Below are 56773 nucleotides of genomic sequence, written 5' to 3' on the forward strand. Positions count from 1 at the left end.
GGCGGAGTCAGTGATGATTCCGGGAACGTCGAAGAGCAGGCACCCGGCCGCGGTTTCAACCAGCAGCGCGCTTTGCCCGATGCCGATCTCATGGCAGGTCAGCGCAGTCAGCCCCGGCTCCAGGTGGGTGAACTCCAGTGTGTGCCCGGCGGCCACCAGCTCTTCGGTGCTCACCCAGCGCTGGGTTCCACCCGGAATGTACTGGCGTTCGTCGGCGCAGATCGGGCAAAGGCCGGTGGGGCGTTGACCCGGAGGAAATTCCACTGCGCACCCGGCGCACTGCCAATGCACGATTTCAGGCACCGCTGCTGACTGATCGGCCATGTCGTCCTTCCGGCAGGCGGGGGTTGAGGGGTGAAAACCTGCGCATGGCCCGATCCTAGTTGCTGAACCGCAGGCGTGGAAGAGTCGATCGCTGAACATCCATGAGGTTGGATCCCATCCAGCGAGATGAAATGGTGTTCGACTTTCCAGCTTCGTAGAGTTAACTGCGTGACTTCATCAACGCCCGCCGCATCTACCCGCAGTATCCCACGCCAAATCCTTGCCCTGGCCATCCCGGCGCTGGGCTCATTGATTGCCGAACCGCTCTTCCTGATCGCCGATTCGGCGATCGTCGGGCACCTGGGAGTCGCCGAACTGGCAGGTGCCGCGCTGGGCACCACGGTGCTGCAGACCGCGGTGGGCCTGATGATTTTCTTGGCCTATGCCACCACCCCTGCGGTAGCCCGAGCCTTGGGCGCTGGCCAACCGGGCAAGGCCATGGCTGCAGGGCGCGACGGCATGTGGTTCGCCGTCGTGTTGGGCATTGTTTTGACCGTTCTGGGCTATTTCACCGCAGAGTCGCTGGTGGCTGCCATGGGCGGTGAAGGCGACACCGCAAGGTTCGCCGTGGACTACATCCACTACTCGCTGCCCGGCTTGACTGCCATGCTGCTGGTGCTTGCAGCCACCGGCGTGCTGCGCGGCATGCACGATACCAAGACGCCGCTCGTAGTTGCCACCGCAGGCTTCGGTTTGAACATCGTACTGAATTTTGCGCTCGTGTACGGGCTGAATATGTCGGTCGCCGGCGCGGCGTTGGGTACGTCGATCGCCCAGTGGATCATGGCCCTCGTGTACCTGTGGTTGATCCTGCCGCGGATCGTTAAACAGCACGTGTCGATCGCACCGAGCTGGTCAGGGTTTATCTCCACCGGGCAGGTCGGGTCTTGGCTGATGCTGCGCAACCTGAGCATGCGTGCAGCGTTGCTGCTGACAGTCGTGGTGGCAACCAATGCAGGCGAACTGACCTTGGCGGCGCACCAGCTGGTCTTCACGATCTTCTCCTTCCTTGCCTTTGCGCTGGATGCGCTGGCCATTGCCGCTCAGGCAATGATCGGCAAGGAACTGGGCAAGGGGGATGCAGAGCAGGTTCGAAAACTCACCGCAATCATGAACCGTTGGGGTGTCTACTTCGGCATTGCCACCGGGCTGTTCCTGCTGGCCACCGCCTGGGTCTTCCCGATGATCTTCACTACCGACGAGCAGATTAGGGCCCTGACCACCTCGGGGCTGTGGATACTTGCGCTGTCCCAGCCGTTGTGTGGATTGGTCTTCGTTCTTGATGGCGTGCTCATCGGTGCAGGAGATGCCCGCTACCTGGGCCTGGTGAGCGTGCTGAACCTCGCCGTCTATGCGCCGATGCTGTGGGCGGTGCAGGAGTTCACGCACGATCCGCAGACTTCGCTGCTGTGGATCTGGGTGTCCTTCGCCCTTGGCTACATGGCCATGCGTGGACTGACCCTTTACCTGCGCGCCCGCCGCACCGCGTGGATGCGATTAGGCGTCTAGTCCAGTTGTGTTCTCGAACGGTCCGTCAACCATAAAACTGATTTCAAGATGAATCTTAGTAATTGCATCAACCGAAAAGATGTAAACCTATAATCTGATCATGGACATCACCCTGACACAGTTGCGCTATTTCAGCGAAGCCGCCTCGCGTTTATCGATGACTGCAGCCGCCGAGCGGCTCAATGTCGCCCAGTCGGCGGTTTCGAGTGCTGTGGCGCAGCTGGAGAAGCAAATAGGATCCCAGCTTTTTATCCGTCAACGGTCCAAGGGCCTTCTTCTGACCCAGTCTGGCGAGCTGTTCCTTAAAGATGCCAATTCGGTCTTGGCTCATTTAGAAGAAATTGTTGAAAATGCGCGTGGAGATCAGACGAGCTTGTCAGGGCTGGTTCGATTAGCGTGTTTCTCGACGCTGGCGCCCTTCCACATCCCTGACCTTGTCAATCGACTCAAGGCTGAGCATCCTGACCTGACCTTGGAGGTATTGGAAGCTGATGCGGAGGGTTGCGCACAAGCCTTGGGTGAAGGACGAGTGGATTTGGCACTGTGCTACGACCTTGGTTTGTCGGAAAATATCGCTACCAGCTCCGTGAGAACATCGCGCCCATACCTCGCGCTGCCCCCAAGTCACCGCTTGGCCAGGGAGAAAAGCGTGGAGCTGCAACAGCTGGCGGCTGATCCTTTCATTCTGCTGAATATGCCGCATAGCCGTGAGCTAATGCTGTCAATTTTGACCAATGCCGGTATTGAACCCAAGATCCGCTTCCAGTCGGCGAGCTATGAAACGGTACGCACCTTCGTTGCCCATGATCACGGGTACGCCATTTTGCATCAGCGACCAGCGCATCCTTATACCTACGATGGCAGCAGTGTAGCGATCGTAGAGATCGCAGACAAAGTTCCAGAGCTACAGACGGTGCTTGCTTATTTGGGATCGCAGCGTCCTACCGGACGCATGCGGGCGGTAGCCGCGGCGGTACATGCGCAGGTTGCCGAGCAGTCACAGATGCCGATGCAGCATTAGCCGTTCAGAATCGGATTCGCCACGAGTCAATGATTCGCTTAATAAGATGGCGTTGGTTCGAAGCCGTAAGGCTGTGGGGCTCAAGCATCGAGGTGATGTGCAGACCAACCATGACATTGATCAACTCACTGCAGCAGCTGTCGACAGAAAGACTGGAAGAAACTTCTCCTGCAGATTTAGCTTCTGCTAGGCACTGGATGATCTGCCGATTCCAGCGGTCAAGCGCCGAAGCGCCAATTCGCCGAAGTTGTTCATCGGTTTGGGCACGTTGCCAGAATGCAACGGCGACCTTAGCTTCTAGGACCGTCAATTCTTCGGCGGGAATGATTTCCAGACACATCGCCAACAGTGCTTCGAGGCTGCTGCGGCTTTCCAGCGCTTGATCGATACGTTCATTGGTACGCCGGCAGATCAGTTCGTAGGCCGCCACCAGCAGTTCACGCTTGTTAGCGAAATAGTGAGCGATGATCCCGGGGGTGGCGTAGCCGCACTCTGCAGAAATGTCCCGCATCGTAGCGTTCTCGATACCCTTGGTTGCGATGATATTCCAGGTGGTTTCGATGATGGCAACGCGTCGTTCTTCGTGGTCAACCAGTCGTGGCATAGGTTCTGAAGCTTTCCGCTGTGAGGGCCGAATAATGGGGCGACATGAGTTTGGTGGTGGGTACCTGTAGATACCCACCACCAAACTATCTTTTCACGGGGCCGCTGCTAGCCGCAGTGATGCTCACCGGAAGGTTTTTCGGCGGAGCAGTGCGAAGCGGCTGACGAAGGAAGGTTCAGGATTGGGTTCTCATCGAAGAAGCCGTGCGGACGCAGTGCGAAGCCCACCACGTCAACAGGCATGATCGGGAAGTCTTCGGGGCGAGGGAAGTGGGTTAGGCCAAAGGAGTGCCAGAGTACGATGTCTTCGCCGTCGATGTTGCGGTCCGCCGTGACGAAGGCCGGTAGGCCAGCCCCGCCGGGGTTGCGGTTAACCAGATCGCCCGCGGCATACAGCTCGCCTTCGGCAAAGCGGGTGACCCACAGATCGTGACGGGTGAAGGCGGCACGGGCGGCAATTGATGAATCATCGGCCATCGCTAGGGTTGGCTGGTTCTGTGGGTATAGCGTGTAGCCCACCGGGGTGCCCAGCTGATTCAGCGAATTTGGGTTGCTGACGTGCCACAGCCGACCGGTGGCAGCATTTGCGTCACGGACGCCTTCGCGCTCGGTCTTCAAAAGCTTGCGGCTTTGGGTAAAGGCGTTGCCCAGCGGGTTGGTGGTGGACTTCGGCAGTCGCACGATGTCCAGCTCTTCGACCGAGTTGGTCTCACCGTCGATCATCATGTCCAGGCGCGCACCGAACAGGTGCTGATGGTAGGGCGCCGCCAGGCCAGGTGCGACCTCCGAGGCGTATTCATAGCCCTTGTACGGCAGCGCCGCAGTGAAAACGATTCCGGTGGCCTTGGCCTCGAATTCGATGGTGCCGTCTAGGTACAGGTACCAATAGAAGCCATAGTCGTAGTTGCCTACGGTGGTGAAGAAGGAAACCACCAGTCGGCGGTTGCGGCGGACCTCGTTGGAGTTGGCCCACTCGTCGGTGTGCTTCCACGCAATGCCGGTGTCTTCTTCGTGAATGCAGATGCCGTTTTCGATGACTCGTGGGTTGCCGAAGTCGTCGGCAACCACTGGGGACATGTAGTAGATTTCGCCGAGGCAATCGCATCCGAGCTTCAGTGAGTTCGCGTCACGGCCTACCAAGTATTCGCCTGTGTCGAAGTAGTTCTGCCAGTTGCGGTATGGGGCGGGGTCACCGTAGGGGACCACCATTTCCGAGATGGATGCGCGGTGGATCAGCGAACGGCGCGTGCCGCCCGAGGTGTGGTGGATTTGGTAGAGGACCAGACCTTCGCGGGCGTCGAAGCCAATGCGCAGGTCCCAGCCGAGCCAAGAGAGGTGGTTGCCGTCAACGGTGAAGCTGGCACCTTCTGGCTGAGTGATTTCAATCGGCTTGATGTCTGTACGCAGTTCGCCGTGGACCGCTGGATCGGTGTAGTTGCCATTGACATCCGGAATCGCGACCGGGCCGTCGTCGATCAGGCGATCGACGCGGCGCTTTTCTAAGTCGACGAATGCTACGAGGCGGTCGATAGGGTGCGCCCAAGCGTGATCCTCAGGACTGTACTGGACGAAGCCCAGGCCGCGCAGCAGGCGCTTGCCTTCTTCATTTTCGTAGTCGAAGACACCGGCAGACAGCGGTGCCACGCGAACCTGATCGGTAGACAGTCCGCGGCTTTCCAACGCCTTGATCCAGCCTTCATCCTTGGCGAGGATCTCCTCGACGATTTCAAACTCTTCGAGCAGAACGGGAACCTGCCCGTCGGTTTTCGGGTTGATGACTTCCTGCGATTCGATGGCTCCAGAGGTCAGGGACAAGGTGATATCCAATGACTTCGGGATCGTCGGGTCATAGAGCATGACACGCACCTTGCGTTCGATCTCAACCAGAGTCGCAGAGTAGAGATCCTTCTTCAGTGGATCTAGCAGGCCCAGATAGGCAAAGCGAGTGTTCTTGGAAACCAGACCGGCACTATCAAGCAGCTGGCGCGCACGAACGATTTCTTCGGAGGTGATCTGTTCCAGGGGGTGGGACGTGCCCACTGCTGTTGCCGATGTTTGAAGTGTCATTGGGGTCTCTCACAATCTTTGATGGAACGCTTGTTCAAAAATAATAGTTTGATTGTGGCAGAAGTTGCAGCCCTTAGTAAAGGGCGTGCCGGAGAAAAATTTGGCCACACCAAACGAGGGGCGCCGCACTGCGGTCGGCAATCGTGGAGAACTTCGCCCTTTCGGCAAACTTCATGTTAGATGGCGATCCCTGTCGGGACCGCCAGTGCGAAGTGTTGTGCCTAGTTGTGGCGCCCATTTAGGGGTGCGATTGGAGTGGTTGGCGGGGGTTGATGCCTCTTGGGTTGGTTTGATTCACAGATTTCTGCATCTGCAAAATCGTTGAATACTATCAATTTATATTTATTTACTCGATACTAGTGCGCCCTTAGTCTTATTTAGTGTGACGGGGAGCACCAGCAGTATCGAGGTAGATTGCCTCTGCAATAAGTGTTGGACTTCCTGCCCGCGATCATCCTAGGAAAATGCAGAAAAGCCGGGCTCCTGAAAACACGAGGACGTGGCGTTAAATGGACAAGGCGAGGGAGTAGTCGTGCGAGAGGTATCCTCAACGCAGTTTGCCAAAGAGCAAACGAAACACTTACAGAAAAGTCTGGGGCGGATGGATATCCTGCTGCTAGTCGTGGCAGCTGTGGTTTCCATCGAGGTCCTGGGGGAGGTCTCGGGCTTCGGCGCCGAGACCTTTACATGGACTTTTGTTCTGGCGCTGACCTTCATGATCCCCTATGGCTTGATCTTCGCTGAAACGGGAGGTGCATTTACCGAAGAAGGCGGCGTTTATGTGTGGACCCGCATGGCCTTTGGGCGCGTTACTGCGGCTATTGCGGCATTGCTGACTTGGGTGACGCAGCCCGTGTGGGTAGGCGGAGCCATGGCCTTCGTGGCCGTTGAAACTTGGTCGGCCTACGTCAGCCCGATCGAGGCTGGTTCGGTGTGGGACTACATCTTCAAGCTCGGGTTTATCTGGATTACGGTATCCTCGGCGATTATCAGCCTGAAGCATGGCAAATGGCTCCCATCTCTGGGTGCCATCTGTAAACTGGGCTTCCTGATCTTCTTCCTCGCGGTCACCATGATCTATGGGTTCATGCATGGATTCAACGGACTGACGCTGGGGGACTTCACTCCTAGCCTGGGAGGCTTCCTCGGACTGACCCCGCTGCTGTTATTCTCCTTCCTCGGATTTGAATCCGGAAACAGTGCTGCAGGTGAAATGAAGAACCCGGCCAAGGATGTTCCCGTATCCATTGCCCGCACCTCTCTGCTGGCCGCTGGCAGCTACTTGCTTCCGGTTCTGGCAATCCTGCTGGTCGTGCCATTGGACCAGATCACCGGTATCGGCGGATTGTTCGGTGCCGTTGAGCAGGTCTTCTCGATCTTCGGTTCTGCCGCCCCGGTCATGCTTGCCATTGCCGCGATAGTGTTCTGCTTCGTTTTGGTTTCGCAAGGCGGTGCCTGGATGATCATCTCCGACCGCATGCAGGCGATGGCGGCGGCAGATGGTTCGTTCTTCGGCGGTTTCTTCGGCCGCTTCCACCCGACGTTGGGAACCCCGATGCGAGTCAATACGCTCTCCGGCGTTGTGGCTACTGTCTTCATGCTCGTGGCGATGCAGCTCAGCGGCTCCAACGGATCCATCTTCGGGGTGGTGTTGACGATTTCCATCTCAACCTTCTTGCTCAGCTACCTGATTGCCATTCCAGCTGTGGTGCGTCTGCGCACCAAATTCCCGGACGTACCGCGCCCCTTCCGAGTTCCAGTATCGAACGCCGGATTCAAGATTCTGGGCGGAATCTGTTTCGGCTGGATTGTCCTGGGGTCGTGGGTGGCGGTCTTCCCGGGAACCCTGGAATACGTCTTCGGGGTCGAATATAGCTTTGAAGATACCTGGGGCGTTACCCAGGGCGAATTCGAGTTCTTCGCGCTCGGAACACTTGCCGTCATCCTCGCGCTTGGCGTGGTCGGCTATATCCGAGGCCGCCGCGTGCGCAGTGGCCAGATCCTCGATCAGGGTTTAGAGCGGCTCGCCGCCAAGGCAGATGATGAAGTTCAGAGGGCAGTTCCCGAGGTTCAGGCATGAGTAGCGTCGGAATCGCTCTGGCCGCTCGCTGGGCCCTGCCCATGATGGCGCTGATCTCCAGTGCCGCGCACATCTGGCTGGCAGCCGAATCTTCTGGGGCTATGGCCGTGGTGATGCTGATCAGCGGGCTGCTTTGCCTTGGCTGCGCGGGTCATGCAATATTCAGCCGGCATCAGGTCAAGAGTCAAAGCATGACGCTGCTTTTGATGAGCGCTGCAGGAGCCCTGCTGCATATGGGATTGATTACCGCTCACTATGCCGCCGGTAGGCATAGCCATGGAGCCGAACCCCAGGCCGCCTCGGCATCGGGTCATATGCTGCAGATGCTGGGGTTGGTCGGGTATGAACTGCTTCTGGTATTCCTTGCCGCCGTGGTGGTTCGGGTACTCTCGGCGCGTCCTGCCCAGGCGCCGGAAGCGCCAGCGGCGCTGCGACCCGTGTTTGCTGAAATGGAGATTTCTCTTAAGCCCGCGGCGTTTGTTGCCGGGCGAATCTGAATTCTGGAGATCTATTGGTTCTTGCCTGCGGGTCAGCTTCTTTCTGAAGCTGACCCGCAGGCTTTTATTTTGAACGTTCGGTCAGTCGCTCTCTGAATACTCTTGACGCGCAGATGTAGGAGGGGGGTGATCGAATATTATGCCGACGCGAGCATTTAGCGCAGAAATCCAGCACCAATGACATCGGTTCGACATCAGACTGCGCGTTCCGGGCAGATGATCCTTTCATCTGTTTTTTAGATGCAATGAACCTCAAAGAACTTCTTTACAGATGTGATTGGTATCGGCAATTCTAGAACTAATGAACCGCTGAAGCGGAAGAAACCGGACGGAGAAAGAGCATGGAAAATATCAAAACCGAGGTGTTAGTGGTCGGGGCCGGACAGGCAGGCATCGCAATGAGCGAGCACTTGGGGGACCGCGGCATCAAGCATCTGGTGCTCGAACGCGACCGCATCGCCGAACGCTGGCGCACCGGCCGCTGGGATTCTCTGGTGGCCAACGGCCCGGCATGGCATGATCGTTTCCCGAGCCTTGAATTCAGCAGCGTCGCCGACGAGGAATTCGCCAGCAAGGATCAGGTTGCCGACTACTTCGAGGAATACGTCGCCAAGCTGGAAGCACCGGTTCGCACCGGAGTTGAGGTCACCAAGGTCACCCGCAATGTGAGCCGTCCGGGCTTCACCGTGGAAACCAGCGAGGGAACCATCGAGGCGAACTACGTCGTCGCGGCAACCGGACCCTTCCAGAAGCCGGTCATACCGCAAATTGTTCCCGATACTGCTGCCGTGCAGCAGATCCACTCAAGTTCCTACCACAACCCGAAGCAGCTGCCGGAAGGCAACGTGCTGGTCGTGGGGGCAGGCTCCTCTGGAGTGCAGATCGCCGACGAGCTGCGAGGTTCCGGACGCCAGGTCTACCTTGCGGTGGGACCGCATGACCGCCCGCCACGGCGCTACCGCGGCCAGGATTTCGTCTGGTGGCTCGGCGTGCTGAACAAGTGGGAGATGTCGGCTCCGCCGCAGGGCGCCGAGCACGTCACTATCGCGGTCTCAGGGGCGAAGGGGGGACACACGGTGAATTTCCGCACCCTAGCCCACAACGGCATCACATTGGTCGGCCGTGCCTCCAGCTACAAGGACGGCGTGCTGGGCTTCGACGCTGATCTGGCGAACAATGTGGCCCGCGGAGATGCGAACTACCTCTCGGTGCTCGACGAGGCGGATGCCTATATCGAGGCCAACGGCCTGGACTTCCCACTGGAGCCAGAAGCCCGCGAACTGGGGGAGCTGCCTGAGTGCATCGCCAACCCGTTACTGGAACTCGACCTTGAAGCAGCCGGGGTGACAACCATCATCTGGGCTACCGGATTCTCGGTGGACTACGGCTGGTTGGAGGCAGACACCTTTGACGAGCGGGGGCGCCCCAAGCACCAGAAGGGGGTCTCCGAGGAGCCCGGCGTCTACTTCCTGGGCCTGCCATGGCAGTCGCGCCGCGGTTCCAGCTTCATCTGGGGTGTCTGGCACGATGCCCGGTACATTGCCGACCAGATCATGATCCAGCGCGGCTACGCAGCCCACCCGCCGATCACGAGCAGCGCGCAGCTCTCTTCAGCAGCAGCCAGCTAATCGCACCCCACAGATCTCGAAGGACACCAAGACATGAAGCACACCCGCATCCGCACCTTTAACACCAAGGAAACCTACCCGGAGCAGAACCTGGACAATGACCTCTGCCAGGCGGTCGTTGCCAACGGCGTGGTCTACCTGCGCGGCCAGATCGGCCAGGACCTGGACACCCGCGAGTCGGTAGGCATCGGGGACGTCGAGGCACAGACCGAAAAGGCCATGGCAAACATCGACATGCTGCTCAAGGAGGCAGGCTCCAGCCTGGAGGACATCGTCAAAGTCACCGTCTACATCATCGACCCGCGCTACCGCGAGACCGTGTACCGCACCATGGGCAAATGGCTCAAGGGCGTCTTCCCGGTATCCACCGGCATCGTGGTGCAGGCCTTGGCTCGCCCGGAATGGCTTGTCGAAATCGACGCCACCGCCGTGATCTCACAGTAGCTGACCAACTTTCTAGGAGTAAGTTCTCATGACCTTCAGCGTGATTGGAACCGACGGCAACGGCCGCTTTGGCCTGGCTGTCTCTTCATCTTCCCCGGCCGTCGCGGCGCGTTGCACCCACCTGCGCGACGCGGTGGGAGCAGTCAGCTCGCAGAACATCACCGATCCTCGCCTAGGCACCCGCATCCTGGATTTGATGGAATCCGGGGCCGACGCCCAGCAGGCGCTGGATGCGGCGCTCGTGGACTACCCGGACGCCGCCTTCCGACAGATCACCGTGCTGGATGCGCAGTCCAATACAGCCGTCTTCCACGGAGCCCAAACCCTGGGAATTCACGGGGCAGGCGCCGCGGAGCACTGCATCGCGGCCGGCAACATGCTGGCTAACGAGGGCGTGCCGCAGGCGGTGGCCGACGGGTTCGCGGCGGCGAAGGGCGCGCTGGAAGTCAAGCTGCTGGCGGCATTGCAGGCCGGCGTCGACGCCGGCGGCGAAGCGGGGCCGGTGCATTCTGCGGGGCTGGCAGTGGTCTCCGGGCACGGTTGGCGCGACTCCGACCTGCGCGTGGACTGGCACGAGGATCCGATCAATGAACTGGCCCGGGTGCTGGAGATTTGGATGCCGCAGCGCGACGCCTATGTGGTGCGCGCGCTGGATCCCGCAACCTCCGAAGGCTATGGGGTGCCCGGCGATGCACGCTAACGAACTGACGCACCTGCCGGCCCTGCACCGGCAGGCGGCAACGGTGGTTGCCCAGCGCCTTGACGAATTGGTTTCCTTCTCCGAACTACTGCATGCCAATCCGGAACTCGGTTGGGACGAGCACCGGGCCGCCGAATGGACCGCTCAGCTGTTGGAATGCTCAGGATTCACTGTGGAACGCGGCTACCTCGGCTTCCCCACGGCGATCCGCGCGGTCTACGGAACGGGGGCCAAGCGCGTGGGGCTCATGGCCGAATATGATGCACTTCCCGGACTGGGCCATGCCTGCGGTCACAACATCATCTCCGCCACCTCGGTGGGTGCAGCCTTGGCTCTGGCCGAGGTGGCCGATGCCGCGGGGCTGAGCGTGGAACTCTACGGTACTCCTGCCGAGGAAGGAGGGGGCGGCAAGATCGAGATGCTCAAGCGCGGCGCGTTCGCCGGCCTCGACCTGGCGATGATGGCCCACCCAGGTCCGGTGGACTCCGCGGAGGCAAACCCCTACGCGGTGGCCCACCACCACATCGAGTATCGGGGTCATTCGGCCCATGCGGCCGCCTACCCGGAGCAGGGCGTCAACGCCAACGATGCGTTCATCGTGGCCCAGGTGGCGCTGGGGCTGCTGCGTCAGCAGCTGCCGGCGGGCACGCGCGTGCACGGCATCCAGACCAACGGGGGTCAGGCGCCCAACGCCATCCCGGGGAAAACCGAGGGGCGATGGTATGTGCGCGCCGAGAACCTGGAGGAATTGGAAAGGCTGGATCAGAAGGTGCGCCGCTGCTTTGAAGCAGGGGCCCACGCCACCGGCGCAAAGCTTGCCGTCACCCCGGAATCCGAGCCCTATTCTGAGTTCCGCACCGAGCACAGGGCGCTGGAGATCTACCGGAGCCACGCCATCGCGCTGGGCCGTAACTTCGACGCCCCGGCCGAACACGCAACGATGAACCGGGCCTCCACCGACATGGGTAATGTGTCCCAGGTGGTACCGGCCATCCACCCGTACATCGGACTGAACTGCTACCCGGTGTCCAACCACCAGCCTGCCTTCGAAGCGCGCTGCGTGGGACCTGCCGCCAACCAGGCAATCCACGACGGCGCCGCTGCCCTGGCCGCCACCGCCCTTGACTACCTTGCCGGAGTAAACCCATGAGCACACTGACCACCCCCGCCGCCGCGGTGCGCAGCGAAACCGATTCGCTCGGGACGCTGGAGGTGCCTGCCGACTCCTACTGGGGCGTGAGTACCCTGCGAGCGGTGGAGAACTTTCCCGTCTCTGGCCGCCCGGTGGGCAGCCTGCGCCAGCTGATCTGGGCTTTCGGCGCGGTCAAGGCGGCCGCTGCACGCACCAATGCGGCCCAGGGCCTGGTGGCCCCGGAGCGGGCGGCGGTCATCGGCCGCGCGGCCGCAGAGGTCATGAGCGGGGAGCTGGATGAGCACTTTGTGGTGGACCGCATCCAGGGCGGGGCCGGGACCAGCACGAACATGAACGTCAACGAGGTCATCGCCAACCGCGGCCTGGAGCTGCTGGGCTTTGCCAAGGGCGATTATGCGCAGCTGGATCCCATCGACGACGTGAATCGTTCTCAGAGCACCAACGACACCTACCCGACCGCGGCTAAGCTGGCCCTTCACCAGGAGCTGCTGCTCCTGTGCGACGAGCATGAGCGGCTGGCCCAGGCCTTCGCCGCCAAGGCGCACCAGTTCGCATCGATAGTGAAGATCGGCCGCACCCAGCTGCAGGACGCGGTGCCGATGACCCTTGGCCAGGAATTCGGCGCCTTCGCCGAAACCCTGCGGGAGGACCGTGATCGGATTCTGGAACTGCTGCTGCACCTGCGCGAGGTCAACCTCGGTGCCACGGCGATCGGCACCGGCATCACTGCCACCCGCGCATACCGCGCCCAGGTGGTTCTCGAGCTGGCCAAGATCTCCGGGATCCCCGTCGTCCCTGCGGTCAATCTAGTGGAAGCCACCAGCGACACCGGGGTATTCATGCTGCTCTCCGGGGTTATCAAGCGCGCTGCCATGAAGCTGTCGAAGATCTGCAACGACCTTCGCCTGCTGTCCTCCGGCCCGCAGGCGGGCTTCGGCGAGATCCACCTGCCGGCTGTGCAGGCCGGCTCATCGATCATGCCGGGCAAGGTCAACCCGGTAATCCCTGAAATGGTGAACCAGGTGGCCTTCCGCATTGCCGGGGCGGACACCACGGTGACCATGGCGGCGGAGGCGGGCCAACTACAGCTGAACGCCTTCGAGCCGGTCATGGTCGATGCGCTGCTTGAATCGATCCAGTGGCTGGGCTCTGCCTGCCAGCTGCTGCGCACCCGCTGCGTTGAGGGTATCAGCGCCAACGAACCACTGCTGGCGCGCCGCATGGAGGAAACGCTGAGCACCATTACGGCGTTGACTCCGCTGCTGGGCTATGCCAAATCTACGGCGCTGGCCAAGGAGGCGCTGCGCGATTCCAAGAGCATCGCCGCGCTCATCGCCGAACGCGGGCTGCTCACCACCGAGCAGCTGGATGCCGCCCTGTCCCTGGCATCGCTGACCGGAACCACTCACTGAGCTGAAAATTGGAGAAGAGAATGACCAACCAACTTGCCGAGCGCTCCTGGCGACAGCTGGCGCAGGAACTGCCTATAGACGGACGCGCGATCATCAACGGTGAACGCAAAAACGCCTCGGACAACGCGACATTCGCCAGTTACTCGCCGATCGACGGTAGCCACCTGGCAGACATCGCCAGCTGCACTGCACAGGATGTTGAACAGGCGGTGGCCGCCGCCCGCCGTGTCTTCAACGAAGGAAGCTGGAGCCGCATCGGCGCCGTCGCACGTAAGCAAGCGCTGCTGCACCTGGCGGATCTGATGGAGGAGCACAGCGACCTTTTAGCGTTGCTGGACAGCCTCGACATGGGCAAGCCCATCGCACAGTCCACTGTGGTGGACGCTCCGGGCAGTGTGGAGACCTTCCGCTGGTACGCCGAACTGGTGGACAAGATCACCGACGAGGTGCCCGCCACACCACCCGGTTCCACCGCCATGGTCACCAGGGAGCCGCTGGGCGTGGTGGCGGTTATCACCCCGTGGAACTACCCGCTGGAAATCGCCGCGTGGAAGCTGGCTCCGGCGCTGGCAGCCGGAAACAGCGTGATCCTCAAACCTGCGGCGCAGTCCACCCTGTCGGCGCTTCTGCTCGGCGACCTGGCCCTGAAGGCTGGCATCCCAGCCGGGGTGCTGAACGTGGTGCCGGGTTCGGGCCGCGTGGTCGGCGAAGGACTGGCCCTGCACATGGATGTTGACGCCCTGGCCTTTACCGGCTCCACCGCCGTAGCCAAGCGCCTGCTTGAATGCTCGGGCAAGTCAAACATGAAACGCTTGAGCCTGGAAGCTGGCGGCAAGAGCGCCAACCTAGTCTTCGACGATGTGGAAGACCTGGAGACCGCCGCCGCGAAGGCGGCCTTCGGTGCCTTCTACAATCAGGGCGAGGTCTGCTCGGCGAACTCGAGGGTGCTAGTGCAGCGCGGGGTGTATGAACGCTTCCTCGAAGCCTTCGCTCGCCACAGTGCCGATTATCTGCCGGGTGATCCACTGGATCAGGACCACCAGGGTGCAGGAGCCTTGGTGAGCCGCGAGCACGCCGAGGATGTTCAACGTGCCATTGAGGGCGCCCGCGGCGATGGTCAGATCGTGGCCGGCGGGCAGCGACTGAATATCAACGGTTCGGACGCCTATATCGAACCGACCATCATCGCCGATCTGCCGGCCGAACACCCGCTGCACCGAACCGAGATCTTCGGCCCGGTGGCCACCGTCAGCGTGTTCGACACCGAAGAGGAAGCCATCGCACTGGCCAACAACACCGAATACGGTCTAGCGGCTTCGCTGTGGACATCGAACCTATCCCGCGCGCACCGTGTGGCTTCGCGGCTGGTGGCAGGCACCGTGTCGGTGAATACCGTGGATGCGTTGGGTCTGACCACGCCGTTCGGCGGTTTCAAGCAATCGGGATTTGGTCGGGACCTGTCGGCCCACGCACTGGACAATTATGTGGGGTTGAAGACCACCTGGTTCCAGCACGGGTAGATTGACTGGCAATTTTCAAAGGCTGTCTCGCACGATGCTGTGGGACAGCCTTTGCCGTCTAAGAGCCGGGCGTGAGGAGCCCAAATATTAAAGTTTCTCCGGTGCGCTGTGGTCATGATCTGAAACACCTGCAATTAGGGTGAAAAGGGAACAACGACGAACCACGAACTCGAAGGTGTCATTAATGGGTAACCTCAAACGTCAAATGCCGGACCTGAACGAATTGGTCAGCCTGATGAGGTTCAAGGTTCCTTCCTTCGACCGCAGAGCCGCCCGACTCGAACGCGCCGCCGATGTTTGGGACCTGCGCAAGATCGCCAAGCGCCGCACCCCTACCTCGGCCTTTGACTACGTCGACGGCGCTGCAGGCCGCGAGATCACCGCCACCCGTGCCCGTGAAGTCTTCGACTCGGTGCAGCTGCTGCCGAGGATTCTGCACGGTACCGCGCAGTCGGACCTTTCGACCACCATCGCCGGTGGGGAATCCGCGTTGCCCTTTGGCATTGCACCGACGGGATTCACACGCTTCATGCACTCCGAGGGGGAAATCGGCGGGTCCAAGGCCGCCGCGAAGGCGGAGATTCCCTTCAGCCTGTCCACCATGGGCACGCGTTCCATCGAGGAGGTGGCGCAGGCGGCGCCGCAGGGCCGCAAGTGGTTCCAGCTGTACCTGTGGAAGGACCGCGAGAAGTCCAAGGCACTGGTGCAGCGTGCCGCGGCGGCGGGCTATGACACCCTGCTGGTCACGGTCGACACCCCAGTGGCCGGCCAGCGCCTGCGAGATACCCGCAACGGCATGAAGATCCCGCCGGAGCTGACGCTGAAGACCGTGGTGGATGCCTCCTACCGCCCCGAGTGGTGGTTCAACTTCCTGACCACCGACTCACTGAAGTTCGCCTCCCTCTCCGACACCGCCGCCGACCTGCCGACGATCATCAACTCGATGTTCGACTCCTCACTGGACTTCGACGACCTGAAATGGATCCGGGAGCTGTGGAAGGGCAAGCTCTTCGTCAAGGGCGTGCTCACCACCGAAGACGCAGCCAAGGCCAAGGCTGCAGGGGCCGACGGACTGGTGGTTTCAAACCACGGAGGACGCCAGCTGGACCGTGCGCCGATCGCCTTTGAGGCGCTGAGCGAGGTCCGTGCAGAGGTCGGACCGAAGATGGAAATCATCATGGACTCGGGCATCATGTCGGGAGCAGATATCGTTGCCTCCCTCTGCGCCGGCGCCGACTTCGTGCTGATTGGCCGCGCCTATCTCTACGGTCTGATGGCCGGAGGCGAGCAGGGCGTATCGCGCGCCATCGAGCTGCTCGCCAAGGAGATCGAGGTGAATATGCAGCTGATGGGTGCAGCCAGCATCAAGGACCTGACCCCCGACCTCATCCGCCGGCGCACTGTCTAGGAGGTTTGCGGCGCAATGTGATTAAGCCCGGCCGAAGTGGCAGATAGTTCTATGGCCGGTAGAATGGAAAGCGTGCCAGCACCAAAAACCACCCCAGCCCAAGCCCAAGATGTCGTCCGCCCAGTTCTGCTGCGCGGCGGAACAGCGCTGATCTACGCGCTGATCTCGATCTTCTGGATTGGTGCAGATACCAAGGTCCTGGCCTATTCAACCGCGGCGTTCCTGGTGCTTACCGGCGTGTTCATGTGGCAGTACGTCACCGTCGACAGCGCCCCTGAGAAGTCCCGCGGAGCCTACGCACTGGGCGCAGGGCTGATGCTCATCGCAGGCATTGCAACACTCTTTGTCAGCACCCCGATGTGGGTAGGGTTCATGGCGGCCTTCGGCTTCCTCGCCGGCGGCATTGCCGAGCTCTACGTTTTCATCACGCTGCGCCGGCAGTTCCCGCCATTCCGCAACCAACTGGTCACCGGCGTCGTCTCCCTGGTCATTGCCGTGGCGGCCGTCGTCGGCTACCAGATGGACGCGCACGCGATGTTCGGCATCATCGGCGGCGGCGCTATCGTCCTAGCGGTCTTCTCCCTCATCGCAGGGTTTGGACACCGCCACGAAATGAAGGCTTCGTCAGCGGAAGCCGACCCTGAGGTCGATGGTCCGAACGACCAGCCGGCCGAGGGGAGCAACTAAAACTGATGTCTTCAGAAAAAGTAGAAACGGAGCTTTCGGTGGGAAACAACCCGAAAAAGAAGCAGCCGTGGAGCCAATCCATCAAGGGCCCACTGAGCTTCTCCCTGGTCATGGCGATCGTCGCCGGATTCGTCGGCATGATCAGCTCAACCGGTGGATCGCGCAATCCGATCCGGTTGGACATCGGGCTTGCATGTTTCGGCATCGCGTTCATCGTCTGCCTGCTGGTGATCTCCGTTTTGACCATGGCGTCAAAGGACAATGATCCAGAGCTAGGCAAGGGAACCGGCGTGAACCGATCCTCGGCCAACCCAGACAAGAAGTTCGAAGACTGATTATAAAAAATTGACCAGGCATTGCATCGCGCTGGGACTGTCCGACTTCAAGGAGAGTTCCGGCGCTTTGTCATGTGTGGGATAGTGCAGGCAAGGACGCCTGCACGCAGCACAACCTAAGGAAACACGTGAGTAGTACCAGTAGAGGCGCAGCACCGGTTGAAACCCCATTGGGGCGTCAGCTGATGCGCCGCAAATCAATTGCAGCGATGTCGCGCGACGCAGAATCCAACTCCGGGGGCCACCTCAAACGCTCCCTGGGCGTGGTGCAGCTGGTGATGATCTCCGTGGGCGCCACCCTGGGCACCGGCATCTTGGTGATCCTGGGCGAGGCGGTGCCGATGGCGGGGCCTGCCACCTGGCTTGCCTTCGTGATCGCCGGTATCACCGCGCTGCTGTGCGCGGTGTCCTATGCCGAAATGGCAGGCATGGTTCCGGTCTCTGGATCCAGCTACTCCTACTCCTATGCAACCCTGGGCGAAGGCATCGCCTGGATCTGCGGCTGGTGTCTGGTCCTGGAATACGCGGTCTCCGCCGCCGCGGTGGCGGTGGGCGCCGGTGCGTACGTCAATGAGACCCTGCAGATTTTCGGCCTGTCGCTGCCTGACGCGCTGGCCAACGGGCCAGCCGAGGGCGGCATCATCAACCTCCCGGCCCTGCTGGTAGTGGTGCTTGCCACCGCCCTGCTGCTGCGCGGCGCCAAGGAATCGGCCACCGCGAACACCATCATGGTGCTGATCAAGATCGCCATCCTGATCTTCTTCGTGATCGTTGCCTTCACCGCCTTCGATTCGGGCAACTTTGAACCGCTGATGCCAATGGGCATTGCGGGTGTCAGCGGCGCAGCCTCCATGGTGTTCTTCTCCTACATCGGTTTCGATGCGGCCTCCACCGCCGGCGAGGAAGCCAAGAACCCGCAGCGCGACCTGCCGCGCGCCATCATGATCGCCATGGCCCTGGTGACCGCACTGTATGTGCTGGTTGCGGTGGCCGCGGTGGGAGCCCGCGACTGGGAATGGTTCTCCGGCACGGAGGCGGCCCTGGTGCAGATCGTTTCCGAGATCACCGGCCAGCGCTGGCTGGTGCTGATCTTCGCCGTCTCGGCGGTCATCGCGATCATCTCGGTGGTGCTCACGGTGCTCTACGGCCAGACCCGCATCCTGTTCTCCATGTCCCGTGACGGGCTGATGCCGGGCATTTTCGGCCGGGTCTCTCCCAAGACCATGACCCCGCGCGCCGGCACCCTGGTCACCGGCCTGGTCGTCGCCGTGACCGCTGCGCTGATTCCGCTGGGCCAGCTGGCCGAGGCCACCAGCATCGGCACACTGTTCGCCTTCGCGCTGGTCAGCGTCTCGGTGATGTACCTGCGCAAGACCCAGCCCGAGGCGCCGCGTTCATTCCGCGTGCCGCTGTACCCGGTGGTTCCCATCCTGGGCATCGCCGCCTGCCTGTACCTGATGCTGAACCTTGCGGTCATCACCTGGGTAGTCTTCGGCATCTGGATGCTCGTAGGCATCGGCATCTACTTCATGTACGGCCGCCGCCATTCACGCCTCGGCGCACTGGATGAACATGAATACCAGGAAGAACTCGCGCTCTAAACACCGAGCGCAGAAACGACGGCCCGGGGTGCTGCTTTGCTGCAGCGGCCCGAGCCGTCGCCGTATTTGCCCGCCGATCAATTAGGCTGAGCTATAGGAAAGGCCATAACTTTCGTGCAGGAGGCAGCATGCAGCAGGATCCGATCAGCACCGCAGACCTTTACGACGAGTATGGGGAACAATTCCAATCCATCTCCATTCAGTTCCAGGATTTCGGCGGACGGCTCGCATTCCATGGGCCCGCGAGGACCATCAAATGCCATGAAGACAACGGGCTGATCAAGGAGACGCTGAGCTTCCCGGGCAACGGCGCGGTGCTGGTGGTCGACGGCGGCGGATCCCTGCGCTATGCACTGATGGGGGACATGATCGCCGCCAATGCGGAGGCCAACGGCTGGGCCGGGGTACTGATCTACGGGGCGGTGCGGGACAGGGCCGCCCTGGCCGAGCTCGCCCTGGGCGTCAAGGCCATGGGCAGCAATCCGCGCAAGACGGTGAAGCGCGGGCACGGTGTGGTCGACGAGGTCATCACCATCGGGGATGTAGCGATCCGCCCCGGAGCCATGGTCTACGCGGACATCGACGGCGTGCTGGTGGAACGGTAGGCGCATGAAACCAGCAAATCGAGCATCCGTCGGACTACTTGCGATCGTCTTTTTCGCTTCGATGTATCTTGCCTGGAATCAGCGCATCCCCGACCCTTGGGGTGTGATTCTGGTGGGGATCTCATTCCTTGCGCTGGGTGCGAGCATTGCCGCGGAAGCAACCAGGAGAACCAAACAACAGCGTTAACGAAAAATCTGCCCGGCCAGCTGGCCGGGCAGTTTCCCTTGGATGCCGTTTAGCGCTTGTCGCCCGCGGCTTCCCACTCGTCCTTGAACTCTTCTGCGCTCATGGTTTCAAGATCCTCGCGGATCTGGACGATGAGGCGTTCTGCTTCTTCAAGGCTGGAAGTTCGAATGCGCAGCAGCACCGAGTCGTCCACCCGTGAGTGCACCACTACCTGAGGCTCATTGGCTTCAAATTCGCCGTCGCCCAAGGTGGCGGAGGCAAGTGCCACGACCCAGCGTCCGGCCGCTTTGAGCGGCCCGGTTTCTACTGCTTCCAGGCGTGCCTCGTAATCGGCGGATGCGTGTGTTTCTTCGGTCATGACCTGCCCTTTCGACGCGACAACCCGGTTTGTCGGCTATCTGTTTATTTTAGAGTTCAACAGGCTCTAAATGCGAGAGGCGCGGTGAAATGTCCGTCTCATTAACCGGGCAGGCCCTTGTGAGCCTTGCGAGCGCGATACGCCCGGACATGTTCCCGGTTAGCGCAGTTGCCGGCATCGCAATACAGCTTTGAGCGATTGCGCGACAGGTCGAGCAGCGCGTTGTTGCAGTCGGAGGAAGCGCAGATGCGCAGGCGTTCCAGACCACCGGTGCGAATCACCTCCGCCAGCGCCATGGCGGCATCCACAGCGAAGCGGTCATAGAGCGGGTTGCTGGTAGTGGTGGCGTGCAGGTGGTATCCGAGCTTTTCGTTCTTCACCAACTGCGGCTGGGCATTGGCGGTGCGCAGGATCTGGTTGACGCGGAAGACCGCGTCCTCCTCGGTGGCGGTCCAAATACTCTTGAGCTGGGAGCGCAGCTGGCGGATGGAACGCAGCTCGGCCTGGTTGTGGGCGCGTGCCCCGGCGAAGTCCTGAGAGTCCAAGAATTCGTCGAGGTCTGCCACGGTGGAGAGCATGTCGACGATCTGCACCTCGGTGTTCAGAAGGTTCACGACCAGCTTGAGCGAGGCTTCGATATCGGGGGCAAATGTCATAATTCGGTCCTGAACGAGCTTGCGGATTGACTGCTATTCCAGCCTAACCGTATCGTCTGGAACATATGATTCATCACCGCCGGATTTCTTGTCCGGCGGCACGCATTTTAAAGGTCGCACCGCACTATGTCTCAGTCCCCGGACTCCGTGGATTCCTCTGCCCTGTCCACCAAACCCCAGCGGGTCTCCAACTCGGCCGCCGGCGTGTGGATTGCCCTGGCATCCTCCGCTGCCTTCGGCCTGTCGGGAACCTTCGCCAGAGGACTGTTCGAGGCGGGCTGGTCTCCGGTGGCCGCCGTCACGGCACGCATGGCCGGCGCCGCGCTGGTGCTGACCATTCCGGCGCTGCTTGCCATGCGGGGACGCTGGACACTGCTGCGCACCAACTGGCTCTCGATCCTGCTCTTCGGGCTCTTCGGAGTCGGAGCCTGCCAACTGTGCTATTTCCTTGCGGTACAGCGCCTTGACGTCGGTGTGGCGCTGCTGCTTGAGTACCTGGCCCCGGTGCTGATCGTGCTGGTGCTGTGGATCCGGCACAAGAAGCGCCCGTCCGTGGCGACCATTCTGGGTACGCTGCTGGCGCTGGGTGGACTGGTGGCGGTGCTGGACCTGACCGGAGCCTCGGACATCGACCCGATCGGCGTGCTGTGGGGTCTGGGCGCAGCGGTGGGCCTGACGGTGTACTTCTTCATCAGCGCGAAGGCCGACGGGGCGCTGCCCCCGATCATGCTTTCCGCCGGCGGCATGGCCATCGGCGCGCTGGCAATGCTGGTGGTGGGCGCCTTGGGCATTCTGCCCATGGAGTTTTCCACCGGTTCCGGCTCATTCGCCGGTCACGAGACCCCATGGTGGGCGGCGCTGATCGGGCTCATCCTCATCGCCACGGTCTTTTCCTACACCACCGGCGTGATGGCCGCCCGTGCGCTTGGTTCCAAGGTCGCAAGCTTCATTTCGTTGACCGAGGTGCTGTTTGCTGTGCTCTGGGCTTGGCTGCTGCTCGGAGAGCTGCCGGGCACGGTGCAGCTGCTTGGCGGCCTGTTGATTGTGGGCGGCGTGGTGCTCGTGCGCATCGACGAGCTGCGCTCAACACGCATCAAATAGCCATCACCGGCCGGGCTAGGCTGCTCTGCGAATGACCGGAATGTAGTTGACGATGATCAGGACCAGCCAGGTTGTGATGACAAATGGCCAGGTGTACACGGGGGTTCCCAGCTGCCTGATCAGTGCGTCGATCGGAATGAGCAGCAGCAGCCCACCGACGGCGACAACCCACGGCTGCCACGTTCCGGTGATGAATACGGTGGCTAGTGCGATGGCGACCAAGACCCCGTTGTAACCCGCCAAGCCATTCTGAATCTCGGCATCCGGGCTGGCCAGGAAGTACGCGATGCTCGATTCGACAGCTCCGCCCAACAGTGCGGCGATCCCCAATTTCCAGTGAGCCAGAAATAGGCCGATAAGGATAATGAGACCTGACACCGCGGCATTCAAAAAAATAACTTCGGAAATATCAGTGAGTACGTAGTAGAAAAAGAGCTCGGTGAAGTTATCTGTAGTCGGCGCAGCAAGAGCTTGCTGTGTTCTCGGATCAACCGCCGATACCAGGATGACGCTGGAGACAATGCAAAACGGTGCCGTAATGCAGGGCAGCTGGAACCTACGCAGGAATGGCAGCTCGAATATGGCAGCGAGCCACTTTGTCACAGGGATTGTCGTGGCGGCCCCAACGAGCGTCACCAAGGCCGCCGCCGGGGTTGCACCAAGAGATATGAAGACGGAGGCGCCTACGAGTGCACCACAGTATCCCTGCATCCCAAGTCGAATGGGGCCCTTGTTATTTCCGAGGAGCTTGGCGGTGCCTACCGCTGCCAGGGTTCCCAGCAGGACAAACCCGGCCATAATGAGATCACATATCGCGAAAGCTAGGAGGAAAGCTAAGCCAGTGGCCCAATTGGACGCGAAAAAGATCTGGGACAGGCTTTTGGTCAGGGCGCTAAAACTGCTGCGGACGGCGATTTTTTCCGTGCGAAGACCAAGATTTGTGCCGGGGGCATTCATGGGCGGGTACTTCCAAGTAAAGATGTTCTGAGCACACCTAGATAGTGCTTTCTTGGAACGTTTCTCGCGGATACTGCGGTTAGGGTGCCTGAGAGCGGTGAGCTGAAATTATGGTAGCAGTATGGTGCATCGAGATGATTAAATTACAGTGAAAATGACGTTGGCCCCCGAATTTAAGTCGAAAATCAGCGAAAAGTTACCGCTGCAGCACATGAATTTGTCCGCATGATACAACCGCTGTGACATTGTCGGGTATAGCGCATCCTCAGCGGTATTCTGCGCGCACAACAAAAGCTCATCGCGGTACCACGAGACAATGGGTGGTACCGCGATGAGCCTATGTGGTTAACCTAGGCTGCGAGTCCCAGGTCGCGGGTGTGGACCTTGTAGGTTTCGCGCAGGCCGAGGGCGCAGAGGATCAGCACGATGGCTGCGAACGCGGTGTACAGGCCGACGCCCAAGGGGTTGCCGCCCATCATTGCGAAGAGCGCCGCAGCTGCGGTGGCGGCCGTGCCGCCGCCCAGTGCTGCACCGGTCTGATAGGTCGCGCTGATCGCGGACATGCGGGTTTCACGCGGAAACTGTTCCGAGAGGAACGCCGGGATGCAGCCCTGCGGTGCGGCCATGAAGATGTTCACCAGGGCATAGGCGAGGACTACCATCCAGGCGATGTGAGCGTCCACCATCGGGAAGAAGAGGAAGAAGACGACGGCATAGATGGCAGTACCCCAGCCGATGATCCTCTTGCGTCCATAGCGGTCGGACAGTGCACCCATCACCGGTGCGGAGATCACGAACACCGCCGCGCCAATGACCTGAAGCAGCATGGACACGGTCGGCGAGTAGTCGCGCTGTTCCGCATAGGTCACCGTGAAGATGGAACCGATGTAGGCGATGGTGTTGTAGCCGTAGGCAATGCCGATGGCCAGCAGGATCTGCTTGGGATGATTGCGCAGCGCTTCGATCAGCGGGGCGCCCTTGGCCGCGTCTGCGGACGGCTTTTCTTCGGGCATATTGCGGCGGGCAAAGAGGCCGACAACCACCAGGATGCCGCCCAGCCAGAACGCTACGCGCCAGCCGTAGGAGAACAGCACGTCTTCGGGCAGCAGGGTCAGCAGCGCGAAGACGCCGGAGCCGATCAGGCTGCCCAGCCCGATGCCCATGGAGGTGAAGCTGCCAAAGAGCCCGCGACGGGTTTCGGGCGCGTTCTCCACACCTGTCAGCGAGGCGCCGCCCCATTCGCCGCCGGCGGAGAAGCCCTGCAGCAGGCGCAGCAGCACCAGCAGGATCGGGGCTGCGACGCCCAGTGTCTGATAGCTGGGCAGGCAGCCGATCAGGAAGGTGGAGGTGCCCATGATCGTCAGGGTGGTGATCAGCACCGTGCGGCGCGAGTACTTGTCCCCGAAGTGCCCAAAGACGATGCCGCCGAGCGGCCGGGCGAGGAACCCGGAGCCGAAGGCAGCGAAGGCGATGATCGTGCCGACCAGCGGATCGAAATCGGGGAAGAAGAGCTTGGGGAAGATCAACGCGGCGGCAAGCCCATAGACGGTGAAGTCGTAGAACTCCAGGGCTGTGCCGAATCCGGAAATCATGAAGATGCGCCGTGCGCTCATCGCCGGTTCGGTGGTGGTCTCAGTCGTATTCATTGTTGTCCTTGAGGGCTAGAAGATCTTCAGCCCGGTGCGGGCGGCCGAATCTGGATTGCCATTGAGGTAGTGCAGTGCAATGTTTTCGGTGTCGATGCCGACGCTTAGCAGGGTCTCCCACTGTTCTGTGGCAGGCTTTCCCGCCTCCGGGGCCATGCACAGCACCGGGGCCTGACCCTCTGGGCTGGCAAGGATGTCGATGACCTCTTGGGTGGAGCCGGGCTCGGCTCCGGCCGTCCGCTCGTCCAGGTAGGCGTAGCGTTCGGCGGTGGTGGAGTCTGCCGGCATGACATCCCCGGCAAAGAGCTGCGCGTCGAGGAAGTGGTTGGTGTGCAGCGCCCACCCCGAGATGGTTCGGTTGACGATGCGGCGGCCGCTGGGGCTGAACTCGATGCTCGCCACCTCGGGGTGCTCGCCGCCCTGGATGACGGTGAGCACCGTGGAGGCGCTGACGGTGACGCCCTCGGTGAGCTCGACGGCCTGGTCGATGCTGCTGGCGCGTTCAAGCACCGAGCGCGCGATCGAATGGACCGGGACGCCGCCGCTGGTATTGTCCTGAGCGTGGGCAAGGATGTTAAAGTGGACTCCCAGCCCGTGCGAGTTCACACCGATCTTTCCGTTGATGCCGAACTCGGTGAAGAGCTTCACGCTGCGGCCGTCGCGGCAGACCAGTTCGTGCAGCAGTCCGTCGGCGGCGAGGTGCGGATGCCAATCCCAGGTCTGGAAGGTGGCAGGCGCGCCCTGTGCCGGGACGAAAACTGCCGTGGAGCATTCGCCTTCCTTGCTTGGCGGTGCCGCCGCGAGGACTTCGGTGCGCGCGTTTAGCGCGGCCAGCCTCCACAGCTCGATGTCCAGCTCAGCCGCCTGGGCCTCCAGCTCCAGGGCCAGTGGTTCGTCCCACTTTTTCAGCTCCTGCTGGCTGTGGAGCGCAATGCCGCGCACCGTGTCGGCTGGGATGTTCAGGCTTGCAAAATGCTTTAGGTAGTCATCGATGTTTCGGGTGATGAAGGGGCCGAAGGTCGATGCGATGATCGTGCCGCGTTCGGCGGGATCGAGCGTAGTGGTGTGTAGCGAATGTAAATGCACGGTGTTCCTCAGCTGGTCGCCGCAATCCAAGCTGGATTCGGAGAGGGGTTGTAAGCTGTGTTACACATTAAGGACATAAAACGTTTTATACAACGCGTCGGGCCAAATTTTAACAATGTGGCTGGTGACTAGGGATAAAGGTTGATCGAAGGTAATGGCGAGGGCTAAAAAGACCACGATTCACGACGTGGCGAAGGCAGCGAACGTCTCCATAACCGCCGTGTCATTTGCCCTGAACGGCAAGGGGACGCTGAGCGACCAAACGCGCGAGCACATTATCGGCACCGCGGAACGGATCGGCTACCAGGCGGATGCCCTCGCACGCGGTCTGACGCGTTCGACCGGACCATCAGCACGCTCAGCTCGCTGGCACTGCAGCGCGGGTTGGCCCCGATGGTGTTGCCGGATTTGACCGGGCCGAACATTCCAGCCATTTCGCTCGCGCTGGACGGCTACATCATCGTCTCTCCGCAGCGCAACGACCCCGTGATCGAGATGCTGGGCAACCGGCAGATCCCCTACGCCTGCATCGGCAGCGACCCGGGGCGCGGGCAATTCACCTCGTGGGCTTCGGAGGATGACGAGGAAAGCTGCCTGCAGGTGATGGAGCACTTTCGCCGACAGGGCGCAGAACGCCCAGCAATACTGCGTGGAACCAGCGAGAACTCGTGGAACGTGGGCAGCGAACGGGCCTATAGGGCGTGGTGTGTCGGGCAGGGAATCGAGCCGCGGGTTCATGTCCTTGATGAATCAGCGGGAGTCGCCGGAGCTGTCAAGCTCTTCGACCAGGTCTGGGCGCAGGGATCGATTGATGCGGTCTACGCAATGACTGCGCGCCACGCGGTCGGCCTGGTCAGCGCCGCCGTGGACCAGGGCATCGGGGTGCCGGGCGATCTTCTGGTGGCCACCGGCTCCGATTCGGAGGCTGCACGATTCAGCCGTCCGGCGATCAGCGCCATTCAACTGAACCCCGACGAGGTGTGCGCGGACGCATTGGATCTACTGATCGAACGCATGGAAGACCGCGAGTCATCGGGGCCCATTTTGCGCAGGGCAAGGTTCAGGCCGCGCAGCTCAAGCCTGAGGCGGTGAGCAAGAAAAGTAGTGCTACTCAAGATCGATCGGGATGCCGTCCACCGCGTCGGCGCTCGAACCGATGCGCGCCGCCAGTTGGAGATCTTGGTCTGCTACCTTCTTCAGACTGCTGAAAACGATCTCCACCTGTACGGTCTCGCGACGCCAGATCATGTCTGGATGATGATTAATTTTCTCGGCCTCCAATCCTACTGTGGCAATGAATTCGAGTGCAGTCGCCGAAGACTCAAATCGATAGGCAACCCGCAACGCATCGTCGCCGAGCTGCCAATCGGGCAACTGATCCAATTGCTGGCCCATGTCTGGTCTTGGCCGCGGTCCGGTGTTGGTCACTGAATATTCCCCTTGCAAAGCCCCATTTTTCTAGGCTCATCATGACATTGGAGAGGACAGCGGCATAGGGATGTCAGGTGCTACTCAGGCTGCTACCCGGTTTCTTGGCAGAAGTAGGTATCCGCCTGAGGATGTGCCTGAGTGGCTCAAAGGGGAGAGAAATCTGGCGCCGAGTGATGTCGTTGTCGTCTGCCACGATTCCACCTCGAATGCCGACGCATCACCGCAAACCCCAGGGGCCCGCGCCCCGGTCGGAGAAGACCGGGGCGCGGGCCCCTGGAGGTGATGCGCCAGCTACCTGCCGAAGCGGCGCAGGCGCAGCGAGTTGAGTACCACCAGCACCGAGCTGGCGGCCATGGCGCCGCCGGCGATCATCGGGTTCAGCAGCCCCAGGGCCGCGATCGGGATGCCCGCGGTGTTGTAGGCGAAGGCCCAGAACAGGTTCATCTTGATGGTTGACAGCGTCTTGGCGGACAGGTCGATGGCGGCGGTGACCTGGTGCAGGTCGTTCCCCATCAGGGTGATGTCGGCCGCCTCGATGGCCACGTCGGTGCCCGAACCCATGGCGATGCCCAGGTCCGCCTGGGCCAGGGCCGGGGCGTCGTTCACGCCGTCGCCGACCATGGCCACCACGCGTCCTTGCTCCTGCAGGGCGGTGATTGCCTTGGCCTTGTCCGCGGGGAAGACCCCGGCGAACACGTCCTCGGAGGCGATGCCCACCTGCGCGGCGACCTTGGCCGCCACCGACTGGTTATCGCCGGTCAGCAGCACCACGCGCAGTCCGCGCTGCTGCAGTTCGGCAATGGCCGCGGCGCTGGAATCCTTGATCTTATCCGCGACGCTGATCACCGCCTGGAACGCTCCGTCCACCGAGACCAGGATCGCCGTGGCACCCTCGGACTCTGCGTCGGCGAGCATGGTGCGGGCCTGCTGGTCCAACTCGGTGCCCTGGGCGGCGAGCCAGCTGGCCCGGCCGACGACCACCTTGCGGCCCTCGACCATGCCGAGCACGCCGCCGCCGGGATCCGAATCGAAGCCGGAGACCTGGGCCAGCTCGCCCCGGTCTGCCGCGGCCTTGGCGATGGCCTGGGCGATCGGGTGCTCGGAGTGGTGCTCCACGGAGCCTGCCAGCCTCAGCACCTGGTCCGGGTCGACGCCCTTCAGGGCAGTGGTGCCCAGGTGGGTCATCACGCCGGTGGTGACGGTGCCGGTCTTATCCAGCACGATGGTGTCCAATTTGCGGGTATCTTCCAGCACCTGCGGTCCGCGGATCAGGATGCCCAGCTGGGCGCCGCGGCCGGTGCCCACCAGCAGCCCGATGGGCGTTGCCAGACCGAGGGCGCAGGGGCAGGCGATGACCAGCACGGCGACCGCGGCGGTGAAGGCTGCATAGATGTCGCCGGTACCCAGCCACCAGGCCAGGAAGGTGAGCACCGCGATGCCCAAGACGATCGGGACGAAGACCGCGGAGATCCTGTCCGCTAGGCGGGCGATCGGCGCCTTGCCCGACTGCGCCTCGGAAACCAGCCGGCCCATCTGGGCCAGGGTGGTGTCGGCGCCCACGCGGGTGGCGCGGATGACCAGTCGTCCGGAGGCGTTCAGCGTGGCTCCGGTGACCTCGTCGCCCTCGCCCGCCTTCTGTGGGACAGATTCGCCGGTGATCAGCGAGGTGTCGATGGCGCTGGCGCCGGAGACGACCACGCCGTCGGTGGCGATCTTTTCACCCGGGCGGACCACGAACTGATCGCCCACCTGGACCTGATCGGCCCGGATCTTCACCTCGGCGCCGTCGCGCAGCACCACGGCGTCCTTGGCGCCCAGGTTCAGCAGCGACTTCAGTGCGTCGCTGGCCGAAGATTTGGCGCGGTGTTCGAGGTAGCGGCCGAGCAGCAGCAGCGTTGCCACCACGCCGGCGGTTTCGAAGTAGAGCTCGTGCTCGCTCATCTTCATTCCGGTGTGGGCGGTCATCGACGGATCGAGGATCAGCTGCACCGCGGAGAACAGGTAGGCGGCCAGCACGCCGATGGAGACCAGCGTGTCCATGGTGGAGGCGAAGTGCCGGGCGTTGATGGCAGCTGCCTTGTGGAAGGGCCAGGCCCCGTAGAGCACCACGGGGGTGGCTAGGGCGAAGGCCACCCAGCCCCAGTTGGGGAACTGGGCGGCTGGCACCATGGAGATGATGAACAGCGGGACGGTGAAGATCGCGGAGATGATCAGGCGGCGCAGTAGGTGGCTGGGAACCAGGTGGTCGTGGCCGCCGTGCGAGCCGTGTTCATCCTCGTGAGACATGGTTTCGTGCTGATCTTCGCGGCCGCCGTGGTGTTCGTGGCTGGTGTGCGCCGCCGGATGGGCCGGGGCCTTCACATTGGCCGAGTAGCCTGCGGCTGCAACCGTCTGGATCAGCTGTTCGTTGGTGACGTCTGCCGGAACCTGGACCTTGGCGCTCTCCAGCGGCAGGTTGACCATGGCGCTGACACCGGGCAGTTTGCCCAGTTTGCGTTCCACGCGGTTGACGCAGGAAGCGCAGGTCATGCCCTGGATGTCAAGGTCTACGGTACGCAGGTCCGGGGTGGGATCCTGGTGGGTTTCGGAAGTCATGATGGGTTACCTTTGCACTTTTCTGCCGCCCTGGGGTGGCGGCTAGGTGCCCGGCGCGTTGCGGCTAGGCGTTGATTGCCTCGACGGTGTAGCCCGCTTCGTCGATGGCGTTTCGGATGCTCTCTTCGCTCAGGGCGGTCAAGGAGCTGACGGTGGCGGTGGAAACGCCCGAAGCGTTCAGGATGACGTCGACGTTTTCGACGCCGGCGATTTCCTTGAGCTCTTCGGTGACCGAAGCCACGCAGTGTCCGCAGGTCATGCCCGAAATCTTTACCTCGGTCTGGGTCTGAACCGGGGTTGCCTCGGGGCGCGGAATGATCTGCAGCAGGTCATTTGCCTCATCGGCGTTGTTGGAGGAGCATCCGCATCCGCAGTTCTGGCTCATGATTTTGCTCTCTTTCGAGTAGTGGTGATGGGTGGGCGATAGGGTCGGTGGGCGCGTTCAGCGCACGAGGCGCGAGATTGCCGCGGTGGCCTCGGTGATCTTGTCATTGACGTAGGACTCGTCACCGGTTTCAAGGGACTTCTGTGCTGCGTCAACCACGCAGTGCCCGATGTGGTCTTCGACCAACTGGACGCTGACCTTGTGCAACGCCGCGTTGATCGCGGAGATCTGGGTCAGGATGTCGATGCAGTACTTGTCGTCGTCGACCATCTTGGCCACCCCGCGAACCTGGCCCTCAATGCGGCTCAGGCGCCGCTGGAGCGCGGCCTTATCGGCGTGGTAGCCGTGATGGTGTTCCTGCGCATCGTGTGCTGGGTTCGTGTCCATACTTCGATCATACCCCTAGGGGGTATCCTGTCAAGTACCCCTAGGGGGTATTTTAATCACGGGTTTCTCAGGCCGGACACGATAGGATTTCAACCGTGAGCCACAATGAACTGCACGTGCGTCCGATTTCAAGCACCGAACACTCAGCCTTCCTTGCGAGCGCCCAAGACGTCAGCTTCCTGCAGCGGCCGGAGTGGGCCGCGGTCAAGGGCGGGTGGCGCGGCGAATCCCTGGGCTGGTTCGACGGCGACAAGCTGGTGGGCGCCGCGCTGGTGCTGCACCGCAGTGCACCGGTGATCAAAAAGACCCTCGCCTATATTCCCGACGGTCCCGTGATCGACTTCTCGGCCTTCGAACCGCAGGCGGTGCTGACGCCGCTGGCTGCCTACCTGAAAAACCGCGGAGCCTTCACGCTGAAGATGGGCCCGGGGTTGACGGTGCGCACCTGGGGCGCCGCCGCCGTGCGCAAGAATCTGGGCAAGGAGGGCTTTGAGAAGCTCTCGGACCTTGAGGTGCTCAACGAGTCTTCCCCCGCACTGGCGCTGAACGACGCGCTGACCCAGCTGGGCTTCACCAAGGAAGACGTGGGTCTGGACTTCGCTGCCGGACAGCCGGAATACGTGGCCCGCGTGGCCCTGCAGGACGAGTCCGGCCAGCAGCTGGACATCGAGCAGGTCATGGCCAGCTACTCCGCAACCACGCGCAACGAAACCCGCAAGGCGCTGAAGAGCACCCTGAAGGTGGAGGTCGGTCAGGTTGAAGACATGGCGCGCTTCCACGCCCTGTACAACCACACCGCAGACCGCCAGGAATTCACCGGCCGTCCGCTGAGCTACTTCGAGAAGATGCATACAGTGCTCAACGCCGCGGTGCCGGGCTCCTGCACCCTGTACATCGCCAGCAACGAAGGAACGGATCTGGCCGCGTCCATCGTGATCCGCTCCTCGAACCTCGCCTGGTACCTCTACGGCGCCTCCTCCTCCGAACAGCGCAAGCTCTTCGCGCCGAAGGCCATCATGCAGCACATGGTCGCCGACTCCATTCAGGCAGGCTGCCGCTACCTCGACCAGGGCGGCGTGAGCGCCACCCTGGATAAGGAACACCACCTGTCCGGCCTGACCAAGTTCAAGACCAACACCGGCTGCGACATCGTGCAGACCAACGGCGAATGGGACCTGGCGTTGAACAAGCCCCTGGCCTGGGCCTTTGAAAAGTACATGAACTGGCGCAAGAAGTAGGAGCCGCACACCCATGGCAATTGATCCACAGCAGCGCTTCGTCCCGGTCATCCTGGGCGGAGACATCGGCACCTACACCCTGGCCCGTGAATTCTTCGAGGCCTACCAGGTGCGCTCGGTGGTGCTTCCCGCCGCCGGCAACGGGGTCATCGAACATTCCGTGGCCATCGACCTGCGCCCCATCGGCTCCATGGCCGACGAGTCCAGGGTCGTCGCCGCGCTGATCGACCTGGCGCGGGAGCTCGACTCGACACGGCGCCCGCTGATGCTCTTCGGCTCGCTGGACTTCCACATCATGCTCATTGCCAAGCACCGTGCGGCGCTTGAAGAGCACTATGTCATCCCGTACCCGGAGCTTGAGGTCATCGAGGCGGCGGCGCTGAAGGAAAACTTCTATGCGCTCGCCGAGAGCCTGGGCATCGCCCACCCGCGCACCGCCGTCTACCATCCGGGCGACGTGCTGTCGCAGCTGGCGGGCGAGCTGACCTTCCCGCTGATCGGCAAGCCGTCGAGCTCGGGGGACTGGATCGCAGCGAAGTTCGAGGGCAAGCAGAAGATCCACACCATCGAGAACTTCGGCCAGCTGGCGGAGCTGATGGCGAAGATCGACGGCGCGGGCTACAGCTCCGGCTACATCCTGCAGGAGTATGTGCCCGGCGGCGACGATGCCATGCGCCTGTGCACCTACTTCGCCACCAATGAACGCAAGGTCATCTTCGCCGGCTACGGCGAGGTGGTCATCGAGGAGCACGCGCCGCTGGTGCTGGGCAACTCGGCGGCCATCGTCACCGGCCGCAACGACCAAATGGCGGCCGACGGTGCACGCATGCTGCAGGAGCTGGGCTGGCGCGGCATTGCCATGATCGATGCCAAATACGACCACCGCGACGGGCAGATCAAGTTCTTCGAGATCAACCCGCGCCTAGGCCGCAACCATTTCTACCTCACCGCCGCCGGGGTGAATCCTGCCCGCTTCTATGTCACCGAGTTCCTCGGGCCGCAGTTCGATGCCGACAGCGTTGAAACCAGTGCCGTGGTGCCCACCGATGCCGGAGTGCTGCAGCTGAGCCGCGAACAGCTTTTTACCGTGCTGCCGCACCACCTGCTGCGCCGCTTCCTGGACAGCGATACCGGGCGCAAGGCTGCGATGCTGCTCAAGTCAGGCAAGGTGTCCAACCCGTTGAAGTTCGCCCCGGAGAAGAATCCGCGCCGCCGGGTGTATCTGCTGCTCAACGCGGTCAACCACTACGTCAAGTACAAGAAGTTCCCACCGCGCAGCCTGTAATCCGGCGGCCGTTGCCCGGCTGGTTCCCTTGAACCTAGGCTGGGGAACAGGTGAGATTTTGCGACCCATGGCAAGGATTGAAATGGAAGAACACGAGCGGGGTGGATTTGCCCGTCGCGTATTGGGCGAGGGCAGCGAGCCCGACCCCCGATTTACGCTGGCCAATGAGCGCACCTTTCTGGCTTGGATCCGTACGTCGCTGGCCTTCCTGGGCGGCGGCATTGCGATCGAGGCCTTCACCGCCAGCGCCTTTCCGACGCCGCTGCGCACGGTGCTCTCGGTGGTGGTCATCGCCGTGGGCGCCCTGATTGCCCTGGGCGCAGGTATTCGCTGGATCCGAGTGGAGCGAAGCATGCGCACCGGAAAGCCGCTGCCGCTGCCGGGGATCGTTCCGCTGCTCAGCGGGGCCGCGGTGGCGGGGGCGCTGGTGGTCTTCCTAATGATTCTGCAGGACCTTTAGCTTGGGCAAGAGGCAGATTCCCATCGCCGACCCGGGACTGCAGCCCGAGCGGACGGTGCTGTCCTGGGGGCGGACCCTTTTGTCTTTTCTCGTGGTTTCGGTGGTCCTGATGCGTTGGCTGCCGCACTACGGCCAAGGAGTGCTGATTCCGACAGGGCTTGGAATCTTCGTGGGCCTTCTCATCTACCTCACCCAGGTGAGGCGCTATCGCTTCATGGCCCACGGGCTGCATGCCGAGCGGGTTCCGGCGAACGTTGCTTCGGTGCTGACGATGAGCCTGGCCATTGTGGTTCTGGCCTGCTGCGCCCTGGTGCTGGTCGTCTTGGACCTGTGAACTGTCTTTAAGCTTCGTCACTTAGGTTCGACGTTATAGAGCTAGGCTATTAGAATTGGTATACCATGTTAGATTCTTCGAAGAGCCGCCCTCCTGTATCCCGCACCTTCAGCGTTCTGTTGGTGATCGCCATCGTCCTGGCCGCCTTGAACCTGAGACCTGCGGTGACCTCGCTGGGTGCTTTGCTGGACCCGGCGATCCAAGGTCTGCAGATGAACGGGTTCATCGCGGGAATCATCACCGGCGTCCCACCGCTGTGCTTTGCACTGCTCGGGCCCCTGGCTCCCAAGCTGGCGGGTAAGCGCGGACCAGAGCTTGTGGTCATGGGCGCCATGGGTGCCATCCTGGTGGGCATCCTGCTGCGGTCCATCGCCCCGGAAACCTGGACCTTCTTGCTCTGCACCGCCTTGGCCTTGGCCGGCATCGCCATCGGCAATGTGCTGATGCCGGTGCTCGTGAACCGCTGGTTCCCGCACAAGCTGGGACTGGTCACCGGCGCCTACACGACATCGATCTCCCTGGGCGCCGCGGTGGTTGCCGGGGTCGCGGTGCCGGTGAACGAGGCGCTGGGCGGCAACTGGCGTGTGGGCCTGGCCGTCTGGGGCATTCCAGCCCTGGTGGCATTGGTCGTCTGGCTCATCGTGTTCCTTGGGCTGCGATCGCAGATCGCGGCGAAGAACGCGGGGCTGAAGCAGGAGGCATCGACCCAGACTCCCGTGGGTCCGATGTCCAAGAACGCCACCGCCTGGTGGGTCGCGATCTTCTTTGGAATGCAGGCCTCGGTGGCCTACATCTTCATGGGCTGGGCCCCGAAGATCTTCACCGACCTCGGCGTGAACCCGGCCTCGGCCGGCGTGCTGCTGGCCATCATCATGGGCGTCGGCGTGCCGTTGGCCTTCGTGATGCCGTCGCTGGCCTCGCGCTTCCCGCATCAGGGTCCGCTGGTCATCATCAACGGCGTCGCGGGACTCATCGCCATCGCCGGCATGCTCACGATCCCCGTCCAGGGCGCCTACCTCTGGGCCGTCTTGCTGGGCGTCTGCGGATCGAACTTCCCGCTGGCACTGACCATGATCGGCCTGAAGTCCCGCACCGCCGCCGGCGTCGCCAAGCTCTCGGCCTTTGGGCAGTCGGTGGGCTACCTCTTGGCCATCCCCGGGCCCTTCGCCGTGGGTGCGCTGCATGAGGTGACGCAGTCATGGACCCCGTCGATCTGGCTGCTGGGTTCCCTCATCGTGCTGCAGACCATCACCGGCATGATGGCAGGCCGTCCGCGCTACGTCGAAGACGAACACCGCATCGAAATCCACTAACTGGCAACCTCGCCGGCGGCGGTCCCACCGGAGTTGAGACGCTTCTCAAAGCCCAAGTGCGCCCGGTTGCCGGCGACCCGTCCAGCCAGCATCGCCCCCGCGCTGCCGCTGGCGGTGCGGTTGCGGCTGCGGCGCAGGAACGGATACTGCTCGGAGACAAAGTCATCCACCTGTTCCTTGCGGCCGACCAGGACCAGCTCCGTTCCGGTGCCCGACTGCGTGGTTTCCTGCGCATAGAGGTTCTTGATGCGCGACGCGACCTGGAAGAGGAAGCTGCGCTGGAACTCCCTGCGTTCGATCCGCTTTTCCGAGTCGCTGTGCTGCCAAGTCCAGAGCTTGCCTTCCGTATCCCACCACTGGCTCATCGCGCTGCCCGCCTGCACCAGCAGCGAGGAAAACAGCGTTCTGACGGTGGCAACATCTGATTCGTGGCCGATGATATACAGCCGGCAGTAGTTCGAATAGTTGGTCTGCAACATGGTGATGGTTGGGAATGCGTGGCCGATGGCGCTGAGCCCGTCGCGCTGGCCCAGCCGATAGCTGCCGCGGATATCGAAGTGCACCTCGATCACCGGCTCCTGCTTCTTGCCCTGCTGCGCGCCCAGGGCATCCAGCTCAGCCTTGCCGATTCCGTAGCGGACCATGAGTCGCTCGGCATGCTCCTGAAATGCCTGCGCCTCGTGCGGGTACGGCGTATTCTCCGCCTTGTTCAGCAACAGGGCGATGCGTTCCTTCAAACGGTTGAGCTTGGTTTCAGGGGTGCTCATGATGCCTTCCTTGCAGGGCTGAGGCTGGGTTTTGGTTGGTGGTGGAGGCTGCTGGCCCCAGTCTGGCACCTTACCGAAAATTCTGCTCCCGGCACTGTGGATAACTTGCTGAGGCAATCCCTAGCCGGGGTAGGTTTCTGCGCGTAGAGTGAGTGAACCGCACTGGCCCCGTCGTCGGATTCCTCGGGGCCAAGCATGAACTATGGGAGGTTGAAATGGGCGATTTTCGGGCATACACCATGGAAGAACGTGCGACGTACCTGGCACCATCCTGTCAGCGCTGCGGCCAGCACCGCCACATTGTGTGGGAAAAGGTCGAAGGTACCGAAACCTATCTGCCGCGCGATGCGGGGTGCTCCAACGAGGCCTGCACCGCCTAGAGCCTGACACCCAGTGCGGTGGAAATTCCGGCCGACGCCTTGTGCAGCACCGCGACCACCCGGGACTCATCCACCTCGCGCGGCGGGTAAATCACCGCGATCGCGGCAGGCTTGCTTTGTGGCAGCAGCAGCGGCACGGCAATGGAAGTCAGTCCGGGGATGACCTCGTCGTGGCTGTACTCGAAGTCCTTGGCGGGGTACTGATCCGGGTGCAGCTGGGAACGGATCGCGCGACCTGGCGCCCCGTTGTCGATGGGGTGGCGGGTACCCGGGCGCTGTGCCACGGTGGCGTCGGCCGCACGGGGTTCGGCGGTGCTCAGGGTGACTGCTTCCTCCCCGTCGAATACGACCAGCAGGGCGGTCATCAACAGCTCGTCGGAGATCGCCGCCAGCGCCGGGGCCGCGGCGGACTGCAGCGACTGGGCTACGTTGCGGGCCAGGGCCCCCAGGCGTGCGCCGAGCTCAAGTTCCCCGGAGGCGGTGCGCTCAACGAACCCGTACTGCTCAAAGGTCTTCACCAACCGGTAGGCCATGGAGCGGTGGATTCCCAGCTGCGCTGCAAGTTCTGCAACGCTCAGCGGCTGCGGCGATTCGCCGATCAGGGTCAGTGCGTGAAGCCCTCGGCCCAGGGTCTGGGATCCGCCCTCAACGGCGGCCTTGTCGGAAGTGCTCATCTAATAATCTTTTCATCGCTGCTGGAAATTCCCGCGTTTGAAGGAACGGGACGTGACCTAGGTCTATGGGTGCTGTGATGCAGGTCTTGAAGACAGCGTACTTCAAAGCTAGGCTTGTATCTATAGTTACAACCGTGTCGCAATTATAGAGACGAAGACGTTTCTGCGACACCACAAGGGAGCCAGAATATGCAGATTCACCACAGGGGCTATGTTTCCGGAGATCCACGCGTCAAGACGGCGGCGGGCTATGGCGTCGATCGTCCCGCAGAAATTCCGGACCAGATGGATGTGCTGATCGTCGGCACCGGACCTGCCGCCTCGGTGGTCGCCGCGCAGCTCTCGCGCTTCCCCTCGGTCAACGCCCGCGCCATTGAGCTGCGCCCGGGACGCCTCGAGGTAGGCCAGGCCGACGGCATCCAGGCCCGCTCGGTGGAAACCTTCCAGGCCTTCGGCTTCGCCAACGAGGTCATCGAAGAGGCCTATCGCAATGTTGAAATGTGCTTCTGGACCCCGGACCCTGAGAATCCGCAGAACATCAAGCGCCACTCCCGCGCCGCCGACGACTCCACCGGCATGAGCGAGTTCCCGCACATCTACGTGAACCAGTCGCGCATCCTGGACTACTTCCTGCGCGATGCCGAACGCGCCCCGGGCAAGATCGTCCCGGACTACGGCGTCGAATTCCTGGACTGCCACATTGACCCGAGCGCCGAATACCCGGTCACCGCTCGCATCAAGTACACCGCGGGTGAGCGCGAGGGTGAAGAGCGCACCGTGCAGGCCAAGTACCTGGTCGGCGGCGACGGTGCCCGCAGTCAGGTGCGCCGCTCACTGGGCCACAAGCTGCACGGCGACGCCTCGATGCACGCCTGGGGCGTCATGGACGTCATGGTCAACACCGACTTCCCCGATATCCAGGTCAAGTGCTCCATCCAGTCCCACGAGGCGGGCAATATCCTGCTGATCCCGCGCGAGGGCGGTTACCTGGTCCGCTTCTACGTGGACCTTGGCGAACTGACCGCGGAAGATGCGGGAGCGATCCGCAAGACCCCGGTGGAACAGATCGTCGCCACCGCCAACCGCATCATCCACCCGTACACCATGGACGTGAAGAACGTCGCCTGGTTCTCCGTCTACGAGGTGGCGCACCGCATCACCGACGGCTTCGACGACGTGGAAGATGATGAGCGCGGCACCCGCTGCGCCCGCGCCTTCATCATGGGCGACGCCTGCCACACCCACTCGGCCAAGGCCGGCCAGGGCATGAACGTCTCCATCCAGGACGGCTTCAACCTTGGTTGGAAGCTCGCCGCCGTGCTGGAAGGCCGCGCCCCGATTTCCCTGCTGGACACCTACGCCGAGGAGCGCAAGGTCATCGCCCAGAACCTGATCGACTTCGACAAGGAATGGTCGACGCTGATGGCCAAGCCGGTGGACGAGTGGGAGGATCCGGACGAGCTCGAAAAGTACTACGTGAAGACCATGGAATTCCCCGCCGGCTTCATGACCCAGTACGAGGCCTCCGCCATCACCACCGGCACCGAACACCAGCACCTGGCAAAGGGCTTCCCCATCGGAAAGCGCTTCAAGTCCGCGGAGGTGATCCGCCGGGCGGACAACCGATGGCGCCACCTGGGCCACCTGCACGAGGCCGACGGACGCTGGCGTGTCTACGCCTTCGCCGACGCCGCGGCCCCTGCGCTGCAGGGCACCGCCATGGCCGACTTCGCCGCCTGGTGGGCCGAAGACGCCACCTCGCCACGCAACCTGTACACCCCTGCGGGGGGAGACGAAGACGCGGTCTTCGACCTGAAGGCCGTGTACCAGCAGGACTACACCGAGGTTGAACTGCACGACGTGCCCAAGACCTTCCAGCCGCTGAAGGTTCCCTTCGGCCTGCACGACATCAACCAGGTGTTCTCAGCAGGCCACGGACGCGACATCTTCCGCGACCGCGAGATCAGCACGGCGGGGGCCATCGTGGTGGTCCGCCCCGACCAGTATGTGGCGGGCATCTTCCCGCTGGATGCCCGTGATGAAATCTCCGAGTTCTTTGCAGGCAATATGCTCCCGGTGGAGCACGGCATTAAGGGCTAGAAAAATAGCAGCCGCAGCCGACCAATACCGCGTGGTGTTGGTCGGCTGACCTGTAGGTCCAGGCTGTTAGCGTCAAGCCATGAGCAACTACGCCGATCTGCTCCCGCTGCGCCGGGTGGCAGAGCACCGCCTTGCCCCGATGAACCGCGGAGAATGGCCCGCCACCATTCCGGCCGTCCGTCAGGTACTTGACGAAGGATTGGATTTTTCGGCGCTGACGGTCCTCGTGGGTGAAAACGGGGCAGGAAAATCCACGCTAGTTGAAGCCATCGCGGCCGCCTTCGGGATGAACGCCGAGGGCGGCACGGTCCACGCCATGCACCAAACGCAGGCTACCGAATCGCCGCTGGCACAGCATCTTCAGCTCGTGCGCAGCGCCGGCGGCTCGCGGCAGGGAGTGTTCCTGCGCGCCGAAACCATGCATGGGCATTTTGCCTATCTTGATTCCATCCTGTCCGGAGGGAAGAACAACTTCCAAAGCCACGGAGAATCCTTCATCGAGTTCTTCACCGACCGCGCCCCGATCAATGGGCTGTGGATCTTCGACGAGGCCGAATCCGCGTTGTCATTCAACGGCAGTCTGATGCTGCTCTCGCACATCAGCGACCTGTTGCGTGCCGGCTCTCAGATATTGCTCTCAACCCACTCACCGATTCTTGCCTCGCTGCCGCAGGCAACCATCTACGAGCTGGGGGAGTGGGGACTTCGGCAAAGCACTTATGACGAGCTGGACATGGTCCGCAGCTGGCGTTCATTCCTTGATGCGCCGGGCCGCTTCCTACGCCACTTCGAGGATTAGCGCAGGACAAATCCCGGGGTGAGATCATCGCGCGGGTCAATGACAAAAGTATGTTTACCGGTCTGAAATGCGGTGCCGGTGACCTGCGGAATAACCCCCTGGCGTCCCTCAACCACCAATTGTTCCAGCGCCGCCGCGGTGAACGTCGAACCGACGATCGAACCGTGCTTCAATACTTGTCCGGCAGCGAGGACGCCGCGCTCGGTCAGCGTCGCCACGCGGGCGCTGGTTCCAGATCCGCAGGGTGAACGGTCGACCTCGCCGTCGGCAAAAACCGTGGCATTGCGCTGAATCACCTCGGAGCCTACGGAGAGATCTTCAAAAACGATGGTCCCGTAGACCCCGCTCAGGCGTGGATCGCTGGGGTGCTGTGCATAAATTGATTCGTTCAGGGCCCACTTGATGTCGCGGCCGATTTCGATGATCTTGGCGTAGTTCTCCGGTGTCACACGCAGCCCCACGGACGCTGCATCAAGCTGTGCGTAAATGGCGCCGCCGAAGGTGACGTCGACGCTGACCTCGCCCAGTGCGGTGTGCACCGCTACGTCTGTGGCAAGCACGTAGCTTGCGACGTTGATGAATTCGGCGTGGGTCACGAGACCGGCCTGATCGGTGTGGACGCGGGAGATCACCCGGCCCGAGGGTACGTCGATCACCACGTCGGTGATGCCGGATGGGTCTGCCTGAACCCTGCCGTGTTCTATGGCCCAGATGCCTAAGGCGATGGTCCCGTGGCCACAGGCTGTAGAAAATCCGTCCTTGTGCCAGAAAAGCACCCCGAAGTGTGCGCCGGCATCATTGGGCTCGGTGATGAACCCGCCGTACATGTCGGCATGCCCGCGCGGTTCAAAGCACAAGATCTTCCTGATGCGTTCCACCCGAGGATCATTCATCGCGAAAACGCGTTTTGCCGGTACATCTACACCTTCAAGAGCAACTGGCAGATCGGTGATGATCCGGAAAGGTTCACCTGCGGTGTGGTAGTCGATGCTCTGATACTTCTCGTTGATCATGGTGCTTTCGGGGTTGAAGGATTTTGACTTCACGCTAAGGATGGGGCGAAGCGGCTGTCAATGCAGTTCGCTGCTGGCCATTGCCGATCGACCCGCTGATGTCATGTTTTCCAAACCGCCATTGAGGATTTTGACCTGTGTTTATGTGCAATTCGGCCAAGATGGACACGGTTCTCAGGGCTTAGCGAGCTGACAGGTTCCCGACACTCTTGGACGGCAGGGGAGTTCTCTGTGACTTGCTCGGGGTGGAACAAAAACGTTGTTGAATTCGGGAACCGAAACCACTTCCCCTAGAGTTAAAGATGCGAAACGAAGGGAAGTCACGTGGCCAAGAAACAATCAATTTGGGCTCGAATTTTCGGTATCGGCAAGGCCAACGCCAATGCCGCGATCGATGCGTTGGAAGATCCAAAGAAGATGCTAGACCAGACGGTCCGCGATTACACCAACAACATCGCAGAAGCCGAACAGGCGGTTGCCCAGACCATCGGAAACCTGCGTATGGCTGAAGACGACCTGGCTAAGGCCAAAACGGAAGCCGAAGACTGGGGCGCCAAGGCACTTGCCGCTTCGAATAAGGCTGAAGAATTCGCGGCCGCCGGAGACTCGGAAAATCAGTCGAAGTTCAACCAGCTGGCTACCGTAGCCATTCAGCGTCAGATGGCTGCGGAAAAGAAGGTCAACTCACTGGCGGCTACCGTCGGCACCCAGAACGAAGTGGTTGACAAGCTCAAAGCCGGGCTAAACACCATGCAAACCAAGCGTCAGGAGCTGGTCTCCAAGCGTGACGAACTGGTGGCGCGCGCCCGCAACGCGAAGACCCAGAACCAGATGATGGAAGCCGTCAAGGCGCTGGACGTCAATGATCCAAGCAGCGAGATCAGCCGCTTTGAGCAGAAAATCCGCGAGGACGAGGCCAAGGTGCGCGGTGCAGCTGAACTGGCAGCATCTTCCCTGGACTCGCAGTTTGCGCAGCTGGAAGATCTGGGCGCCGCCACCGAGGTGGATGCGCGCCTGGCCGCCATGAAGGCTGCCAACGCACCGCAGGCTGACATCCTGGAAGAGGCCGACGGTGCCCAAGCCATTGAAGCCAGCACCCCGGAGCTGTCGGAGATCGAGGCCCGCCTGGCGACCATGAAGAAGAATCAGGCCTAAAGCTTCTGTCGATTTTTTGATGACTCTTAGTTGGCGGAATTATGAACTATCCACCAATAATTCGCCGCACCAAGTTGCACGCCTTTCTAACAATTGAGCCGGAAACTTCCCGAGGTTGAGGATGCGACTAGGCGACTGAGCGTTGGAGGTATGTTGTCACGTTCCGAAGTGGGTGCGCTGACGTCAACCACTTTGGGGATGAAAGCATATATCTCAACGATTCGGTCGGCCACGATCAGAGCAACGATCGTGGCCGTCGCCGAGCATCTGGGGCATACCGATGGCAGACCCACTGGGACAAACGAGACATTACATCTACGAAATGTATCCTGCCAAAGAGCCGAGATAACTGCTAGGATCGATCCCTCGTCCGATTCCTAACTGAACGCCATTAATTCGTTGAATTCTTTCCTGGACTGAACCACCTTGTCCGGTTTCCAACCGGGCCCTGGAGTCGATGCGACTAGAAGCTTCGTATAAGGATGCTGCGGATGTGATAATACCTGCGTCGTATTCCCCTGTTCGACGAGCGAGCCACGAAATAACACTAGCGAACGCTGGCAAAGTTGCTGGATCACCGCTAGGTCGTGGCTTACAAACAGGTAACTTACATCTGAATCACGTTGAATCTCCGCGAGCAATTCCAATATCTGAGCTTGAACTGAAACGTCAAGGGCTGAAACAGCTTCGTCAAGCACAACAAGTTTCGGCTCCAATGCCAAGGCGCGAGCTATGGCAATGCGTTGACGTTGGCCACCCGAAAGTTCATGCGGTTTCGATTTTCCCTGCTGCTTGGTTAAACGGACACGGTCTAGCAACTCGGCTACACGCGACTCGGTTTCTCTGGACGAGGGCATCATGTGATGAGCCTTGAGTGCTCGACGTAAGGTTTCATCGACAGAAAGGTGCCTGTCAAGCGTCCCATTGGGATCCTGGAAAACCATCTGTACGGTTCTTGCCCGGCGCATTCTCTTCGTACGGCCGTGGGCAGGTGTGAGCCGATCATCACCGTCAATCACGGCGGACCCAGAATCGGCATGCTCAAGTCCTAGGAGAATGCGAGCGATAGTTGATTTTCCCGACCCCGATTCACCTACCAAACCCACAGCTTCCCCAGACTCGATAGAGAAGCTAACTTTGTTTACGGCGATCACGTCGGAAATGCTGTGGCGCATTCGAAATACCCGGTGCAGATCTGTGACTTCGACGAGGCTCATGATTCAACGCCCTTCTTCATGACCGGTGCAGTTTCGATAAGAGTCTGAGTGTAAGGATGGGTCGCTTCAGAAAACAGTCCCGGTTTATGTAGCGTTTCAACGATCTCGCCCCTTCGTAAAACATAAATACGGTCGCAAATGGCACCAGCGAGATGCAGATCGTGCGTAATGAACAGCATGCCCACACCGCGCTCGCGGATCTGCTTTTGAAAGATTGCCAAGACCTCTGCCTGAGTCGTGACGTCCAGTGCGCTAGTCGCTTCGTCAGCAAATATTAGACGAGGCTCTGTGCTCAAAGCTGCGGCGATTACGACACGTTGCAGCATGCCGCCGGAGAGCTCGTGCGGATACTGACGAACTCGTAACTCGGGATGCGTAATCCCCACCGTATCCAGCAATTCCACAATACGGTCGTTGGCTCGTGTCCTGGTCCATCCGTGAACACGCACCAATTGTTCTGCAAGTGAGTCACCGATCCGTCGTACAGGATTAAGCGCAGCTCGGGGATCCTGCTGTACCAGTGCGGCTTTATCGGCACGCACATTGCGTACGGTATTGGCATCAGCCCCAATCATTTCGACACCATCGACCTTGATGCTGCCAGTTAGTTCAGCTTCGTCACCATATAGCCTCAATGAGGCTCTAACGCTAGTCGACTTTCCAGAGCCTGATTCTCCAACGAGTCCGACTAATTCCCCTTGGGCAACCTCTAGATCAATTCCGTGCAAGATCTCAATAGGCTCCCCTCGTCGTTCAAACGCGAGCCGCAGGTCCTTAATTTCTAAGAGCACAATCTATCCCTTCGCCTGAAGACGGTCCGCAACGCGTACACCGACGATATTGACAGCGACAACGACCAATGCAATTGCCATACCTGGAACGAGCGTTGGCAAGAAGTATCCTTGGACAATTCCAGCCTGGCCTTCCTGAACCATTAGACCCCACTCAGAACTTGGTGGTTGGGCACCGAATCCTAAGTAGCTGAGCGTCGCTAGACTCATGAGCACTTCACCGAACTGGACGACCAAGAAACCCACTAGCGCTGGTAGCAAGTTCGGAATCACGCCGCGTACACAGATTGTTAAACCGCCCAGCCCTTGGGCACGATAGGCGTCAATGTATGGTCTTGCGATCTCGCTCAAGGCTAAGCTACGTACATATTTTGCAATGACTGGAGCATAAGCAAGGGATAGCGCGATGATGGCGGTCCATTTACCCTTCCCGAATACCGCGATAACAAGCACAACGAATAGCAAGCCCGGGAATGCGAACATGACATCGGTAAGACGAGCCAATACGGTGTCTACCCAACCACCACGCCATGCAGCCGTCACACCAATGGCGACCCCAAATGTCGTAGCCAGAGCCAACAAAATTACAGGACCTACGAGCGTTTCTCCAGCTCCGGCCAAGAGGCGGGAATAGAGGTCTCGCCCCAACTGATCGGTGCCGAGAACATGCTCCGCACTTGGCCCTGCCCAAATGGACGAAAAATCAATTTCGTCTCCGGAGTATGGCGCCATGTATGGTCCGGCGATTGCCGCAAGACCTGCGACCACAAGAAATACTGATGCCGCCCAAAAACCAAGGGAATTGTTCTTTCGTTTTTTACGGCGTATGCGCGATTGTGGGGGCATGAGTATAGTCATGAGGTCACCGCCTGTTGTTTTATTCGAGGATCCAGAAGTGGTAGGCATACATCCACAATGGTCGTTACGAGCATGTAAGCGACCACCATAAAGAGCAGAACAGCCTGAACTAGCGGGAAGTCATGGGTGTTGATACCTTCAACGAGTAGAGATCCGATTCCTGAAAGGCCAAAGACCGTTTCCACAGCGACGGTTCCAGCAATCATGCTTGCTGTCACCAACGCAACCATGGTGATGATGGGACCCCATGCGCTTCTAAGCACATGGTCCCGAACGATGAAGCGCTCGCGGAGCCCCGTCGCACGAGCTGCTTCAACATGTTCAGAATCGAACTGTTCGACCATTGATTGCCGAGTGACTCTGCTAATTATGGCCAGGGCACCGAGTGAGAGGGTAATGGCAGGAAGAGTCAACGAGTACAACCTGTTCAGCCCACCGCTTCCTGCACCAGCCACAGGAAACCATTGCAGTTCAACTGCAAAGACTGCCACGAGTGTGATGCCTAGTACGAACGCAGGAATGCTTGCGGCAAGAGTTGTTGCTCCAACAATAATCGTGTCCGCTGCACGCCGTCGACGAACTGCCGCAATGATGCCAAGCCCAATACCGAAAATGCATATAAGGACAGCGGCGTACGTGACAAGACCTAAAGTAACGGGCAGGCGTGATGCCAAAATCATGGACACCGGCTGGCGATATTTGAATGACTCGCCCAAATCGCCACTGAAGACCCCCGTTACCCAATGCCAGTATTGAGCAATGAGCGGTTCATTCAAATGATATTGAGCTTGAATACTTGCAAGCCGTTCTGGCGTGATGTCCTCAGAACTACCGACAAGGAACGTTATGGGATCTCCAGGAGCCGCAAACATGGCAGCAAAAATTACAAATGATGCGATTGCAAGCGTCAGGATCAGTCCACCGAGTTTTCGGATAGTACGCGACATTTCTAACTATCCCTTCGTACTGCCGAGGTCCGCGGCCCATGGGTAGTAAATGTATGCGGCCGACGATGGCGCCCCGGTAATCTGATTGGACATTACAAGCGTTGAGGGAGTTGCGACGAGCGGAAGCCAGATTGCGTTTCCGACCCATTTCTTTTCCAGCTCGATGGTTTTCTTTGCTCGTTCTGCGTCATCAGTTGAGGCGTACGCTTCGTCCACGATTTTGTCGTATTCGGGGTCGGAGTAGCCCACGAAATTACGTGCGGAATCTGAGCGTCCATTCTTATAAAATCCCAGTGGATCTGCTTTTGAGATGTAGTAAACATCCGGCCATATATCTGCAGAGTTACGGAGCTGTTCATCATTGTAGAAATCTCCATACTGGACTTCCGGTACTGCAAGAATTTCGGTTTCAATCCCAATTTTCTTAGCTGCATCTGTCAATGCACCCGCAATCACGTTGTGCACGGAGGAACCGTTCGAAGCTATGACTAATGGACCCTCCGGAATACCTGCCTCGGAAACCAAGGCCTTGGCCTTTTCGATGTCGGCGTCGCTTGGCTTTGCTGGGGCACCTTCAAGTTCGTCGTAGGCAGCTTTGAATGTTTCAGGTTCGTATCCCCAAGCTCCAGAACCTACGGGAGTTTTCCATGGCATTGCCAAACCGCCAAAGGCTGCTTTCGCGATACCTTCACGATCAATTGCGAGCGATAACGCTTGGCGCAGTCGCACATCGGTAAGTGCCCCTTTCGGCGTTACTTCGCCGACCCAAGCATTTGTTGAAGGGCCTTGAAATACCAGATTCGAGGCATTCGAGATGAATGGTCTGGCTGCCCCAGGGTTCTCAAAGTATGCACCCTGAACTTCTCCAGCAGTCAAGCTGTTGATCGCTGCGGCTTCGTCAGCCCAACGGAGGACAACACGTTCTGTTTTCGCGACACGATCTTTCTGCCAATAGTCATCGTTTCGTACTAGGGTCAGGTGCTGTCCAGGAACCCAATCCTCAACCTTAAAGGGGCCTCCGCACGCTGACTCTGAATTCGGGCTACCGAATTTCTCACCTTCTGATTCGATGACCCTTGGGTTCCAAACGATGCCTCCGTCACCGGCCATTGCTTGTAAAAAGATCGCGTCCGGCTGCGTAGTGGTGACTGTTATCTGGTCGTCAGCCGTCTGATCAATCGAAACCACGTTTTGGTATTCATCTGACTCGGCTGCGCCGTCAGCCGCGTGTCTCTTCAAGCTCCACAGAACATCAGCTGTCGATACCTTACTTCCGTCGTGGAATGTGGCGTCTTGTCGAATGGTCAATTCTAAATGTGTCTTATCGGTCCATTCTGCTGACGATGCGATGCCCTTGCCCAACGATAGGTCCGGCTGAACTTGCATTAGCCGATCACACGTGTTTGCCAGAATCATGTCATCCGGCGTCGTTGCGTCAATGTCTGCATCAAGTGTTGTGGGTTCACCGGGCAGCATCCAACTTACAGTTTCCAAGGGTCCTTCAGCTTTAGGGGAGGAAGGGCCGAAAGGTACATTGAGGTTCTGGCCGGCATTACTGTTTGCACCTTCAGTACCATTCGCACAACTAGTCAGGCCTAGGGTGGCGACCATCGTTAGGCCCGCTACAGATACGACCCAGCGATACTTCTTGTTCATCATGGTGATACTCCTCATTGAGCTAACGATGCGTTGAATTGGAAAGGCTAGAAACGTATTCGGCGGATTCTATGCCGCCTGGACCGTCGTAAATATTCCACGGAAGCTGTGTATAGGGTGTTTCGCACGGGTAGCCAGCCGCTACGTGATATTCGCCAGTAGTTAGATCAACACAGCTGGATAGCAAGGTTGACCACTGTTTCAGCGGGTCTGATGTTGTCACCGGGTGGGTGCAGACCCCTTCCGGATATCCCAAATGGTCAGACATTGCAGCTCTTACTAACTCTCGGCCTTGATCGGGAGTTGTAGCAGCTGACACTTTTCGGAGCCCCTCGGTCACGCGCGGTAATCGGATCAGCGAGTCAACCGAGGCAGGTCGGTACCGGCCAGCTAATTGAGGTGGTACTGATGCTTGGTAGTGATTCGCGTGTGCAATCAGACCGCCTTCTGGGTATATCCAATCAGCACCATGGGGTGTGGTTTCAACGTCAATCCCGAAACCACTGCGGTGTCCCAAAAGCGCATTGCTTGCGATGTGGGGACGGGTTTTGAGCAACATCTTCAGAGCTGAAGCTAGATCGGATTGATCGAGTACTAGCCGGCGAATAAGAGTTTGAGGAAGACCTAGTTCTTCACCGAACGTACCGCCCATGCCATTGGCATTGAGAGCGATGCCAGCTGAGTTGGCTCCGTGACGGCCAACTTGTCCCGCTTCAACTTGCATGACGATGGTTGGCAATGGATCCTGCTTGATCCTCAGTACCATTGTGGTTTCAGCAGTGAGAGTCCGCCAATCCCAATTCTGTCCAATTAGCGTATGCCCAGTGCCACTGGCATCGCCGGTGAGGAAAAACGAAGTGCAGCCGTCAACCGAACTGCGTTCTTCCTCATCGACGCCCAATGCTGATTGTGCGAGTCCTTGGCCTGCCTGTTGAGCCCGGTAGCTATGGACGAATTCACCACGCAAATTGAGTGTAAGAATTTCTTCAAATGACACGTCCGCCCCTTCAGCGATTCCTCGCATTTCTTCGACAAGGTGCGGGGCTAGCTGATTGCACAATGGCAGCCACTTAAGTACTGAGCTTGTAATAGACGGCCAGTCCATGCTGGTCTGTTGCTTCAATGCAGCGGAGTAGTAGTTGATGGCAAGCGCAATAAGATCATGTGCTTGCTCGCCGTACTGCTGACCTCTCTGGCGCGGAGTGCCGCTGATCTCAACCAGTCTGATCAGTGAAGTGTTCACGCTGGCTTCCTCTCAATCTCCCTAAAGCGGGTAAAGTATGGAACAACCATTACAGAAGTTCACGATTATGAATGAGATCTTACACACATGGACGACTTTGTAACAAGCGATACAGCTAATCCATCAATAACAAAACTGCGCGACAGAATTGCACGCTTTTGGGATGAGCTTTCGAGAGCTGAAAAGTCGGTCTGTCGAGTCTTGTCTTCTACGTCAGCTGAGCATCTTCTCTATTCCAGCGCGGCAGACTTGGGGCAGCAAAGCAAGACATCCAACGCCACAGTGGTTCGCACTTTGCAGTCACTTGGGTATTCGGGGCTTTCTGAACTAAAGCAGGAAATCGCGGCGCCCCTAACCTCGACAGTCTCTCCGGAAGTGCGCCTCCAGCACCGCATTAATCATCTCGGGCAAGACTTGAATCGTATTCAGGCAGAGATTTGGGCGGAAGCTCAGGGTCTGCTTGAAGTTGGTAAAGGCGCCAACTCAAGCGACACTTTTGCATCCGCGATCAATATCCTGGTTAGGTCGAACACTATTTATTGTTATGGGCTAGGGAGCTCGGCCGTCGCTGCTGACCATCTTGCCATTCGGCTCGGCCGTACCGGCATCCCCACTCGACGGCTATCAACAGATGGGTTTCGATTGGCTGATGAAATCCTACATTTCGGCGCCCAGGACACCCTGATCATTTTTTCCCCAGGGCGCAAGACGAGAGACATTGAGGCCCTGATTGATCAGGTGCAACTCGTAGGAGGCTCCACCATCTTGGTTACAGATCATTTGCATGAAAAGCTTTCACAAAATGTTTCTGTGGTTCTCCGAGCGCCTTTGACGCCGACGGGGCTGACCTCAGATAGCTTTACGGCAGTAATTGTTGGCGACATCTTGGCTCAAGGAATTACTGCGGTTGGGCCTGATATTGCATTGCGGTCATCGCATGTACTCAATGACATTCGAACTCGACTTGGCTATTAAAAGCGGGTTCGCAATTTGCTAACTCCACCCGAGTGCCTTTCCCGGCCTATTGACTTATGCAGGTAAATGCCTGCATGATGTTCCTATGAAGGACATGGAAGCCGAATTGGGACTTGCCTTCAAAGCCTTGGCTGATCCCACCCGGCGACTATTGTTGGACCAGCTGCGCCACCATGACGGGCAAACACTGACCGAGCTATGCGGCAAGATCAGCATGGCTCGCCAGTCAATAACCCAGCATCTAGATATCCTGGCCGCCGCACATCTGATCACCGTTGTTCGTCGCGGACGAGAACGTCTGCATTTTCTTAATCCCACGCCCATCCATGCGATCGGCGAGCGTTGGATCTCCGCCTACGAGGTTCCACGTTTGGAAACACTTTCTGCGATCAAGCATCGAGCTGAGGACTCAGCCATGACAAACAGTTCAACACCCATCCCCACCTATGTATACGTGACCTATATTCGGGCCAGCGCCGAAGAAGTATGGAATGCGCTGACCGATGCGGACCTCACCGCCCAATATTGGGGCCATGCAAATATTTCCGATTGGCAGCCCGGCTCCCCGTGGGAGCATCGACGAGTCGACGGCTCGGACCGCGCCGACGTCACCGGGCAGGTGCTGTCCGTGGACCCACCCAACGAATTGGTGATCACGTTCGAGGATTCAGACGAACCTCGCGAACATGGTTCATCGGTGGTGCACTTCAACATTGAACCTCATGAAGGCATCGTCCGATTGACGGTCCGACATGAGAATCTTCCAAATCTGGATATGCGCAACGGCATCGCGCGGGGCTGGCCAGCGGTCTTGGCCAATCTCAAGTCCCTGTTGGAAACCGGCTCGGTGCTGCCCACAGCGCCGTGGAATATGCCGGAGCGTGAGCTCTCATGAGCCGCGCAAGCTTCACCGCGGCAGGACACTATCTGCAAGAACAGATGGCGCTGCTGAGCACTGCAAATCTTCACCGGCAAAGCGGCTGCGCGAACTGGGACGAACAACACCTGATCAATCACGTGGCGCAGGTGGCCAACGCCGTCTGTGAGACCGCAGGAGGCGCGCCATTTGCGGTCCCCAAGCAGGCCGAAACCATTGCAAGTACCCCCAAGGAAGCTGCGTCCTCGGTGGAACATGCATTGGATCTGCTGGAGAGCGGACCCATGCTGAACATGGCGTCCATCGAATTCACCGCCCATGGCTGGGATCTTGGGATCGGAATGGATCCTCAGCACCGGATCCCCGAAGAGCTCGCCGAAAAGGTACTGGAGCTGGCCAGGGGCATGCTTACCGACGAATTGCGCGGTTCGCACTTTGCACCGCGGCGGCAGGTGCCGGAGAGTACAAATGCATCGGACAGGCTTGTGGCATTCTTGGGACGAGTTCCACCGGGGCAGGCCAATAACCAGTGAAACGCGTGTGGCAGGTTGCCAGCAACGGGATCAAGCTCACCGTTCATAGCCGGTTGAATGGAACTGTCCGTAGGCGACCGGTGCTCTTGCTAGCCGGTACCGGAGAGACCGCGGCTGATTGGAATTGCATTGCTGCGGATCTAGCTCGGGACCGCATGGTGCATGCCGTGGACCTTCGGGGCCATGGGCTGAGCAGCTGGCCAGGTGAATACAGTATTCAGGCCATGGCCGATGATGTCATGGAGCTGCTGCCCGCACTTGGCGGTCCAGTTGATCTGGTGGGGCATTCACTGGGTGGGTTGGTGGCGGCGCACGCCGCCCAGGACAGTCAGTGGGTTTCGCGCCTGGTACTGGAAGACGTGGGTTTGCCGCGGCCCCGCATTCCCAGTACCCCAACCCGTCCAGAAGGGGCGCTGGAATTTGATTGGGCCATGGTGGAACAGATCCGCCCGCAGATCGATCAGCCCGATTTTCCATGGGAGCAGATCTTTTCAAACATCAAGGTACCCACCGAGATCATTTCCGGAGGCCGAGAAAGCTTCGTCCCTGCCGAATTAGTTGAGCAGCTTGGCGGCCTGATCCCGGACTGCAGCATCAGCACGCTGCAAACAGGTCATCTGGTTCATGCCACTGACCCGGACGGTTTTATTCGGCTGGTTCGTGCGCATCTGGATGGTCGCTGAAATCTTCGCTAATCCTCACAATTTCCGAGACCTGATTAATAATTCATGATGGCAGGCTGCGATGTGGATTAATGCGGTTTCCAGGGGAGGTCTGCGGGTGACGCGGCTTGATGGTTCTTAGCAGCTAGGGCGTAGTTTCGACCTGAAAACACCGGAGTCCAACTAAGACTTTGCAACTCAATTCCCGAAGTTCCTAAAGGCATCGTCGAACCACGGGATGATTCCATCGACCCTTAGTCGTTGCGGTTGGTTCGTACGACGGGCTCAGACAATCGAAATACGCCGAAATGCCGACGACCGATTCTTCAGAGTGTTCGCCATAGAACTCACTTCGATCGTCTCCGCAGGCAAGGCTTTGGTCAGGTCATGGAGCAGATCCCACTAAAAGATCTTCCCAAAGCCCGGCGAAGGCACCCGACGTGTACAAATCATCCGCTGATAAACAATCACCGTTGTTTCGACGATCTCGATGGCAAGGCATGCTACACGTTAGTATGCGAAGAGCCCTTTATCTACGCCGTAAATATTCCGGATAGCAGTGTGCCCGCCACCTTGAAAAGTGACGGGCACGAAGCATCATGTGACTCTCGCCTATGGGGTCACGATGGCGAAATCTGGATCGCCTGGTTCGACAACCGACAGCAGTTTGCCGATAACCGAAACGTCGCCGTCAATCTCAACGCCCTCGGATTCCGAGTCGCCGGCCACCAGCTGCAGCAGGCGCGGCTTGGACAGGGACAGGGTTACGTCAACGTCGCCCTTGCCGTCTTCCAGGTAGATCAAGGCACCGTTGTGCAGGGTCAGGCGGAAGCTGCGGTCCAGATCGGTGATGTTGATGCGGATCGCCAGGTCCAAGTCCCATGCCTTTGGACCATTGATCTGAATGGCGATGGCGTCGAAAAGCATCTCCGGCGAAAGCTGTGCAACCACTGCAGGAGCGTTGGTGGACAGCGGGGTGCCAAAGCTGCCGTCGCGCAGCTCGGTGGCACCGCCCAGGTAGAAGTTGCGCCAGGTGCCGTTTTCGGAACCATAGCCAAGCTGCTCCAGGGTGTCTGCGTACAGTGCGCGTGCGGCGACGTGGTTCTGGTCGGTGAACACCGCGTGATCCAACAGGGTCGCTGCCCAACGGAAGTCACCTTCATCGAAGGCTTCCTGAGCAACCTCGACCACACGGTCAATGCCGCCAATGGCCTTCACATAACGCTTGGCGCCCTCTTCAGGGGTGTGGGCCCACAGGCGTGCAGGGTTGCCGTCAAACCAGCCAAGGTAGCGCTGCACAATGGCCTTGACGTTGTGGCTGACCGAGCCGTAGTAGCCGCGGGCGTGCCATGCGTTTTCCAGTGCTGGCGGCAGCTCGAAGACCTCGGCGGCTTCGGCTCCGTTGTACCCCAGGTTGATCAGGCGCAGGGTCTGGTCGTGCAGGTAGGCGTAGAGGTCGCGCTGCAGGCCCAGGTAATCAATGATTTCCTCTGTACCCCAGGTTGGCCAGTGGTGCGAGGCGAAGACCACGTCGGTCTTGTCGCCGTACCGGTCGATCGCCTCGCTGAGGTACTTGGACCACACGTGTGGGTCGCGAACCACAGCGCCGCGCAGGGTCAACAGGTTGTGCAGCGTGTGGGTGGCGTTCTCGGCCATCGACAATGCCTTGAACTGCGGGAAGTAGAAGTGCATCTCCGAAGGAGCTTCGGTGCCCGGAGCCATCTGGAATTCGATCTCCACACCGTCGAAGGTGTGGGTTTCACCGGTGGTGGTGATTTCCAGGGTTGGCGGCAGGATGCCGATCTCGCCGATGGAGTTGGTCTGGCCCAGGCCAGCGCCGACCTGGCCCTGCGGACCGCGCTCCAAGGCTGCACCGTACATGTAGGCCGAACGGCGCGACATGGCGGTACCTGCATAGACGTTCTCGGACACTGCGTGCTCAACGAAGCCCTCTGGGGCGATGATCTGCACCTTGCCTGCATCGACCTCCTCCTGCGAGGTCACGCCGAAGATGCCGCCGAAGTGGTCGACGTGCGAGTGGGTGAAGATCACTGCCTTAACCTCACGCTCGCCGCGGTGCTCGCGGTACAGCTTCAGACCTGCGGCGGCGGTCTCCGTGGAAATCAGCGGGTCGATCACGATGATGCCGGTGTCGCCCTCGATGATGGTCATGTTCGACAGGTCGATGCCGCGCAGCTGGTAGATGCCGTCGACGACCTTGAACAGGCCCGAGCGTGCGACCAGAGTCGACTGACGCCACAGGCTGGGGTGAACGGTATCAGGTGCATCGCCCTTGAGGAATGCGTAGCTGTCGTTGTCCCAAATGACCTTGCCCTCGGCATTGTGGACGACGTTGGGAGTGAGATCCGCGATGAAGCCGCGCTCGGTGGCCTCAAAGTCGCGAATATCGTTGAATGGCAATGCTGCACGGGCAGCTTCTTGCTGTGCGCGGATTGCCGCTGTAGCAGGCTTATGCTCCATCAGAAGTCTCCAATCATAGGTAACGATCAATTCATATCGCGTGCCAACAGCGCACCGGTGACAACTCATCCTTAACGGGTTAGTCCCCGGTGAATATTAGGCCAGCGCAATGCAAGTTGAGAAAGGTTCTCTACTTTAAGCACGATTGTCTTAGCGTGGGGCATTCTGCCCAGCTGGTAATCACCCGCACCGAACTTACAGTAAGTGACTTGGTTGCATTTATCTATACAACTCAGAACTTGAACACATCAGAACAATCCCGAAGACGCTTCTAGCGTCGAATTGCTTGGATGAAATGTAGATGAAAAAGTTCAGTAGAACTTTGGCAAGTGCGTTTCTCATACTGACGCTAGGCATCGTTGCCCTTCACACAACGGGATCTTTCGATGCATTTCTTGCCCGCCGCCGGGTGGGTGTATGTGCTTGACCCAGAGATCGGGAACCTATGCGTGCTTAATAGCCGAAACGACAGTTTGCGATTGGGGCATTCCAATAAATAGTTTCAGATCAAATTGCTATTGCGGGGATACACATGTTTTTGCCGGAAGATTTATCAATCGGTCTACGCGTATGGCTGAGGCCACCAAAGTACTGCGTCCGGACCGGCCGCGGTGTACATTGCACCAAACGCCGGAAGAATGCAGCCCACGTTTCCGTGGCAAAGATTAGTGTCAGCTTACGTTCCGCGGGTTGAGTGCGCGGTGACTAGGTACAGAAAGGCGAAGTGTTCTGAAACGGTCGAAAGCAATTTGGTGACATTTTACAAGTGAATCGCTTCGTGAAGTGATCTCACCACCACGCTGTCTTAACGATGGGTGATGAGCTCGTTGGAATTATGCAGGAGTGCATATGCTATTGAGCGGGCCATTGACGTGGAATCAGGAAGCGCAGAGGCTAACATCGTGCCTTTGCCAGAGCCGCCAGCAGGAACGAGAACGATGCGGTCCACACACCTTGGCGACGGCGCTCGAATGGCAAAATAAACTTATCGTCGCGCGTGAGGGTTCCTAAGGTCAGCGATTCGAGCCAGGCTGACCCATTCGAAGTGAGAACGGACCCTGTGCTGCACAGTGGGTCTCCGCGCAAAACGCCCGGCCGGAAAGTTCCGGCCGGGCGAATACTTTAACAATATTAGTAGTAGCCTAGACAGTCCTGGCCCGACAATACTTAGAGTTTGCAGTCGAACTCTCTGAAACATCAGAATTTTCGCCGCACCTCAGCCCCGTCAGGGCCTACTTGCCTGTGGTTGGCATGCCGCCTGGAATCAGCACCGCACTGCCTGCAGAAGTAGTGACGTTGATGGTCCTAGGCGACGAAGTAGAGGTCTGCAAACCATTTTCAACACTGCCAGCCGAGGAACTGCTGGTGACCTTGTACACGGTGTCCGGGACTGTCAGCTGTAGGGTTCCGGCACTAACCTTCCCGTCAACTTGTTGCGGCGCAGTACCTGAGAACTTTCCGTCCAAGCGGCCGGCGGACACATCCAAATCTGCCTGTTGGACATCTTTCAAGGTGAGGTCTGCTCTGCCCGCGCCCAGCGTGGCATCGACGTTTCTTGCAGCGCCGTTCATGAGCAGCAGCCCTGCACTTACATTGAGTTTCAGGTCATCAAAGTTGCCATATACGTTGAATTCACCTGCTCCGAGAGCAAAGTCTGCATCCAGGCTTCCGTCATTTAGCTCCTGCGGCAGGGTTAGGGTGATTTCGTTGTCATCCTTGGCGCAGCCGAAGAAGCAGAAGCTCATCCAGCCAGCCGGAGGGCGGACCTCAAGGGTCTGTCCACTGCGTTCGAGGGTCCATTCGTCGCCGCTGGAGCTGCGCACATCAAGCACCGCTTGATCGGTCGGTGCGAATTCAAGATTGAACGACCCTGTGCTTGCGCGGATGTCCAATGCTGTCACCCCCTTGGCATCCACGCTTTGCACCACATGACTGGTGTTCAAGGTGGCGATGGCTTCACGGGTGGTACTGATCAGCATGGTCATCAGCGCCAGTATTCCAAGCACCGCCAAAATGATATTCAGTGGTTTTGCCGAACCCCGTGGGGCCGGGGGAGTTGGCGGTAGCGGGTTCATGGTCGGCGTGCTCATTGGTTCGTCCTGTCTGTGCGATTAGTGCCCAGATTTTCGATGTGGGCCAGGGCTGCCAGCACGCGCCGGTTACCCGTTCCGTCAGCTTCCAAACCAAGCTTCTGGAAGATGGAGGTGATGTATTTTTCAACGCTCGCCTCGGAGAGGAAGAGCAGTGCAGCGATCGCCTGATTCGATTTGCCCTCGGCCAAGGCCGCCAGGACCGTGCGTTCACGGTCCGTCAGCTGCTGCATCTTGGCGTCGTGGTTTTTCCTGGTCAACAGCTGGGCCACCACTTCCTGGTCCAGTACTGTGCCACCGCCGGCTATCTGTTCCAGCGATGCAATGAAGTCAGATACATCTGCCACGCGGTCCTTGAGCAGGTAGCCCAGGGATCCGGACTGGGTGGCGATCAGCTCCGATGCGTAGCGCTCCTCGACGTACTGGGAGAGCACCAGCAACGGCAGGTCCGGGTAGCGGTCGCGGATAGCAAGTGCCGCCCTGATGCCCTCATCCGTGTACGTCGGTGGAAGCCTGACATCGAGGATGCAGATCTGCGGGAA

Annotated in this window: 56 protein-coding genes (2 of these 56 cut by a window edge); 32 read left to right on the forward strand and 24 right to left on the reverse strand. The window is 60.0% G+C overall.

Going from position 1 to position 56773, the window contains the following annotated elements; translation table 11 throughout:
• Positions 1–324 carry the start of a hydrolase gene (locus RUH64_RS01050; RefSeq protein ID WP_313810639.1) on the reverse strand. 525 nt of this gene lie to the left of the window's left edge, so the window shows 324 of its 849 coding nt (coding positions 1–324); it begins with the start codon at positions 322–324; the stop codon falls past the left edge of the window.
• 126 nt (positions 325–450) lie between these two features.
• On the opposite strand from RUH64_RS01050, the gene RUH64_RS01055 reads away from it, so the two are divergent.
• Entirely contained in the window at positions 451–1833 is a 1383-nt protein-coding gene (locus RUH64_RS01055; protein ID WP_396275965.1) for an MATE family efflux transporter, read from the forward strand.
• 100 nt (positions 1834–1933) lie between these two features.
• Positions 1934–2854: a LysR family transcriptional regulator gene (locus RUH64_RS01060; protein WP_313810642.1), complete on the forward strand. Its 921-nt coding sequence runs from the start codon at positions 1934–1936 to the stop codon at positions 2852–2854.
• Between the two features lie 4 nt (positions 2855–2858).
• Here RUH64_RS01060 and RUH64_RS01065 read toward each other — a convergent pair whose 3' ends face one another.
• Together RUH64_RS01065 and RUH64_RS01070 are read right to left on the reverse strand one after the other, a co-directional pair.
• Positions 2859–3536: a TetR/AcrR family transcriptional regulator gene (locus RUH64_RS01065; RefSeq protein ID WP_313810644.1), complete on the reverse strand. Its 678-nt coding sequence runs from the start codon at positions 3534–3536 to the stop codon at positions 2859–2861.
• 29 nt (positions 3537–3565) lie between these two features.
• Entirely contained in the window at positions 3566–5524 is a 1959-nt protein-coding gene (locus RUH64_RS01070) for a primary-amine oxidase (RefSeq protein WP_313810645.1), read from the reverse strand.
• Between the two features lie 601 nt (positions 5525–6125).
• On the opposite strand from RUH64_RS01070, the gene RUH64_RS01075 reads away from it, so the two are divergent.
• From RUH64_RS01075 to RUH64_RS01140, 14 genes are all read left to right on the forward strand, one after another.
• The gene (locus RUH64_RS01075; RefSeq protein WP_313810647.1) at positions 6126–7604 is read left to right on the forward strand and encodes an APC family permease; all 1479 of its coding nucleotides are present in this window, start codon (positions 6126–6128) and stop codon (positions 7602–7604) included.
• Complete coding sequence (locus tag RUH64_RS01080) at positions 7601–8101, forward strand: hypothetical protein (RefSeq protein WP_313810648.1); 501 nt, start codon at positions 7601–7603, stop codon at positions 8099–8101. The genes RUH64_RS01075 and RUH64_RS01080 overlap by 4 nt, the downstream gene beginning before the upstream one ends.
• Positions 8102–8442: 341 nt before the next feature.
• Positions 8443–9729 carry an NAD(P)/FAD-dependent oxidoreductase gene (locus tag RUH64_RS01085; RefSeq protein WP_313810649.1) on the forward strand — a complete coding sequence of 429 codons (1287 nt, stop codon included), beginning with the start codon at positions 8443–8445 and terminating at the stop codon, positions 9727–9729.
• 33 nt (positions 9730–9762) lie between these two features.
• Positions 9763–10173 (forward strand): RidA family protein, encoded by a 411-nt coding sequence (locus RUH64_RS01090; protein WP_313810650.1) that lies wholly within the window; start codon positions 9763–9765, stop codon positions 10171–10173.
• A gap of 28 nt (positions 10174–10201) precedes the next feature.
• Positions 10202–10873 carry a DUF1028 domain-containing protein gene (locus tag RUH64_RS01095; protein WP_313810652.1) on the forward strand — a complete coding sequence of 224 codons (672 nt, stop codon included), beginning with the start codon at positions 10202–10204 and terminating at the stop codon, positions 10871–10873.
• Positions 10863–12023, forward strand: coding sequence for a M20 family metallopeptidase (locus RUH64_RS01100; RefSeq protein WP_313810653.1), 1161 nt, complete (start codon positions 10863–10865; stop codon positions 12021–12023). Before RUH64_RS01095 ends, RUH64_RS01100 begins: the two co-directional genes overlap by 11 nt.
• Positions 12020–13438, forward strand: a complete 1419-nt coding sequence (locus RUH64_RS01105) for an aspartate ammonia-lyase (RefSeq protein ID WP_313810654.1) — start codon at positions 12020–12022, stop codon at positions 13436–13438. The genes RUH64_RS01100 and RUH64_RS01105 overlap by 4 nt, the downstream gene beginning before the upstream one ends.
• Before the next feature lie 20 nt (positions 13439–13458).
• Positions 13459–14958 carry an aldehyde dehydrogenase family protein gene (locus RUH64_RS01110; protein WP_313810656.1) on the forward strand — a complete coding sequence of 500 codons (1500 nt, stop codon included), beginning with the start codon at positions 13459–13461 and terminating at the stop codon, positions 14956–14958.
• Between the two features lie 184 nt (positions 14959–15142).
• Positions 15143–16366, forward strand: a complete 1224-nt coding sequence (locus RUH64_RS01115; protein ID WP_313810657.1) for an alpha-hydroxy acid oxidase — start codon at positions 15143–15145, stop codon at positions 16364–16366.
• 72 nt (positions 16367–16438) lie between these two features.
• The gene (locus RUH64_RS01120) at positions 16439–17053 is read left to right on the forward strand and encodes a DUF308 domain-containing protein (RefSeq protein ID WP_313810658.1); all 615 of its coding nucleotides are present in this window, start codon (positions 16439–16441) and stop codon (positions 17051–17053) included.
• 5 nt (positions 17054–17058) lie between these two features.
• A complete protein-coding gene (locus RUH64_RS01125; protein WP_313810659.1) occupies positions 17059–17388 on the forward strand; it encodes a hypothetical protein in 330 nt (109 codons plus the stop codon).
• 185 nt (positions 17389–17573) lie between these two features.
• Entirely contained in the window at positions 17574–18989 is a 1416-nt protein-coding gene (locus RUH64_RS01130) for an amino acid permease (RefSeq protein WP_313810876.1), read from the forward strand.
• A 128-nt stretch (positions 18990–19117) separates the two neighbouring features.
• Positions 19118–19594 (forward strand): ribonuclease E activity regulator RraA, encoded by a 477-nt coding sequence (rraA, locus tag RUH64_RS01135; RefSeq protein WP_313810660.1) that lies wholly within the window; start codon positions 19118–19120, stop codon positions 19592–19594.
• A gap of 4 nt (positions 19595–19598) precedes the next feature.
• Complete coding sequence (locus RUH64_RS01140) at positions 19599–19781, forward strand: hypothetical protein (protein WP_313810661.1); 183 nt, start codon at positions 19599–19601, stop codon at positions 19779–19781.
• Positions 19782–19830: 49 nt separating this feature from the next.
• Here RUH64_RS01140 and RUH64_RS01145 read toward each other — a convergent pair whose 3' ends face one another.
• Together RUH64_RS01145 and RUH64_RS01150 are read right to left on the reverse strand one after the other, a co-directional pair.
• Positions 19831–20139: a hypothetical protein gene (locus RUH64_RS01145; protein ID WP_313810662.1), complete on the reverse strand. Its 309-nt coding sequence runs from the start codon at positions 20137–20139 to the stop codon at positions 19831–19833.
• Positions 20140–20240: 101 nt separating this feature from the next.
• On the reverse strand, positions 20241–20795 hold the full coding sequence (locus RUH64_RS01150; RefSeq protein WP_313810663.1) for a CGNR zinc finger domain-containing protein: 555 nt from the start codon (positions 20793–20795) through the stop codon (positions 20241–20243).
• A 126-nt stretch (positions 20796–20921) separates the two neighbouring features.
• On the opposite strand from RUH64_RS01150, the gene RUH64_RS01155 reads away from it, so the two are divergent.
• The gene (locus RUH64_RS01155) at positions 20922–21896 is read left to right on the forward strand and encodes an EamA family transporter (RefSeq protein WP_313810665.1); all 975 of its coding nucleotides are present in this window, start codon (positions 20922–20924) and stop codon (positions 21894–21896) included.
• Positions 21897–21911: 15 nt separating this feature from the next.
• Here RUH64_RS01155 and RUH64_RS01160 read toward each other — a convergent pair whose 3' ends face one another.
• From RUH64_RS01160 to RUH64_RS01170, 3 genes are all read right to left on the reverse strand, one after another.
• On the reverse strand, positions 21912–22853 hold the full coding sequence (locus RUH64_RS01160; protein WP_313810667.1) for an urea transporter: 942 nt from the start codon (positions 22851–22853) through the stop codon (positions 21912–21914).
• Positions 22854–23203: 350 nt separating this feature from the next.
• Positions 23204–24499, reverse strand: coding sequence for an MFS transporter (locus RUH64_RS01165; RefSeq protein WP_313810669.1), 1296 nt, complete (start codon positions 24497–24499; stop codon positions 23204–23206).
• A gap of 15 nt (positions 24500–24514) precedes the next feature.
• A complete protein-coding gene (locus RUH64_RS01170) occupies positions 24515–25585 on the reverse strand; it encodes a C45 family peptidase (protein WP_313810670.1) in 1071 nt (356 codons plus the stop codon).
• Positions 25586–25739: 154 nt separating this feature from the next.
• On the opposite strand from RUH64_RS01170, the gene RUH64_RS16870 reads away from it, so the two are divergent.
• A complete protein-coding gene (locus RUH64_RS16870) occupies positions 25740–25997 on the forward strand; it encodes a LacI family DNA-binding transcriptional regulator (protein ID WP_396275966.1) in 258 nt (85 codons plus the stop codon).
• Positions 25979–26677, forward strand: coding sequence for a substrate-binding domain-containing protein (locus RUH64_RS01175; RefSeq protein WP_313810672.1), 699 nt, complete (start codon positions 25979–25981; stop codon positions 26675–26677). Before RUH64_RS16870 ends, RUH64_RS01175 begins: the two co-directional genes overlap by 19 nt.
• Positions 26678–26692: 15 nt before the next feature.
• Here the strand turns inward: RUH64_RS01175 and RUH64_RS01180 are convergent, their stop codons facing one another.
• The 4 genes from RUH64_RS01180 to RUH64_RS01195 form a co-directional block, all read right to left on the reverse strand.
• A complete protein-coding gene (locus tag RUH64_RS01180) occupies positions 26693–27013 on the reverse strand; it encodes a 4a-hydroxytetrahydrobiopterin dehydratase (RefSeq protein ID WP_313810674.1) in 321 nt (106 codons plus the stop codon).
• Positions 27014–27307: 294 nt separating this feature from the next.
• The gene (locus RUH64_RS01185; RefSeq protein WP_313810675.1) at positions 27308–29611 is read right to left on the reverse strand and encodes a heavy metal translocating P-type ATPase; all 2304 of its coding nucleotides are present in this window, start codon (positions 29609–29611) and stop codon (positions 27308–27310) included.
• Between the two features lie 64 nt (positions 29612–29675).
• The gene (locus RUH64_RS01190; RefSeq protein ID WP_313810677.1) at positions 29676–29996 is read right to left on the reverse strand and encodes a heavy-metal-associated domain-containing protein; all 321 of its coding nucleotides are present in this window, start codon (positions 29994–29996) and stop codon (positions 29676–29678) included.
• A gap of 57 nt (positions 29997–30053) precedes the next feature.
• A complete protein-coding gene (locus RUH64_RS01195) occupies positions 30054–30383 on the reverse strand; it encodes a metal-sensitive transcriptional regulator (protein WP_313810679.1) in 330 nt (109 codons plus the stop codon).
• Positions 30384–30478: 95 nt separating this feature from the next.
• On the opposite strand from RUH64_RS01195, the gene RUH64_RS01200 reads away from it, so the two are divergent.
• From RUH64_RS01200 to RUH64_RS01220, 5 genes are all read left to right on the forward strand, one after another.
• Positions 30479–31621, forward strand: coding sequence for a peptidoglycan bridge formation glycyltransferase FemA/FemB family protein (locus RUH64_RS01200; protein WP_313810681.1), 1143 nt, complete (start codon positions 30479–30481; stop codon positions 31619–31621).
• Between the two features lie 13 nt (positions 31622–31634).
• The gene (locus RUH64_RS01205; protein WP_313810683.1) at positions 31635–32906 is read left to right on the forward strand and encodes a carbamoyl-phosphate synthase; all 1272 of its coding nucleotides are present in this window, start codon (positions 31635–31637) and stop codon (positions 32904–32906) included.
• A gap of 82 nt (positions 32907–32988) precedes the next feature.
• A complete protein-coding gene (locus RUH64_RS01210) occupies positions 32989–33366 on the forward strand; it encodes a DUF202 domain-containing protein (protein WP_313810685.1) in 378 nt (125 codons plus the stop codon).
• Between the two features lies 1 nt (position 33367).
• Positions 33368–33700, forward strand: coding sequence for a DUF202 domain-containing protein (locus RUH64_RS01215; RefSeq protein WP_313810686.1), 333 nt, complete (start codon positions 33368–33370; stop codon positions 33698–33700).
• A 65-nt stretch (positions 33701–33765) separates the two neighbouring features.
• On the forward strand, positions 33766–35013 hold the full coding sequence (locus RUH64_RS01220) for an MFS transporter (RefSeq protein WP_313810687.1): 1248 nt from the start codon (positions 33766–33768) through the stop codon (positions 35011–35013).
• Here RUH64_RS01220 and RUH64_RS01225 read toward each other — a convergent pair.
• Positions 35010–35780, reverse strand: coding sequence for a DUF2786 domain-containing protein (locus RUH64_RS01225; protein ID WP_313810688.1), 771 nt, complete (start codon positions 35778–35780; stop codon positions 35010–35012). The two genes, RUH64_RS01220 and RUH64_RS01225, sit on opposite strands and share 4 nt — an antisense overlap.
• 215 nt (positions 35781–35995) lie before the next feature.
• Here RUH64_RS01225 and RUH64_RS01230 point away from each other — a divergent pair, with 215 nt between their 5' ends.
• Positions 35996–36160, forward strand: a complete 165-nt coding sequence (locus RUH64_RS01230) for a hypothetical protein (RefSeq protein ID WP_313810689.1) — start codon at positions 35996–35998, stop codon at positions 36158–36160.
• Here the strand turns inward: RUH64_RS01230 and RUH64_RS01235 are convergent.
• Entirely contained in the window at positions 36157–36834 is a 678-nt protein-coding gene (locus RUH64_RS01235) for a helix-turn-helix domain-containing protein (RefSeq protein WP_313810690.1), read from the reverse strand. The genes RUH64_RS01230 and RUH64_RS01235 overlap by 4 nt on opposite strands.
• 189 nt (positions 36835–37023) lie before the next feature.
• Between RUH64_RS01235 and RUH64_RS01240 the strand changes: the two genes are divergently transcribed.
• Together RUH64_RS01240 and RUH64_RS01245 are read left to right on the forward strand one after the other, a co-directional pair.
• Entirely contained in the window at positions 37024–38934 is a 1911-nt protein-coding gene (locus tag RUH64_RS01240; RefSeq protein WP_313810691.1) for an FAD-dependent monooxygenase, read from the forward strand.
• Positions 38935–39013: 79 nt separating this feature from the next.
• A complete protein-coding gene (locus tag RUH64_RS01245) occupies positions 39014–39733 on the forward strand; it encodes an AAA family ATPase (protein ID WP_313810693.1) in 720 nt (239 codons plus the stop codon).
• Here RUH64_RS01245 and RUH64_RS01250 read toward each other — a convergent pair.
• The gene (locus tag RUH64_RS01250; protein WP_313810694.1) at positions 39730–40779 is read right to left on the reverse strand and encodes a proline racemase family protein; all 1050 of its coding nucleotides are present in this window, start codon (positions 40777–40779) and stop codon (positions 39730–39732) included. The genes RUH64_RS01245 and RUH64_RS01250 overlap by 4 nt on opposite strands.
• A 291-nt stretch (positions 40780–41070) precedes the next feature.
• On the opposite strand from RUH64_RS01250, the gene RUH64_RS01255 reads away from it, so the two are divergent.
• Complete coding sequence (locus tag RUH64_RS01255) at positions 41071–41901, forward strand: PspA/IM30 family protein (protein ID WP_313810696.1); 831 nt, start codon at positions 41071–41073, stop codon at positions 41899–41901.
• Positions 41902–42278: 377 nt separating this feature from the next.
• Here the strand turns inward: RUH64_RS01255 and RUH64_RS01260 are convergent, their stop codons facing one another.
• From RUH64_RS01260 to RUH64_RS01285, 6 genes are read right to left on the reverse strand one after another with little or no spacing between them, the layout of a single operon-like run.
• On the reverse strand, positions 42279–43118 hold the full coding sequence (locus RUH64_RS01260; protein WP_313810698.1) for an ATP-binding cassette domain-containing protein: 840 nt from the start codon (positions 43116–43118) through the stop codon (positions 42279–42281).
• Positions 43115–43909, reverse strand: coding sequence for an ABC transporter ATP-binding protein (locus RUH64_RS01265; protein ID WP_313810700.1), 795 nt, complete (start codon positions 43907–43909; stop codon positions 43115–43117). The genes RUH64_RS01260 and RUH64_RS01265 overlap by 4 nt, the downstream gene beginning before the upstream one ends.
• A gap of 3 nt (positions 43910–43912) precedes the next feature.
• A complete protein-coding gene (locus RUH64_RS01270) occupies positions 43913–44767 on the reverse strand; it encodes an ABC transporter permease (protein ID WP_313810701.1) in 855 nt (284 codons plus the stop codon).
• Complete coding sequence (locus tag RUH64_RS01275) at positions 44764–45714, reverse strand: ABC transporter permease (RefSeq protein WP_313810703.1); 951 nt, start codon at positions 45712–45714, stop codon at positions 44764–44766. Before RUH64_RS01275 ends, RUH64_RS01270 begins: the two co-directional genes overlap by 4 nt.
• Positions 45715–45720: 6 nt before the next feature.
• On the reverse strand, positions 45721–47373 hold the full coding sequence (locus tag RUH64_RS01280) for an ABC transporter substrate-binding protein (RefSeq protein ID WP_313810704.1): 1653 nt from the start codon (positions 47371–47373) through the stop codon (positions 45721–45723).
• A gap of 19 nt (positions 47374–47392) precedes the next feature.
• Entirely contained in the window at positions 47393–48613 is a 1221-nt protein-coding gene (locus RUH64_RS01285) for a C45 family peptidase (RefSeq protein WP_313810705.1), read from the reverse strand.
• Between the two features lie 87 nt (positions 48614–48700).
• Between RUH64_RS01285 and RUH64_RS01290 the strand changes: the two genes are divergently transcribed.
• The 4 genes from RUH64_RS01290 (at position 48701) to RUH64_RS01305 (ending at position 51681) form a co-directional block, all read left to right on the forward strand.
• Positions 48701–49588, forward strand: coding sequence for a MurR/RpiR family transcriptional regulator (locus tag RUH64_RS01290; protein WP_313810706.1), 888 nt, complete (start codon positions 48701–48703; stop codon positions 49586–49588).
• Positions 49589–49673: 85 nt separating this feature from the next.
• Positions 49674–50483 (forward strand): SRPBCC domain-containing protein, encoded by an 810-nt coding sequence (locus RUH64_RS01295; RefSeq protein ID WP_313810707.1) that lies wholly within the window; start codon positions 49674–49676, stop codon positions 50481–50483.
• Positions 50480–50998, forward strand: coding sequence for a maleylpyruvate isomerase family mycothiol-dependent enzyme (locus RUH64_RS01300; protein ID WP_313810708.1), 519 nt, complete (start codon positions 50480–50482; stop codon positions 50996–50998). The genes RUH64_RS01295 and RUH64_RS01300 overlap by 4 nt, the downstream gene beginning before the upstream one ends.
• An 80-nt stretch (positions 50999–51078) precedes the next feature.
• Positions 51079–51681, forward strand: coding sequence for an alpha/beta hydrolase (locus RUH64_RS01305; RefSeq protein ID WP_313810709.1), 603 nt, complete (start codon positions 51079–51081; stop codon positions 51679–51681).
• Positions 51682–52272: 591 nt separating this feature from the next.
• On the opposite strand, the gene RUH64_RS01310 is transcribed toward RUH64_RS01305, so the two are convergent.
• From RUH64_RS01310 to RUH64_RS01320, 3 genes are all read right to left on the reverse strand, one after another.
• Complete coding sequence (locus tag RUH64_RS01310; RefSeq protein ID WP_313810710.1) at positions 52273–54141, reverse strand: alkyl sulfatase dimerization domain-containing protein; 1869 nt, start codon at positions 54139–54141, stop codon at positions 52273–52275.
• Positions 54142–55373: 1232 nt separating this feature from the next.
• Positions 55374–56231, reverse strand: a complete 858-nt coding sequence (locus tag RUH64_RS01315; protein WP_313810712.1) for a DUF4097 family beta strand repeat-containing protein — start codon at positions 56229–56231, stop codon at positions 55374–55376.
• Positions 56228–56773: the 3' portion of a response regulator transcription factor gene (locus RUH64_RS01320; protein WP_313810713.1), read on the reverse strand. Its footprint extends 144 nt past the window's final position; only the last 546 of its 690 coding nucleotides appear in the window; its start codon lies beyond the right edge, outside the window; its stop codon occupies positions 56228–56230. Before RUH64_RS01320 ends, RUH64_RS01315 begins: the two co-directional genes overlap by 4 nt.

The organism is Glutamicibacter sp., assembly GCF_032154645.1.
In the GTDB taxonomy this organism is placed as follows: domain Bacteria; phylum Actinomycetota; class Actinomycetes; order Actinomycetales; family Micrococcaceae; genus Glutamicibacter.

Excerpts from the sequence above, each read along its gene's own strand:
- RUH64_RS01145 (WP_313810662.1), bottom strand. The coding sequence starts at position 20,139 with ATGACCGAAGAAACACACGCATCCGCCGATTACGAGGCACGCCTGGAA.
- RUH64_RS01300 (WP_313810708.1), top strand. The coding sequence starts at position 50,480 with ATGAGCCGCGCAAGCTTCACCGCGGCAGGACACTATCTGCAAGAACAG.
- RUH64_RS01115 (WP_313810657.1), top strand. The coding sequence starts at position 15,143 with ATGGGTAACCTCAAACGTCAAATGCCGGACCTGAACGAATTGGTCAGC.
- RUH64_RS01075 (WP_313810647.1), top strand. The coding sequence starts at position 6,126 with ATGGATATCCTGCTGCTAGTCGTGGCAGCTGTGGTTTCCATCGAGGTC.
- RUH64_RS01260 (WP_313810698.1), bottom strand. The coding sequence starts at position 43,118 with ATGAGCCTCGTCGAAGTCACAGATCTGCACCGGGTATTTCGAATGCGC.
- RUH64_RS01185 (WP_313810675.1), bottom strand. The coding sequence starts at position 29,611 with ATGACTTCCGAAACCCACCAGGATCCCACCCCGGACCTGCGTACCGTA.
- RUH64_RS01295 (WP_313810707.1), top strand. The coding sequence starts at position 49,674 with ATGAAGGACATGGAAGCCGAATTGGGACTTGCCTTCAAAGCCTTGGCT.
- RUH64_RS01210 (WP_313810685.1), top strand. The coding sequence starts at position 32,989 with ATGGAAGAACACGAGCGGGGTGGATTTGCCCGTCGCGTATTGGGCGAG.
- RUH64_RS01195 (WP_313810679.1), bottom strand. The coding sequence starts at position 30,383 with ATGGACACGAACCCAGCACACGATGCGCAGGAACACCATCACGGCTAC.
- RUH64_RS01235 (WP_313810690.1), bottom strand. The coding sequence starts at position 36,834 with ATGAGCACTTCCGACAAGGCCGCCGTTGAGGGCGGATCCCAGACCCTG.
- RUH64_RS01095 (WP_313810652.1), top strand. The coding sequence starts at position 10,202 with ATGACCTTCAGCGTGATTGGAACCGACGGCAACGGCCGCTTTGGCCTG.
- RUH64_RS01100 (WP_313810653.1), top strand. The coding sequence starts at position 10,863 with ATGCACGCTAACGAACTGACGCACCTGCCGGCCCTGCACCGGCAGGCG.
- RUH64_RS01220 (WP_313810687.1), top strand. The coding sequence starts at position 33,766 with ATGTTAGATTCTTCGAAGAGCCGCCCTCCTGTATCCCGCACCTTCAGC.
- RUH64_RS01225 (WP_313810688.1), bottom strand. The coding sequence starts at position 35,780 with ATGAGCACCCCTGAAACCAAGCTCAACCGTTTGAAGGAACGCATCGCC.
- RUH64_RS01105 (WP_313810654.1), top strand. The coding sequence starts at position 12,020 with ATGAGCACACTGACCACCCCCGCCGCCGCGGTGCGCAGCGAAACCGAT.
- RUH64_RS01190 (WP_313810677.1), bottom strand. The coding sequence starts at position 29,996 with ATGAGCCAGAACTGCGGATGCGGATGCTCCTCCAACAACGCCGATGAG.
- RUH64_RS01155 (WP_313810665.1), top strand. The coding sequence starts at position 20,922 with ATGTCTCAGTCCCCGGACTCCGTGGATTCCTCTGCCCTGTCCACCAAA.
- RUH64_RS01315 (WP_313810712.1), bottom strand. The coding sequence starts at position 56,231 with ATGAGCACGCCGACCATGAACCCGCTACCGCCAACTCCCCCGGCCCCA.
- RUH64_RS01275 (WP_313810703.1), bottom strand. The coding sequence starts at position 45,714 with ATGTCGCGTACTATCCGAAAACTCGGTGGACTGATCCTGACGCTTGCA.
- RUH64_RS01270 (WP_313810701.1), bottom strand. The coding sequence starts at position 44,767 with ATGACTATACTCATGCCCCCACAATCGCGCATACGCCGTAAAAAACGA.
- RUH64_RS01060 (WP_313810642.1), top strand. The coding sequence starts at position 1,934 with ATGGACATCACCCTGACACAGTTGCGCTATTTCAGCGAAGCCGCCTCG.
- RUH64_RS01160 (WP_313810667.1), bottom strand. The coding sequence starts at position 22,853 with ATGAATGCCCCCGGCACAAATCTTGGTCTTCGCACGGAAAAAATCGCC.
- RUH64_RS01230 (WP_313810689.1), top strand. The coding sequence starts at position 35,996 with ATGGGCGATTTTCGGGCATACACCATGGAAGAACGTGCGACGTACCTG.
- RUH64_RS01240 (WP_313810691.1), top strand. The coding sequence starts at position 37,024 with ATGCAGATTCACCACAGGGGCTATGTTTCCGGAGATCCACGCGTCAAG.
- RUH64_RS16870 (WP_396275966.1), top strand. The coding sequence starts at position 25,740 with ATGGCGAGGGCTAAAAAGACCACGATTCACGACGTGGCGAAGGCAGCG.
- RUH64_RS01090 (WP_313810650.1), top strand. The coding sequence starts at position 9,763 with ATGAAGCACACCCGCATCCGCACCTTTAACACCAAGGAAACCTACCCG.
- RUH64_RS01310 (WP_313810710.1), bottom strand. The coding sequence starts at position 54,141 with ATGGAGCATAAGCCTGCTACAGCGGCAATCCGCGCACAGCAAGAAGCT.
- RUH64_RS01110 (WP_313810656.1), top strand. The coding sequence starts at position 13,459 with ATGACCAACCAACTTGCCGAGCGCTCCTGGCGACAGCTGGCGCAGGAA.
- RUH64_RS01205 (WP_313810683.1), top strand. The coding sequence starts at position 31,635 with ATGGCAATTGATCCACAGCAGCGCTTCGTCCCGGTCATCCTGGGCGGA.
- RUH64_RS01070 (WP_313810645.1), bottom strand. The coding sequence starts at position 5,524 with ATGACACTTCAAACATCGGCAACAGCAGTGGGCACGTCCCACCCCCTG.
- RUH64_RS01140 (WP_313810661.1), top strand. The coding sequence starts at position 19,599 with ATGAAACCAGCAAATCGAGCATCCGTCGGACTACTTGCGATCGTCTTT.
- RUH64_RS01130 (WP_313810876.1), top strand. The coding sequence starts at position 17,574 with ATGCGCCGCAAATCAATTGCAGCGATGTCGCGCGACGCAGAATCCAAC.
- rraA (WP_313810660.1), top strand. The coding sequence starts at position 19,118 with ATGCAGCAGGATCCGATCAGCACCGCAGACCTTTACGACGAGTATGGG.
- RUH64_RS01150 (WP_313810663.1), bottom strand. The coding sequence starts at position 20,795 with ATGACATTTGCCCCCGATATCGAAGCCTCGCTCAAGCTGGTCGTGAAC.
- RUH64_RS01290 (WP_313810706.1), top strand. The coding sequence starts at position 48,701 with ATGGACGACTTTGTAACAAGCGATACAGCTAATCCATCAATAACAAAA.
- RUH64_RS01245 (WP_313810693.1), top strand. The coding sequence starts at position 39,014 with ATGAGCAACTACGCCGATCTGCTCCCGCTGCGCCGGGTGGCAGAGCAC.
- RUH64_RS01175 (WP_313810672.1), top strand. The coding sequence starts at position 25,979 with ATGGTGTTGCCGGATTTGACCGGGCCGAACATTCCAGCCATTTCGCTC.
- RUH64_RS01125 (WP_313810659.1), top strand. The coding sequence starts at position 17,059 with ATGTCTTCAGAAAAAGTAGAAACGGAGCTTTCGGTGGGAAACAACCCG.
- RUH64_RS01280 (WP_313810704.1), bottom strand. The coding sequence starts at position 47,373 with ATGATGAACAAGAAGTATCGCTGGGTCGTATCTGTAGCGGGCCTAACG.
- RUH64_RS01085 (WP_313810649.1), top strand. The coding sequence starts at position 8,443 with ATGGAAAATATCAAAACCGAGGTGTTAGTGGTCGGGGCCGGACAGGCA.
- RUH64_RS01165 (WP_313810669.1), bottom strand. The coding sequence starts at position 24,499 with ATGAATACGACTGAGACCACCACCGAACCGGCGATGAGCGCACGGCGC.
- RUH64_RS01080 (WP_313810648.1), top strand. The coding sequence starts at position 7,601 with ATGAGTAGCGTCGGAATCGCTCTGGCCGCTCGCTGGGCCCTGCCCATG.
- RUH64_RS01055 (WP_396275965.1), top strand. The coding sequence starts at position 451 with ATGAAATGGTGTTCGACTTTCCAGCTTCGTAGAGTTAACTGCGTGACT.